The sequence below is a fragment of the Streptomyces sp. NPDC001315 genome (assembly GCF_042896175.1).
Classification (GTDB): domain Bacteria; phylum Actinomycetota; class Actinomycetes; order Streptomycetales; family Streptomycetaceae; genus Streptomyces.
The window spans coordinates 55,229-105,783 of sequence record NZ_JBIAWZ010000024.1; the positions used below are offsets into that span (position 1 = coordinate 55,229).

Below are 50,555 nucleotides of genomic sequence, written 5' to 3' on the forward strand. Positions count from 1 at the left end.
AACCGGTGGACCGCCCCCTGCCATCTGCGAAACTGGGACCTGATACACACAGCTACACGCAGCTCGGCTCGGGGGCTTCCGCACAGGCGCGCTCAGGGCTGCGAAGATCCTGCGGGCAGGTGTTTAACCGCACGTTTCGGCGAGCGGCCGTGGGGGAGGTCACTGACACGATGATCGGGTTGCGCGGCGGGGGCCACGCGTCCTAGAAAAGCAGTCGGGTGGAGATATGCATCGCGGTGGCGGACTGGGCGAGGGGACTGACGACCTGGGTCCTCGACGTGCCCGGCGGGGAAGGCACCGGCGCGACGCGGAGGAATCGACCGAAGCACGTCAGACACACGGTGGACCGATGGAGCCCGACCGGCGCGACCGCGAGGTCGACCGGCTCCGGGCGGGGAGCAGGAATGGTGGTCGGGTGGGGGTGACGTACAAATACTTCGGCGCGCCGGACGGCGCGACCGCGGCCCGCGTCCCGATCTCGATGCGCCCCGAGGAACTCGGCGGCGACGAGCTCGGCATGAACGGCATGTTCACCAAGATCAAGCCGGAGACGATGGCGGCCATGGTGCTGACCGGCATCGAAGGCGTCCCCCTCCACAAGGTGCCGCCCCTGGAACTGGTCGTCCTGCACCCCGACTACGCGGTCGTGAAACTCCCCATGACGGTCGTCGATCCCCTGCGCGACATCGGCGAGGAAGCGGTGGGCGCGGCGGCGTTCATCTGGTCGACGGTGCCGGACCGGGGCGGGCCGCGAGACGCCTTCAACGTGTACCAGTTGCTGCACGAATGGCAGGACTTCAGCCATCGGCTGCATGAGGCGGGGCATCAGCCGTACTGCCTGGTGTGGCCCTGACCTGGGGTTTCGTGGTGTTCGGGCGGGGCTTTCGGGCTCCGCCCTCGTCATGTCCCGGACGGGGCTGCGGCGGCTCCTCCACAGAAGAACCGTCGTCGGCGTGGACCTGGGCCACCGGCACGTGGGGGTCGCCGTCGCCGCGTTCGACCTGACGGTCCAGGCCGAGGACCGGGTCGCGGTGGACGTCGACGGCCACCCCGGGCGGGCACCAGCGGCATGCCCTGGCGCCGCTTCCTCGTCTTCAACGCCATCGGCGCCGCGCTGTGGGTCGGCCTGTGGGCGAGCCTCGCCTATGTGGCCGGCAGCCACATCACCGCCATCTACGACGAGATCAGCCGCTACCAGCTCTACGCACTCATCGCCCTGGTCGTCCTGGTCGCCGCACTCGTCCTCCGGCACGTATGGCGCCGCCAGCACCAGGACTGACCCGGGGACTGTTCACGTCTAGCGTTCGGGTACGGCCGACACCCGGCGACAGCGAGCGAGCACGACCACCGCGCCCAGCCCGATCAGGGCCGCGAGCGCCCCGTAGCCGTAGGTGAGCGTGGCGAGTGAGGCGACGACGGCGATGAGCAGCGGACCGCCCGCGTCGCCGAGTTCGCGGCCGAGTTCGGCGGTGCCCATGGTCTGGCCCAGGCGTTCGACGGGGGTCCCCGCAGCCAGGGCGGCGAAGCCGAGCGGGGTGATCAGGCCCGTGCCGACGCCGATCAGGGCGGCCCCGACGAGGATGCCGGTCAGTCCCGGCAGCATCGCGCAGGCCAGCCCCGCGGCGGTGACCGACAGCCCCGCGGCAAGGCCGGTCCGAGTGGTGAGGCGGCCGTCGTCCAGAGCGCGCCCTGCTCGCGGCTGGACGACGGCCGCGCATCCGGCGAGTACCGACACCGCTGCCCCGGTCGCAACGGTGCCCAGCCCTGCCGCCCGGCCGGAGACGGGCAGGAAGCCGACGCCTACCGACAGCGCCGCGGTGGCCGCGGCGAGCGCGGCCGTCGGGGCGAGGAAGACCGGGTCGGCCAGCCGGCGGCCCAGGTCCAGGAGTGTCTGCCGGGCCTTGGGCAGCGGCGGTACGTCGGGGACGGCGAGCGCGGCCCAGAGCGCGACCGTAGCGCCGAGCACCGCCAGTACGGTGAAGAGCAGGCGCAGTCCGCCAGCCCAGACCAGGACGCCGCCGAGCAGCGGCCCGAGGGTGTAGCCGATGGACTTGTAGAAGCCGTAACTCCCGAAGGCCCGGCCGTGCTTGACCGCCGGGTTGAGCCGGGCCACCAGGGCCGAGGCCGACGGGGAGAAGGCGGAGGCCGCGGCTCCCTGGCCGAGGCGCGCGGCCCAGAGCCAGCCGGGGCTGTCGGCGAGGGCGTACAGCGCGGAGGCGAGAGCGAAGGCGACCAGGCCGCCGAGAAGGACAGGACGCGCGCCGATCCGGTCGGCGAGGGTGCCGAACACCGGCTTCAGCACCACCTCGGCACCGTCGTACAGCGCGAGCAGACCGCCCAGCACCAGCAACGAGGTGACAGCGCCATTGCCGTGGCCGCCGAGGTTGGCGGCGATGCCGTGCGCGCCGAAGGCAGTGGTGAACCCCGACGCGTACAGCGGCCACATCTGCCGCGCGGGGGCCGCCTGTGCGGTCACTGCTCCTCCTCCGGTATCTGGTGGAGTGCGGCGAAGACCCGCTCGGCGTAGTCCTCGCAGGCGGCGGTGGACTGCCTGAGCCGTTCGCCGGCCTCGGCCGCCTCCGGAGCGCCGAACACGTCGCGCACGGTCAGGTCACGGTGCCAGCGCCGCAGCCGCTCCAGCGATTGCTCCTCTTCCTCCAGCTCGGCCAGCGTGAACTTGGCGGTCCGGATCTCCTTGGCCAGCTCAGCCTCGAACTTGCCGCAGTCCGCGAGGAACTCCGCCCAGTCCGCGGAGCGCGCGGCGGTGAACATCGCCTGGAAGCGGGTCGCGTCCTGGGGCCCGCGTCCGCACGCGGTCAAGGCCACCGCCTGTCCGCCCGCCTGCTCAGTGAGCGCAACCGCCCGGCCGACGCCGTCGGCGAAGACCGGCACGTCCGGAACGGCCCACACGCCCTGACCGAGCGAGAGCGCGCCGATCCTGCGCAGCTCCCGCCACACCGCCACCCGGTGCCGCGACGGCTCTGCGGGCAGCTTCACCACGAGAACGAGCCACTGTCCCGTCGCCGCCTGCTTCGGGGACTTGCCGGACTCGCTGGTCTTGCTGGACACACTGGGAAATGTAACGCCCGTTACCTGTCTCTGAGTAGCGGTGCCTCAACCAGCCCCCTCCGGGGCGGGCGTCAGCGCTTGATCGCGCCGGCGATGAGCGCCTGCAGCTGCCCGGCGGTGCGGTCGAGCGGCTCGGTGCTGCGTTTGGCCCGACACAGGGCGACCGTCCCCTCGACGGCCGCGACGACGAGCGTGGCGAGCTGCGCGGACTGCTCCGCCTCAGCGCCGTGTTCCCGCAGCGAGGTGGCCAGAAGGTTCTCCCACTGATCGAAGACCTCGGCTGCGGCAGCCAGGGCGGGCGGGATCTCATCGTCGGCCGGGGGCTCCTCGATGGCCACGGCCAGGACCGGGCAGCCGGCGCGGAAGTCACTCTCCACGACGATCGCGCGCCACAGGGCGGCGTCCGTACCCTCACCGGGCAGCTCGCGGGGCGACGACGCGCCAGGGGCGAGATCCCCGAAGTCGACGAATTCCCCACGGGAACACGGATATACAGCCCGGTCACCGGAGCCGGCAGCCCGCTCGCCCCGCCGATGCGGGTCACGCCCGCCGACGACGGCCTGATCGGCGAGTGCGCCCTCGGCATCCCTCACGAAGGTCCGCCCGGCTACGGCCACGGTGGCATGAGCGCGATGCTCCTGGACGAACTCATGGGCCGCGCCTGCGCGGCAGCCGGGATGCCCGGCCTGACCGTCTCCCTCCAGATGCGCTATCACCGCCCGGTCCCGCTGCAAACACCCCTGCGCATCCTCGCGCGAGTCACCGGCACAGACGACCGCAAGATCTTCGTGAGCGGATCGATCACCAGCCGGGCAGACCCTGACACGGAGCTCGTCACGGCTGAAGGGACCTTCGTCGCCCCCGACCCGCACCGCGCCCGCGCTCTGTTCCCCGGCATGCAGCCGTCCTGAGCAGCACCCACGGTTCGGGCCGGCCCGTCCACGATCGGCTGCCATGGACTGGCTGGATCGGATCGCGAAGCTGAGGCATCGAGAACTGCTCCGAGCCGCCACCGTCACTTCGCACGCGACCGGGCGCCGCGCAGAAACAGGGCGCTGGTGAGGACGCCGAGGAGCACGATCGCGGCGTTCACCGCGACCGCGACCTTCAGGCCGCCGAGGATGTCCGAGTCCCCGGATCCGGTCATGGCGGCGGTGGCGATGGCGCTCATGATCGGCGTGCCCATGGTGATGCCGATCTGCTGGGTCATGGTGGCCAGGCCCGTCGCCAGGCCCTGTTCATGGTCGGCGAGCCCGGAGGTGGCGGTGACCATGAAACCGACGATGACGAGCATGTTGCCGACACCGCCGGCGAAGGTGGCGACCAACAACAGCCACATCCACGAGCGGCCGTCACCGAGGCCGAGCAGGGCCGCCGTGAAGAGGGTCTGCAGGACCCCGCCGGTGATCAGCGTCGCCTTGCTGCCGACCCTCCCGATGGCCTTGGGCGCGATCGAGCCGCCGACGACCGTGCCGATGCCCAGCACGCCGAAGGACAGGCCCGCGCCCAGCGGGGAGAAGCCGAGCACTTCCTGGAGGTAGAGGGTCATCAGGAAGACCAGGGACGTCTCCGTGAGGAACGCGATCAGACCGGCGACGTTGCCCCAGGCCACCGACCGCTTGCCGAGCACGCTGAGGGGGACCAGCGGCGCGGACACCCTGCGTTCGACGGCGAAGAAGACGAGCAGCAGCACGACGCCCGCCGCCAGCGACAGCAGCACCGGCGACGAACCCCAGCCGTGCTCACCGGCCTGAGCGAAGCCGAACACGACGGCCAGCAGGCCGAGTGTGACGCTGACGGCACCGGGCACGTCCAGCTTCGGGCGCTCGTCGGGCCGGGACTCCTTGATGACCGTCGGCGCGACGAACAGGACGGCGAGGGCGACGGGCACGTTGACGAAGAACGCCCACCGCCACGACAGCAGGTCCGTCAGCACACCGCCGAGAATCGCTCCGGTGGTGAACCCGGCCGACATCAACGCCCCGTTGAGGCCGAGCGCCTTCTCCCGCAAAGGCCCTTCCGGGAACGAGGTCGTCAGCAGCGACAGCCCCGCCGGGGTCACCGCCGCGGTGGCCAGTCCCTGGAAGACACGGGCCGCGATCAGCGTCTCCGGGTTCTGCGCCAGGCCGCCCACCAGCGAGGCCGCGCCGAGTACGACGAGACCGCCGAGGAACAGCCGCCGCCGGCCGAACAGGTCCGCGACCCGGCCGAAGAGCAGCGTGAAGCCCGCGGCGCACAGGGCGAACGAGGTGGCGATCCACTGCAGGTGCGCCAGGGAGAAGCCGAGGCCCTCACCGATCACCGGCAGCGCCACGTTCAGGATGGAGAAGTCCACGGCCAGCATGAACTGGGCCGCGAGCAGCAGTACGAGCACCAGCCGCAGCCGGGGGGTGAGTTCGGCCGGAGCCGTGCCGACGGCGGCACCGGGTCCGACCCCGGGTGCGGTACCGGCCGCCTCCGAATCGATGACGGACATGATGTCGAGTCCCTTCCTCTCACGCAGAGTTGCGGAGAAAGAAGGCTCGCCCGCGGCCGTCATCCCAGCCAGAACCCTGCCTGGCACAGCCGGCGCGAGAGTAGTCATCGCAGGACCACCCTTACGGCCCCGAGCGGCGGCGCCTGCGGGCACCATGGAGAACGTCGGAGCCATGACACGGGAGGCGTTGATGGACACTCCGTCCGAACTGGGCGACTTTCTCAAGTCCCGCCGTGCCGCACTGCGCCCCGAGGACGTCGGCATCACGCCGCACCCGACCCGCCGTCGCGTCACCGGGCTGCGCCGCGAGGAACTGTCGATGCTGGCGGGCGTCAGCATCACCCACTACACCCGCCTCGAACAGGGCCGCGCCACCAGCGCCTCGGACGCCGTACTGGAGTCGATCGCGCGTACTCTGCGCCTCACCGACGACGAGACCGCCCACCTGAAAGCCCTCGCCCGCCCCACCCCCGCGTCCCGCCCCGCTCCGCCCCGGGTGGAGTACGCCAGTCCCTCGGCCCGGCAACTGCTCGCAGCCATGACCGACGTACCGGCCCTCGTCCTGGACCGGCGCACCGACGTCCTCGCCTGGAACCGGCTGGGCCACGCGCTGCTCGCCGGCCATCTGGCTCCCGAGTGCCCGGACACACCGGCCGCCCGCCCCAACCTGACTCGGATGCTCTTCCTGGACGAGCAGTACCGGGACCAGTACCCGAACTGGAACGAGGAGGCGCAGCTCGCCGTCGCCTCCCTCCGCCTGGTCGCCGGGCGCCACCCCGACGACCGCTCCCTGGCCGGGCTCGTCGGTCACCTCGCCATGAACTGCTCCGAGTTCGCCTCCCGCTGGGCCCGGCACCCGGTGCGCACCTGCACATCGGGAGTGAAGCAACTGCACCATCCGCTCGTCGGCGCGATGGAGCTCAGCTTCGAGAGCCTCGACATCCCCGGCACCTCCGGCCGGCGCCTGATCGCCTACACCGCCGAGCCCGACTCCCCGTCGGAGGCGGCGCTACGACTCCTCGGCAACGTCACCGCTTCGACATCCGCCGACAGCGCTGCCGCCGTACGACCCTGACGACAGCTCAGGCGCCGCGCTGCCCGGCGTACGGCGGCTCGGACGGGCCGAGGCGGGCGTGGGCGAGGGCTGTAGCCCCCCGGATCCCTGCGCAATTCATCGATTCCCGGCTGATCCTTTCGCGGCGCGAGGTGACCGAGCTGACTCGGCCGTCACTCAGTGGCTCACGACCGGCATGGAACCCGCGCAGATCACCGAAGCACTCACCGCCCGGCCGCCGGCCCCTCTGGCAGGGCAGCAGCCTTACTGCCTGGCCCGGTCCCGAGCCCGTGGCCGATCATGTGTGCATGGCCAAGTCCACCAGAAGAGGCGATCTGTTCCCCGGTGCCGACAGCGCCGCCCGCTTCGCCACCCCCGCCACCGCCGGCGAACGACGCCTGCTCACCGACGTCCTGGCCGCCCAGCGCGCCACGCTCGAATTGAAGTGCTCAGGGCTGGGGACGGAGTTGGTGCTGCGGGCGGTGGAGCCGTCCACGTTGTCGTTGCTCGGGATCGTCCGGCATCTCGCCGATGTCGAGCGGCGCTGGTTCCGGCGGGTGCTGGCCGGGCAGGACGCGCCCGCGCTGTTCTCGTCCGTGGCCGAGCCCGACGGGGACTTCGACGGCGCCGTGTCCGATCCGGCGGTGGTGGCGGCTTCGTGGGAGGCGTGGCGGGGCGAAGTGGCGTTCGCCGAAGCGTTCGTGAACGAGGCGGCCGATCTCGATGTCCAGGGGGTCGACTCATGGCGCGGGACCGTCTCGCTGCGCTGGGTGCTCATCCACATGGTCGAGGAGTACGCCCGCCACAACGGCCACGCCGATCTCCTGCGCGAGCGGATCGACGGCGAGATCGGGCTCTGAGCCACCTGAGTTGTCCCGGCCCCGGCCCCGGCCAGGCGGCGGGTGAGGGACGCGGTGGCGGAGATGGCCAGGGCCCTGCCCAGGACGTACGTGAAGACGGCGGCCGAGGCGCGGTCGGCCTCGGCGTCCGTGAAGCCGGCGTCCTCGTGGACGGCGAGGTCAGTGGGTCGCGGGGCATGCGCCCACGATAGGCACCGGAGGATCCCCCAGCCCCCTGCCCCTGCCCCTCCATCACGACCCGCCGTCAGGAGGAGGGGACGAGTGGGAGGGCGTCCGAGTACGCGTTCACCGGCTGGGCGACCTCCTTGACGGTACGGGCGTCGAGCGCGGCCGCGGCTGACTTCGTGCCCAGCGTGCCGCCGGGGTGCCAGGTGCCCGTGACCGTCACCCAGGTGTTGGCGGGCAGGGCCGGAGGGCCGTAGATCCGCACCTTCACGGACTGGGCGTCCGCCGCGCAGCACGTGAAGATGATCCGGGCCAGGTACCAGCCGCCGCCCTTCTTGTCGGGCGCGACGAAACCGGTCATCTGGATGCTGCGGCCCTTGATGGCCTGCTCGCGGTCCTGCTGCGCCCGGCGGGTGAAGTCGGTGAGGGTCAGCGGGACCGGCGAGGTCGCGGGCAGCGGGTCGAAGTGCCGCTGCTCCGTGACGGCCTTGGGAGCCTCGCGGGAGGCGGTGTACGCGCCCAGGGCGGGCGGCGCGAAGAAGAGCAGACTCAGCGCGGGGAGGAACAGCAGCCAGGCGACGCGGGGCACGGAAGAGTGGTCGTGCCCGTGGGCATGGCTGTGCCCCTCACCGCCGTGCCCCTCACCGCCATGCCCCTGGCCGTCGTGGCACTCGCCGTCGCGACCTTCACCACCGCGGCCCTCCCCATCGCGGCCCTCACCCGGCTCCCGCCGCGACGACCACGCCTCCGCCACCCCCAGTACGAGCAGCAGCACCCCCGACGCGATCAGCATCGGGCGCATCCCCGCCCTGACGTACCTGAGGCACAGGTCGGTGAAGAGCGAGGCGTGGAGCAGGCCGAGGCCGCTGAGGACGAGCAGGGTCACCTGGAAGGGACGTTTCACAGCAGGGCCCCTCCGATCAGCGCGCTGGACAGGACGGCGACAACGGTCGTGGCGGCGGAGAAACGAACGGCGAACGCCCGGCCGAACGTACCCGCCTGAAGGGCGATCAGCTTCAGGTCGACCATGGGCCCGACCACCATGAAGGCCAGCCGTGCCACGGGTGAGAAGCCGGTGAGGGAGGCCGCGACGAACGCGTCGGCCTCGGAGCACACCGCGAGCACGACGGCGAGCGCGGCCAGGAACAGCACCGACAGCCACGGCGAGCCGGAGAACGTGTCGAGCAGGGAGCGCGGGACGGTGACGTTGAAGGTGGCCGCCGCCATCGCCCCGAGGACCAGGAAGCCGCCCGCGTGCAGGAAGTCGTGCTGGAAGCCGAGCCGGAACTCCGTCCAGCGGCTGTGCCCGGGCCGGTGACCGGTGTGCCGTACGGTCGGCTTGAGCCACTTCTCGCGGCCCAGGAAGAGCCACAGCCAGCCCATCAGGGCGGCGGTGGCGAGCGAGGCGAGCAGCCGGGCCAGGACCATGGCGGGGCTGCCGGGGAAGGCGATGGCCGTCGCGGTCAGGACGACCGGGTTGACGGCGGGTGCCGACAGCAGGAACGCGAAGGCGGCGGCCGGCGGGACGCCCCGGCCGATGAGGCTGTTCGCGACCGGCACCGACGCGCACTCGCAGCCGGGAAGTACGACCCCGGCGACTCCCGCGACCGGGACGGCGAGCACGGGCCGCCGGGGCAGCACCCGGCTGAACACCCGCGCCGGCACGAACGCGTTGATCGCGCCGGACAGGGCCGTGCCCAGCAGCAGGAACGGCAGCGCCTGAACGGTGACGGCGAGACACACGGTCCGCCAGGCCTGCACCGCCGGTGCGTCCATCCAGCGGCCGACGACGAAGAGTGCGACACCGGGGAGGACGGCCGCCCCCAGCAGCACGAGCGGCCAGAAACGCGGCCGGCCGCGTGAGAGGGCGCCGTTGTCGTCAGTGGCCGTGAGGGCCGCCAGGGCCGCGACCGCCGACTCGGCCTCCTCGGCCGGTTCAACTGTCTTCTGCACGCCATCTCCGAACGTCGGATCTTCGGATATTGGGATCTTCGGACCGAAGATAGCGGCCCCGACGGCCGTCGATAGCGTCACGACATGCCACGAAAGCCCCATAAGACCCTCAAGCCCCGTCCAGGCCCTCCCCCTCCATCGCGCCCCCGCCCACCGTGAACCCGATGACCGTCCCGCCCCCCTCCCGCCGGAAGGCGAACGGCGCTCCCCCGTGTGCCAGGGCCACCTCCCGCACGATGGACAGGCCGAGGCCGGAGCCGGGCAGGGCGCGGGCGTCGGCGGCGCGGTAGAAGCGGTCGAAGATGCGGATCAGGTCGGCGTCGGCGATGCCCGGGCCGCGGTCGAGGACCTCCACGCGGACCGTCCCCGGCCGGGCCGGGCCCGCGACGTGGACCTCGATGGGCGAGGTGCCGTCGCGGTCGAACTTCGTGGCGTTCTCGACCAGGTTGGACACCGCCCGCTGGAGCAGGCCCGGGCGCCCGTGGGCCGTGGTGTCGCCGCTCGCGCGCAGCACGACCTCCCGCCCGGTGCGGCGGCGGGCGAGGCCGACGACGTCCTCGGCGATGTCGGCGAGGTCGACCTGCTGCGAGGGCTCGGTGTCGGACTGTCCGGCGGCGAGGTCGACGAGCTCGTTGACCAGGTCGGTCAGTTCACGCGCCTCCTGCGTGAGGTCGGCGACCAGTTCGTCGCGCGTGGCGGGCGGGAGTTCGTCGATCCTCCGCAGCAGCGAGATGTTCGTACGGAGCGAGGTGAGCGGCGTACGGAGTTCGTGGCCGGCGTCCTGGACCAGGCGGCGCTGGTCCTCCTCCGACTGGGCCAGGCGGCCCAGCATGCGGTCGAAGGCGCGGCCGAGGCGGCCCACCTCGTCGTAGCCGGTCACCGGCACCTGTACGCCCAGCCGGCGGGTGCGTGCCACGTCCTCGGCGGCCGAGGTGAGGACGACCAGGCGGCGGGTGATGCGGCGGGCCAGCCACCAGCCGAACAGGCCGGCCGCGGTGACGACGGCCGCCATCAGCGCCAGCGTCCGCTGCTGGAGCGCCCGCAGCAGGTCCTCGGTGTCGCTGAACTCCTGAGCCACCTGCACCGCGCCCCGGCCGCCGCCGAGGGCGACGGTCGCGATGCGGTAGACGTCGTTGCCGACGTCGACGTCCTTGTGCTGGGTGAGCTGCCCGGCGTCGGCGGCCGCGGCGGTCCTGCGGTCGGCGGCGGTGACCGGCAGGCCCGGGCTGCCGCTGTCGACGACCGTGCCGTCCGGGCCCAGCACCTGCACGTCCGTCCGGGCGGGCCGTACGACGTCGTGGCCGGGCGCGGAGGAGGAGAAGTCTTCGGGCGTCATCCGGTGCTGGCCGACCTCGTCGCGCAGGTCCTGCACGACCTCGGCGAACACGGTCTGCTGGTCGACGCGCACGAGGCGGGCGGCGGAGCTGTACGACAGAATGCCGACGAGGACGGTGACGGCCGCGGTGACCGCCGCGAACGACACCGCGAGGGTGGTACGCAGCGACACCAGCCCGGGCCGCCGCCTGGCCAGCAGCCGCCTGAGCCGGCCCACTCAGTCCTCCCGCAGCACGTAACCCACGCCGCGCACCGTGTGGATCAGCTGCGGCGCGCCGGGCTCGTCGAGCTTGCGGCGCAGGTAGCCGACGTACACGGCGAGGTTCTTGGAGCCGGGTCCGAAGTCGTAGCCCCAGATGCGGTCGTAGATGGTGGAGTGGTCGAGGACGATGCCCGAGTTGCGCACCAGCAGTTCCAGCAGTTCGAACTCGGTGCGGGTCAGCTCCAGCTCACGCTCCCCGCGCCAGGCCCGGCGCGCCTGCGGATCCATGCGCAGCCCGGCCGCCTGGATGTACCGCTCGGACAGGACCGCGCCCGGCGATGACCCCGGCGATGATCCCTGCGACGGCCCCGCCGACGATCCTGGCGGCGATCCCGGCGGCGCCTCCTTCGGGGCGTCGGGGGCGGTGGCGACGGACTCGTTCGGGCTGGTGCGGCGCAGCAGGGCGCGCAGCCGGGCGAAGACCTCCTCCACGTCGAAGGGCTTGACGACGTAGTCGTCGGCGCCGGCGTCCAGGCCCGCGATCCGGTCGGCGGTCTCCACCAGCGCGGTCAGCATGAGGATCGGGGTGCGGTCGCCCTCGGCGCGCAGCACCCGGCAGACCTGGAGTCCGTCGATGCCGGGCATCATCACGTCGAGGACGAGCACGTCCGGCGGGGTGCGGTGGGCCTGCGCCAGCGCCTCGACGCCGTCGGCGACCGCGGTGACCTGGTAGCCCTCCAGGGCCAGGGCACGCTCCAGGGCGTGGCGGATGGCGCGGTCGTCTTCGGCGAGCAGCACAGTCGGGGGCACGAGCCCAGTCTGCCAAGGTTCCGGTGTCGTACGACCTGATGATCCGGGCTCGGGTGTCCTTCTTACTGGCCTCTCACCCTCCCGGACGCAACCCGGTCCGTGCCCCTACCGCCCTCTCACCCCGCGGGCCGCAGCGCGGCGAGCTGCTCCGCGAACGGCACCACGTCGAGGTCGTGCCGGACCGGCCTGGTCGCCGACAGTCCCTGCATCAGGGTGGCCAGCTCCCCCGCCGCCCGCTCGATCCGCTCGGGCAGGCCCTCCGCGCCCCAGTCCTCCGAGGCGGCGTACACGCCGGTCGGGACGACCACGGCCCGCAGGTAGGCGAAGAGCGGGCGCAGGGCGTGGTCCAGGACGAGCGAGTGCCGGGCGGTGCCGCCGGTGGCGGCGATCAGCACCGGCTTGCCGGCCAGGGCGTCCTTGTCATGCGCGCCGAGCACGTCGAAGAAGGACTTGAACAGTCCGCTGTACGACGCCGAGAACACCGGCGTGACGACGATCAGCCCGTCGGCCTCCGTCACGGCGTCGAACGCGGCGGCCAGCGCCCGCCCGGGGAAGCCGCTGGTGAGGTTGTGCGCGATCTCGACGGCCAGCTCGCGCAGCTCCACGACCTGGACGTCGGCCGGGGCCCGCCGGTCCACGGCGGCGGCCAGCCGGTCGGCGAGCAGCCGCGTGGAGGACGGGACGCTCAGCCCCGCGGAGACGACGACGAGCTTCATGCGACGGCCTCCTTCGAGTCGGTGGAAACCTTGGCGAGCAGGGACTGGTGGGTCGGCGCCTCCGGCACGTCCGCCGGGCGCCCGGCGGCGAACTCCTTGCGCAGCACGGGTACGACCTCCTCGCCGAGCAGGTCGAGCTGTTCGAGGACGGTCTTCAGGGGCAGCCCGGCGTGGTCCATCAGGAAGAGCTGGCGCTGGTAGTCGCCGGCGTACTCGCGGAAGGACAGCGTCTTCTCGATGACCTGCTGCGGGGAGCCGACGGTCAGCGGGGTCTGGTCCGTGAAGTCCTCCAGGGACGGGCCGTGCCCGTAGACCGGCGCGTTGTCGAAGTAGGGACGGAACTCGCGCACCGCGTCCTGGGAGTTCTTCCGCATGAACACCTGACCGCCGAGGCCGACGATCGCCTGCTCGGCCGTGCCGTGGCCGTAGTGGGCGTACCGGCTCCGGTAGAACTCGACCATCCGCTTGGTGTGGTCGGCGGGCCAGAAGATGTTGTTGTGGAAGAAGCCGTCGCCGTAGAACGCGGCCTGCTCGGCGATCTCCGGGGAGCGGATGGAACCGTGCCAGACGAACGGCGGTACGTCGTCCATCGGCCGCGGCGTGGAGGTGAAGCCCTGGAGCGGCGAGCGGAACTTGCCTTCCCAGTTCACCACGTCCTCGCGCCACAGCCGGCGCAGCAGGGCGTAGTTCTCGATGGCGAGGTTGATGCCCTCGCGGATGTCCTGCCCGAACCAGGGGTAGACCGGTCCGGTGTTGCCGCGGCCCATCATGAGGTCCACCCGGCCGTCGGCCAGGTGCTGGAGCATCGCGTAGTCCTCGGCGATCTTCACCGGGTCGTTGGTGGTGATGAGCGTCGTGGAGGTGGAGAGGACCAGCCTCTCCGTCTTCGCGGCGATGTAGCCGAGCATGGTCGTCGGCGACGAGGGCACGAACGGCGGGTTGTGGTGCTCGCCGGTCGCGAACACGTCGAGCCCGACCTCCTCGGCCTTCAGCGCGATGGCGACCATGGCCTTGATGCGCTCACGTTCGGTCGGGGTACGGCCCGTGGTCGGGTCCGGGGTGACGTCGCCGACGCTGAAGATCCCGAACTGCATGGTCGCTCAACCTCCAAGTTGTTGACGGTTCAACTATACCCCTCCAACGGTGCCCCGCCCCCAGGTATTCCGCCGACTGAATCCGAGCATCGGCGTCGGCATCGATGTCAGTGCCTCGTCCTACGATCCCGACATGGCCGCCCCACGCCGTGACACCCGAGGAATCGTCGGCGCCGCGGAGTTCCTCGCGCGCGTGGACTTCCGCCGCCCCGAGCCCGCCGAGGCGCTCCGCAGCCACGTGGAGCACTACTGGCTGATCGACTGGGACCTCCGCGAGCCGTACGTGTCCCACGTCGTCCCGCACCCCTCGGTGCACATCGTCTTCCAGCAGTTCGAGGGCCAGGACCCCTTCGTCGAGGTCGCCGGCGTCCAGCTCGGCCTGTTCACCCAGAAGCTGGAGGGGCGGGGCCGGGTGTGCGGCATCAAGTTCCGGCCGGGCGGCTTCCGCCCCTTCGCGCCCGGACAGGGGGTGAGCGAGTGGACGGGCCGACGGGTCCACGCCCCCGAGGCCTTCCCGACGGCGGACCTCCAGGCCGTCCTCACGCCTGACGACGAGGGCGCCCGCATCGCCGCCCTGGACGCCTTCCTGCTCGGCCTCGCCCCGCAGCCCGATCCCCAGGCCGACCTCGCGACGAGCCTGGTCGACCGCATCCGCACCGACCGCACGATCCGCCGCGTCGCCGACTTCGCCCGCGCCGAGGGGATGTCCGTACGACTGCTGCAACGCCTGTTCGCCGGGTACGTCGGCGTCGGCCCCAAGTGGGTCATCCTGCGCTACCGCATCCACGAGGCCCTGGAGCGCGCCGAGACCGAGACGGCCGTCGACTGGGCGGCCCTCGCCGCCGACCTGGGATATGCGGACCAGGCCCACCTGGTCCGCGACTTCACGGCGACGGTGGGGGTGCCGCCCACCGCCTACGCGACCAACCCGGCGGCGGCCAACCCAGCCGCTTCACGAAGTGGAACGCCGTGATGTCCATCGCCGCCAGGAGACACGGCACCGCCGCGAGCGGATACGGCCACCGCCACCGGGCCTAGACCCGCCCCTCCCGCAGCCGGGCGACCTGCTCCCCGCTGAAGTCCACCGTCCGCTTCATGTGCCCGATGATCAGCGCGAGTTCGGTCTCGTCCAGCCCGTCGAAGAGGGCGGTCCAGCCACCGCCGAGCCGGTCCCACACCCGCCCGAACTCGGCGATCCTCTCCGGCACCGTCGCCACCAGCACCCGCCGCCGGTCGGCCACGTCCCGCTCCCGGACCACGTATCCCGCCTTCTCCAGCCGGTCCACCAGCCGGGTCGCCGACCCGGTCGTCAGTCCCGTCAGCTCCGCGATCCGGCCCGTGGTCACCGGACCACCCTCCAGCGTCAGCAGGTTCAGACACTGCAGGTCGGTGGGGTGCAGGCCGATGTGGTCGGCGACGGCCTGGTTGAACAGGGCGTAGGAGGCCATATAGCGGCGGGAGACGGTGGACAGCTCGTCCAGCAGCCGCGACCGCTCGTTCTCGGACCCGGACATGCCCCGCTCCTCTTCGTCTGCGTCGCGCAGAGATCATACGGCGCAGAGAGCGCGCCGCGGCCGGCCGCAGGCAGCGTCCGCCGCAGCCGCATGGATGTCGCTCTGCGTGTATCCCATTGGATGTATCCCACGCGGAGCCGCCGGCAGGCGCCCTCCATCAGGTGACACCGGAGCCGTTCGAAGGGCGTGCGAAGCTGCCCGCATGCTGATCCTCCGCTCCGCCGCCCTGTTCGTCGTCGCCGCGCTCTTCGAGATCGGCGGCGCCTGGCTGGTCTGGCAGGGCCTGCGCGAACACCGCGGCTGGCTCTGGATCAGCGGCGGCGTCCTCGCCCTCGGCGCGTACGGCTTCGTCGCCACCTTCCAGCCCGACGCCCACTTCGGCCGCATCCTCGCCGCGTACGGCGGGATCTTCGTCGCCGGTTCGATCCTGTGGGGCGTGGTCGCGGACGGCTTCCGCCCCGACCGCTGGGACATCACTGGCGCGCTGATCTGCCTCGCCGGAATGGCCGTGATCATGTGGGCGCCGAGGAACGGCGGCTGACCGCTCACCCCGCGGAACACCCGACCGCGCGATCGCCCCCGTCGCCTACCCTGGGCCCTGAGCAGAAACGACCGCCCGCACGCCTGGTTCACCCGCACGCCCGAGGAGCAGCCCCATGGCCACCGCCGCCCCGTCCGCCGCCTCCCGCATCGCCGTCGTCACCGGTGCGAGCAGCGGAATCGGCGCAGCCACGGCCCGGCAACTCGCCGCCGCCGGCTACCGCGTCGTCCTGACCGCCCGCCGCAAGGACCGCATCGAGGCGCTGGCGGAGGAGCTCAACGCGGCCGGCCACTCGGCGACGGCGTACCAGCTGGACGTCACCGACCGCACGGCCGTCGACGAGTTCGCGACCGCCTTCAAGACCGTCGGCGTCCTGGTCAACAACGCGGGCGGCGCACTCGGCGCCGACCCGGTCGCCACCGGCGACCCGGCGGACTGGCGCACGATGTACGAGACGAACGTCCTCGGCACGCTGCACCTCACCCAGGCCCTGCTTCCCAAGCTGGACGCGAGCGGCGACGGCACGATCGTGGTCGTCTCCTCCACGGCCGGCCACGGCACGTACGAGGGCGGCGCGGGCTACGTCGCCGCCAAGCACGGCGCCCACGTCCTCGCCGAGACCCTGCGCCTGGAGATCGTCGGCCGGCCCGTCCGTGTCATCGAGATCGCGCCCGGCATGGTCAAGACCGACGAGTTCGCGCTGACCCGCTTCAACGGCGACGCGGAGAAGGCGGCGAAGGTCTACGCGGGCGTCGCCGAGCCGCTCACGGCCGACGACGTGGCAGACACGATCACCTGGGCGGTGACCCGCCCCGCCCACGTCAACATCGACCTCCTGGTCGTCCGCCCGCGCGCCCAGGCCTCCAACACGAAGGTCCACCGGGAACTGTGATGCCGGACGCCGAGCCCGAGCCTCTGCCCGACGACCCCGCCCGCACCGCCGAAAAACGCCGCCTCGCCCAGGAGACCAAGAACGAACGCCAGGTCTGGATCTTCCTGGCGTACTTCCTCTTCGGCATCCACATCGTCGCGTTCGTGATGATCTACGCGGTACGACACGCGAAGTAGGACTCCACAACCTCCGCGACCGGCCCGCCTGACGCACGCGGGGCCCGGGCAGCACACACCCGGGCCCCGCGCCACGACTGCAAAGACAACTGCCTCAGCCCTTCACGCAGACGACCTGCTTCAGCTTCGCCACGACCTCCACGAGGTCGCGCTGCTGGTCGATGACCTGTTCGATCGGCTTGTAGGCGCCCGGAATCTCGTCCACGACGCCGGAGTCCTTGCGGCACTCCACGCCCCGCGTCTGCTCCTCCAGGTCCTTCGTCGAGAAGCGGCGCTTCGCCGCGTTGCGGCTCATGCGCCGACCGGCGCCGTGCGAGGCCGAGTTGAAGGCCTTCTCGTTCCCGAGGCCCTTCACGATGTACGACCCCGTGCCCATCGAACCCGGGATGATCCCGTACTCGCCGGAACCGGCCCGGATCGCGCCCTTGCGGGTCACGAGCAGGTCCATGCCTTCGTAGCGCTCCTCGGCCACGTAGTTGTGGTGCGCGCTGATCTCCGGCTCGAAGGTCGGCTTCGCCTTCCTGAACTCCTTGCGGATCACGTCCTTGAGGAGCGCCATCATGAGTGTGCGGTTGTACTTCGCGTACTCCTGCGCCCAGAAAAGGTCGCTGCGGTACGCCGCCATCTGCGGGGTGTCCGCGATGAAGACGGCGAGGTCACGGTCGACCAGTCCCTGGTTGTGCGGGAGCTTCTGGGCCACCCCGATGTGGAAATCGGCCAGTTCCTTGCCGATGTTCCGGGACCCGGAGTGGAGCATCAGCCAGACCGAACCGACCGTGTCCGTGCACACCTCGACGAAGTGGTTGCCGCTTCCGAGCGTTCCCATCTGTTTCGTGGCGCGCTCCTGACGGAACTTGACCTCTTCGGCGATCCCGTCGAACCGCCCCCAGAAGTCGTCCCACCCCGCGGTGGCCAGCCCGTGGAACCCTCCCGGATCCACGGGATCGTCATGCATCCCCCGCCCCACCGGAATCGCCTGCTCGATCTTCGACCGCAGCCGCGACAGATCCCCCGGAAGGTCGTTCACCGTCAGTGAGGTCTTCACCGCCGACATTCCGCAGCCGATGTCGACCCCGACCGCCGCAGGGCATACCGCGCCCTGCATGGCGATGACCGACCCGACCGTCGCGCCCTTCCCGTAGTGCACGTCCGGCATCACGGCCAGGCCCTTGATCCACGGCAGGGTCGCGACGTTCTGCAGCTGTTGCATCGCAACGTCCTCGACCGTCGCGGGGTCGGCCCACATACGGATGGGGACCTTCGCGCCCGGCATCTCCACGTACGACATATCGTCCTCATTCCCCCGGAATCAAAAGAAAAGCCTTAAAACGCAAAACCGGCGCCAAGGTCGATGAATGGGACAACGGACCGGCGTCCACGGCAGTGCGTGCGATACACATTGTCTCCAGGGAGCGCCCCCGTGCGGCAAGCGAATAACCAGCGGGGACACTGGCAGGCCCAGGATCGTTCCAGGGACAGACACACGCCAGACACCCACCAGGACACCACCGTCGAAGGGAGCCTCACCGTGCAGCGGAAGGCGTACGTATCCGGCGTCGCCGCGCTCCTCGCGGTGCTGCTGGCCGGCTGCACCGGTAGCTCCGGCGAGGGCGACACCACGGACAACTCCAACCCCGGCAGCGTCGGCAAGGCGACGCCCGCGGCCCAGCCCGGGAAGTACCGCACACTCCCGGAACCCTGCGGCGCGGTCGGCCACGGCACCCTCGACACCCTCCTCCCGGGCATCGCGCAGAGCACGGACCAGGAGCAGCGGGAAAAGGCCTACGAGGGCGAGGCGACGCTGACGTACGACACCGACCGCAAGGTCGGCTGTCGCTGGAAGGTCGAGTCGGCGGACGCCACCGACCACCTCCTCGTCGACTTCGAGCGGGTCGTGTCGTACGACAACACGGTGAGCGACGACAGCCAGGCCGAGCAGCTCTTCGCCACCAAGGTGGAGGCGGCGGACCTGCCGGAGCCGACCACCTCCAGCTCCGACACCGGGATCGGGGCCGGGACCGGGACCGGGATCGCTGCCGGGTCTTCCTCCACCGACCCGAGTGCGACACCGTCCTCGACGTCGCCCTCGGCGTCGTCCTCGTCTTCCTCGGCGTCGCCCTCGGGCACCCCTTCCTCTTCCTCCTCCGCCACTCCCGCCGATCTCCAGCCCCGCACCCTCGGCGATCTCGGCGACGAGGCGTTCATTGACGACGTGCTCAGCAGCGCCGGTTCGACGGCCAGACAGCGCACGGTGACTGTGGCGTTCCGCACGTCGAACGTCATCGTGACCATCGAGTACGAGGAGCAGCCGGCCACGGTCGGCGTCGTCCCGGACAGCAAGGAAATGCAGGACAGGGCCCGGAAACTGGCTGCCCAGCTGGCCGACTCACTGGCCGGCTAGCGCCACTTGCGGGCCCGTCCACGCCTGTCCTCGAAGCAAACGAAGCGCGACCGCACAGCTTCCTCACCGCGTACCGTGGCCCCTCGGACCCGATCCGACCGCAGGAACCACGAGCGTCATGAGTGAAGGAACCATGCAGCGACGAGCCCAGCGAGACGACCAGCGAGACCAGCGTGACCAGCGAGCAAAGCGCCTCCGCCGCACCCTTGCCGGCGTGGCGGCAGTCCCCGTGATGCTGGTCGCCGCCGGTTGTTCCTCGGGCTCCGACTCGGGCTCCGGCTCCGGTGACAGCGCGCAGAAGGACTCCGCCAGTGGTGCGAACTCGTCGGTGAGCGCGTCGCCGACGGTCCAGGCCGCGGCGTACCAGAAGCTGCCCAAGGCGTGTGCGGTGTTGTCGTCGAAGACTCTGACCGAACTCGTGCCGAAGGGTGCGAAGTCGGGCAAGGAGGGCACGTCGAACGACACGGCGTCGCGTGCCAGCTGCTCGTGGAGCAGCCTGGAGAACAAGGGCGTGAAGGGTTCACAGTTCCGCTGGCTCAACGTCTCTCTCCTGCGTTTCGACTCCGACACCACGCGCGGCACGGGCGAGAAGCAGGCGCAGGCGTACTACGAGAAGCAGGTTCAGGACGCCCAGGCGGTGTCGGGGGCGAAGAACACGAAGTCGGAGCCGTTGGCCGGGACGGGCGACGCGGCGACGACCGTGCGCTACGACCTGAAGAAGAAGGAAGGCGCCTTCAAGCAGCAGACGGTCGTGGCGCGCGTGGAGAACGTGGTCGTCACTCTCGACTACAACGGCGCGGGTCTGGCCGGTGAGAAGACCCCGAGCGCCGACGGCCTGGCGACGGCCGCGCAGAAGGCCGCCAAGGAGGCGGTGACGGTGGTGGCGTCGGCGAACGGCAGCACCACCGGCAGCGGCAGCAGTGGCGGCGCGGGCACGGCGAGCCCCTCGCCGTCGAAGTCGGCATCGTCGTCGGCGTCCAAGGCGCCGTCGAAGTCGGCATCGTCCTCGCCGTCCAAGTCGGCGACCGCCTCCCCGTCGAAGTCGGCGTCGAAGAACAGCTGACCGTCACGCCTGGGACCAACTCGTAGTCGATTCCGCCTTTTTGACGGAGTCCGACCTCTTCGGGGCCGGGCTCCTGGCGTACCGGCAACACGTGCGCCATACACATGTGCCACTCTGTTGCGCGCAACAACACGCAAGGGGAGGGGAGTACGGGTGGCCGCGCCAATCCAGCTGACTCGGATGCACCGCGTTCTCATAGGCGTGGTCGTGGCCGGTGCCGTGATCATCGCCGGCATCGGCTTCGCCGGTTCGTACGCGGCGGTCCGGGAGCTGGCGCTCAAGAAGGGCTTCGGGAACTTCGCCTACGTCTTCCCGATCGGTATCGACGCGGGCATCTGTGTCCTCCTCGCGCTGGATCTGCTTCTGACCTGGATCCGTATTCCGTTCCCGCTGCTGCGGCAGACGGCGTGGTTGCTGACGGCGGCGACGATCGCCTTCAACGGCGCTGCGGCGTGGCCGGACCCGCTGGGTACGGGCATGCACGCGGTGATCCCGGTGCTGTTCGTCGTGGCCGTCGAGGCGGCCCGCCATGCCATCGGCCGGATCGCGGACATCACGGCCGACAAGCACATGGAGGGTGTCCGCCTCACGCGCTGGATGCTCTCCCCCCTCCCGACGTTTCTCCTGTGGCGTCGTATGAAGCTGTGGGAGCTGCGCTCCTACGAGCAGGTCATCAAGCTGGAGCAGGAGCGTCTCGTCTATCAGGCCCGTCTGCGCTCCCGCTTCGGCCGGGCGTGGCGGCGCAAGGCCCCGGTGGAGTCGTTGATGCCGCTGCGCCTGGCCCGGTACGGGGTGCCGCTGGCGGAGACGGCTCCGGCGGGCCTGGCGGCGGCGGGCATCGAGCCGGCCCTGCTCCCGCCCGCACCGCAGCCGGCGCTGACCGCGGCTCCCGCGGTGGGCATCGCCCCCGCGGCCGGTACGGCTCCCGCGGCCGGCGTGGTCGATCCGGACGCCGGAGTCGCGGGCGGTCGTGCCGCCGGCCCGGCGCCCGTCCCCCAGCAAGCGGCACCTTCGGGCGAGCAGCGCCCGGAGCTGGTCGGCAACGCCGGCATGGGGCAGCCGGAGTACGAGGCCGAACCCGACCAGAGCCCCTGGTTCGAGACCCCTCGGCAGACGGAGTACCAGGGCGGCTACGACCCGGCCTACGACCCCGAGCAGCAGTACGCCGACTGGTACGCCGAGCAGCAGCAGGCGGAGCAGTATCAGGACCAGTACTACGAGGAGCCGCCCGCGCAGGAGCCCTCTCCGGAGGAGACCGGCACGTTCCCCATCCCGGCCGGCCCGAACCGCACCCGTCAGCTCGGCGAAGGCGGCGGCACCCCGGCCGTGGAGCCGGACGAGGAGTCCTACTACCAGGTCTTCAAGCAGTCGATCAACGGCAGCTATCCCACCCCGCGCGAGTTCAGCGACAACGTCGAGGCGACCTACGGCGTTCCCGTCCTGGACGCCGACGCCAAGCGGATGGTGCTGCGCTTCACGAACCGTCACACCGCGGAACTGCAGGACGACCACATCGCGTAGCGAGGTGGCGGTGAGGGCGACGGACGAGCCGATGAAAAAAGGGGCCCGGCGAGATCGCCGGGCCCCTTTCCGCGTATCGCGGGTACTACTCCCCGAGCAGCTCCCGCACCCGCTCCTGCCCCACCGCCAGCAGCAGCGTGGGCAGGCGCGGGCCGGTGTCGCGGCCGACGAGCAGGTGGTACAGCAGTGCGAAGAACGTCCGCTGGGCGGTCTTGATCTCCGGCGGGAGTTCCTTGGGCGTGGCGTCGGCGGAGAAGCCGGCCTGGACCTTGGGAACGCCGTAGACGAGGTGGGTCAGCCCGTCGAGCGACCAGTGGTCGGCCAGCCCGTCGGCCAGCAGCCGCAGCGACTGCTGGGAGGCCTCGTCGAGAGACTTCAGCAGCTCGGCGTCGGGCTCCTCACGCACGATGGTGCGCTGGTCGGCGGAGACGTGGGTGTTGATCCACGCCTCGGCCTTGTCGTACCGGGGCCGCGCCTCGTCCAGCGAGCCGATCGGGTTGTCCGGGTCCAGCTCGGACAGGATCCGCAGCGCCTGGTCCTGGTGACCGGCGGTGATGTCGGCGACGGACGCCAGCGTCCGGTACGGCAACGGCCGGGCCGTACGCGGCAGCTCGGCAGCGGCCGTCCGCACAGCACGCGCGTGGGCGGCGACATCCGCCGGAAGCGCGGACCCGTCGGCGACCTTGGAGTCGAGCTTGTCCCACTCGTCGTAGAGGCGCTGGATCTCCTGGTCGAAGGCGATCTTGAACGACTGGTTGGGCCTGCGGCGGGCGTACAGCCAGCGCAGGAGCTGCGGCTCCATGATCTTCAGCGCGTCACCGGGGGTGGGCACCCCGCCCTTCGACGACGACATCTTCGCCATGCCACTGATACCCACGAACGCGTACATGGGCCCGATGGGCTGCTTGCCGCCGAAGATCCCGACGATCTGGCCGCCGACCTGGAAGCTCGACCCGGGAGAGGAGTGGTCCACACCGCTCGGCTCGAAGACGACGCCCTCGTACGCCCAGCGCATCGGCCAGTCGACCTTCCAGACCAGCTTGCCCCGGTTGAACTCGTTCAGCCGGACGGTCTCGGAGAAGCCGCAGGCGTTGCAGCTGTACGTCAGCTCGGTGGTGTCGTCCTCGTACGAGGTGACGGTGGTGAGGTCCTTCTCGCAGTTGCCGCAGTACGGCTTGTACGGGAAGTACCCGGCGGAGCCGGAGCTGCCGTCGTCCTCGGCGGCCGCGCCCGAGCCCTCCGCCGCCTCCAGCTCGGCCTCGTCGACGGGCTTCTGCGACTGCTGCTTCTTCGCCGGAGCCTTCTTGGTGCGGTACTGGTCGAGGATCGCGTCGATGTCACCCCGGTGCTTCATGGCGTGCAGGATCTGCTCGCGGTAGACACCGGCGGTGTACTGCGCGGTCTGGCTGATCCCGTCGAACTCGACGCCCAGCTCGGCGAGCGCCTCGACCATCGCGGCCTTGAAGTGCTCGGCCCAGTTCGGGTACGACGAGCCCTTCGGGGCCGGGACGGAGGTCAGCGGCTTGCCGATGTGCTCCTTGTACGTGTCCTCGTCCACGCCGGCGATGCCCTGGGGCACCTTCCGGTAGCGGTCGTAGTCGTCCCAGGAGATCAGGTGCCGGACCTGGTGGCCCCGCCGGCGGATCTCGTCGGCGACGAGGTGCGGGGTCATGACCTCACGGAGGTTCCCCAGGTGGATGGGGCCCGAGGGGGAGAGGCCGGACGCGACGACGACCGGTTTGCCCGGGGCCCGACGCTCCGACTCCTCGATGACCTCATCCGCGAAACGGGAGACCCAGTCGGTGGTCTCGGTGCTCTGAGCCACGATCGGCACGTCCTCTTTTTCTGAAGGCTTTGTCTGGGGGTCGCTGTCTGGGGGTACTGACCGCCCCCATTCTCCCAGACCACCCCGCGCCTGGGAAAACCGCTTTACCCCCCATGGGATACTGGGCGGGTCTATCCATCCCACGAGGAGAACGGCACCCACTCCTATGGCCTCGGTCACGTCCCTCAGCGACTCCGTCCAGCAGCACCTCGCGACGGCACTCTCGGCAGCCCTGCCGGATGCCGGTTCCGCGGACCCGCTGCTGCGACGAAGCGACCGGGCGGACTTCCAGGCGAACGGCATCCTGGCGCTCGCCAAGAAGGCCAAGGCCAACCCGCGGGAGCTGGCGACGCAGGTCGTCTCCCACATCGTCACCGGTGACGTGATCAAGGACATCGAGGTCTCCGGCCCCGGCTTCCTGAACATCACGATCAGCGACAAGGCGATCACGGAGAACCTGGCCGTGCGGTACGCGGACACCGACCGCCTCGGCGTGCCGTTCGCCGCGCACCCGGGCACGACGGTGATCGACTACGCGCAGCCGAACGTGGCGAAGGAGATGCACGTCGGCCACCTGCGCTCGGCTGTGATCGGCGACGCGGTGGTCAAGCTCCTGGAGTTCACGGGCGAGACCGTCGTCCGGCGGCACCACATCGGCGACTGGGGCACCCAGTTCGGCATGCTCATCCAGTACCTGGACGAGCACCCGCACGAGCTGGACCACAAGGCCGGTGAGGTGAGCGGCGAGGAGGCGATGTCGAACCTCGACCGCCTCTACAAGGCGGCCAGGAAGCTCTTCGACTCCGACGAGGAGTTCAAGACGCGGGCCCGTCGCAGGGTCGTGGACCTCCAGGCCGGGGACCCGCACACCCTCGCCACCTGGCAGAAGTTCGTGGACGAGTCGAAGATCTACTTCTTCTCCGTCTTCGAGAAGCTGGACATGGAGATCCGGGACGCGGACATCGTCGGCGAGTCCGGCTACAACGACATGCTCGCGGAGACCTGCCGCCTGCTGGAGGAATCCGGTGTCGCGGTCCGCTCCGAGGGCGCGCTGTGCGTGTTCTTCGAGGACATCAAGGGCCCGGACGGCAACCCGGTCCCGCTGATCGTGCAGAAGTCGGACGGCGGCTACGGCTACGCGGCGACCGACCTCTCCGCGATCCGCGACCGCGTCTTCAACCTGAAGGCGAACTCCCTCCTATACGTCGTGGACGCCCGGCAGGCGCTGCACTTCCGGATGGTCTTCGAGACCGCCCGCCGGGCCGGCTGGCTGAACGACGGCGTCAAGGCCTTCCAGCTCGCCTTCGGCACGGTCCTCGGCAAGGACGGCAAGCCGTTCAAGACCCGTGAGGGCGAGACGGTCAAGCTGGTCGACCTCCTCGACGAGGCGGTCGAGCGGGCGACGGCCGTCGTCCGGGAGAAGGCCGAGAAGGTGGGCCTGTCCGAGCAGGAGATCGTCGAGAACGGCCAGTACGTCGGTATCGGCGCCGTGAAGTACGCGGACCTGTCGACGTCGGCGGTGCGGGACTACAAGTTCGACCTGGACCAGATGGTGTCGCTGAACGGCGACACGTCCGTCTACCTCCAGTACGCGTACGCCCGTATCAAGTCGATCCTGCGCAAGGCGGGCGAGGCCCGGCCGGCCGCCCACCCCGAGCTGGAACTGGCCCCGGCGGAGCGGGCGTTGGGCCTGCACGTGGACGCGTTCGCGGAGACGGTGGCGGACGCGGCGACGGAGCACGCCCCGCACAAGCTGACGGCGTACCTGTACCAGCTGGCGTCGCTGCTCACGACGTTCTACGACCAGTGCCCGGTCCTGAAGGCCGAGACGCCGGAGCAGGTGGAGAACCGTCTGTTCCTAGTCGACCTGACGGCCCGCACGCTCCACAAGGGCATGGCCCTGCTGGGCATCAGGACGCCTGAGCGCCTCTGACCCAGCAGGCGCGGATCCCCGGATCCGCGCCGACGCCCGCTCGAAGAGCACCGGTACGGCATGCCGTACCGGTGCTCTTCCGCGTCCGGCTGCGGCAAACCAGCGGACACACAGGTCACGTACCGGTTCGTAGGCACGCGAACTCGCACCACACCACCTTGCCGAGGTCCCGCTCCCCCACACCCCACTTGTCGGACAAGGCCGCGACCAGCAACAACCCCCGCCCGCCCTCGTCCCGTTCGTCCACGACGCGCGGCACGCCCGGCCCACTGTCGTGCACCTCCACCCGCAGCACGTGCCCGTCGCACCGCAGGAACACCAGGAAGTGACGCCCGGGCGGTACACCGTGCACCAGCGCGTTCGTGGCCAGCTCACTCACGCACAGCAGCACGTCGTCCCCGACCGCGGTACCCGCGAGCCCCCAGCCGACCAGCGCCTCGTACGCGAACTGCCTGGCGGCGGGCACGGACCGACGCTCACGCCGGAAGAACTTCTCGCGCAGGGGCGGGAGTTGGATCGTCTCGTTCACGGGACGAGAGTTGCGGAGAGTCACTACGGTGTATCACCGAGTGAACCCGTACGGAATTTTTGTACGGGTTCATACGGGGTCACGTACGGGCAGGCGTGGGGAGTTGGACCAGCATGAACTCCAGGAAACTTCTGCGGAAGAAGAATTTCTCGGCCACGAAGATGCTGGGCGTCCAGCTCGGCACGGCCCGGCGGACGGCGGGTATGACGCAACGGGAACTCGGGGAGCGACTGATGCTCGACGAGGAGACGATCGCGTCGATCGAGCAGGGAAGGCGCCCACTGAAGCCGGATCTGGCGGAGCTCCTGGACGAAATCCTGGGGACGAAAGGGCTGTTGGCGGCGGGGGTGGCGAACCTGCCGGAGATCGATCAGTTTCCGATGTGGGCGGAGCAATATGTGGAGCACGAGCGGGAGGCCATCGCCCTGTCCTGGTACGACAACGCGGTACTCCCCGGCCTCCTCCAGGCAGAGTCGTACGCCCGTGCAGTACTGCGCGAACGCGTTCCCGCTTATGACGAGGACGAGATCGAGACCAAGACCTCTGCCCGCGTAGGTCGCCAGGAGATCCTGCACCGCAAGGTCCCGCCCACACTCAGCTTCGTCGTGTGGGAGCCGGTGCTGCGGCTGGAGATCGGCACCCAGGAGGTGCGAAGGGAGCAGCTCCGGCACCTGCGCTCTATCGCCGAACTACCCGGGCTGGCACTGCAGTTCCTCCCCCTGAACAGCCCTCATCACGCTGGACTGAACGGCCCCTTCACCCTCCTCGAAACCCCGGACCACCAGCACCTCGCCTACACCGAGTCGCAGCGCGGCAGCCAGTGGGTTTCCGACCCGGATGAGGTGTCCATCCTGGCTCGTAAGTATGCGATGCTGCGGACACAGGCCCTGACCACCCAGGATTCGATGGGTCTCCTTGACCGCCTGCTAGGAGAGCAATGAGCACCGAAGCACTTCAGTGGTTCAAGTCGACCTACAGCGGTAGCGAGGGCGGCGCATGCCTCGAAGTCGCCTACACCTGGCGCAAGTCCAGCTACAGCGGCGACGAGGGCGGCCAGTGCGTCGAGGTCGCCACCTGCCCCCACACCATCCACATCCGCGACTCCAAGAACCCCGAGGACAGCGGCCCCACCCTCACGGTCGCCCCCACCACCTGGACCGCCTTCACCGCCTCCCTCGCCCGCTAGGTAAGCGACTTGGCAGCCCGCGCCGACCGTTGTCAGTGCCTGCCCCTACAGTCGGCGGCATGGCGACACTTCCCAACCCGCTGCCCGCGCTGGCGGCCGACCCGAGCGGTCGTTCGCTCGGGCTCCAACTCCCGCTCGGGAGACTGATCGACGCGACAGACGAGGGTCCTTGGCACGAGCCGTTGCTGTGGCACGCCGAGCAGCCCGCGTCCACCGGCAACTGGACGGCGCTGGGCACGCGCGCCGGGCGCGCGGGACTCCTCCCCGTTCTGATCGACCTCGGCGGCAGCCAAGGCGGGCCGCAGGAGTGGGACTTGATGCCCGGGGAGGCGTCGTATCCGGGGAATCACGACGCCGAGGAGGTACTCGAGGAGTTCTGGGAGGAGTACGCGGCGGCGGAGGACGAGTGGCCCGGCCTTACCGCCCCCCTCACCCGCACCGCCGATCCGGACACGCGTGCCGCCGAGGTCGCCGACTCCCTGGCCGACGACCGCGCCTGGTTCAAGGAGCCGCACCTGGCCCTGGTGCCGGCCCGCCGCAGCGCCGACATCCCGGCGGCCATCGGCTGGACCGGCCCCCTGAACTACGAGGAGGACGTCGCCGTCTACTGCGCGGTCCTGCGCTCCTGGGAGGACCGCTTCGGCATACGGGTCGTCGCCCTCGGTTTCGACCGCATGGTCGTGTCCGTCGCCGCCCCGCCCACGACCCCGGCCGAAGCCGAGGCAGTGGCGGCGGAGCACTTCGCGTTCTGTCCGGACAACATCACGCACGACGGCCCGGACGCTCTGCGCGACTACGCGAAGGACCTGGTCGGCGAACAGACGTGGTCCTTCTGCTGGGACTGAGGACCGGTCCGGGTCGTCGATGCCGCGGTCGACAACCTGGCTCCCGGCGGTGATTGATGGCGCCCGCGTCCCGTTCTCCGTCCCGGGACCGCATCGTTTCCGCAGGTCGCGGGCGTGGTCCGGGTCCCGGCGTCCCGAAAACCGCCGTAGGCATGGCGCCCCGGTGGAGGTACGGCCCAGGCTTGGGTCCACGGCCGGTTCAGGTCCACAGCCGGTTCAGGCAGCAGACCTCCCCCACCCGGAAGGCCCCCATGTCCGCACGCGCCCGTCTCCTCGCCGCCTCGCTGACCGTCCTCGCCGCGCTCGCCCTCTCGGCGTGCCGGAGCGGAGAGGGCCTGCGCGACGAGGGACCGTCGGACGCGGGCCTGCCGTCGGCGTCCTCCGCCTACGAAGTCGTCCCGGCCTTGACCCACCCCGAGCCGCCGAGCGGGAACTCGTAGGCGGGCCGCCCGTTGTTGCCGCTCGTGCGGAACGGCCTGCCGTGGTCGTCGATCCGGAGCGTGCCGTGCCGGGAGCCGCTGGACCAGGCCAGCTCCAGGTACCAGCTCACGTCGTACGCGGAGGCGTCGGCGGTGATGTAGTAGACCTCCGGGTCGGACTCGCTCACCTTGAACGGGAAGTCCCGCTGCCCCGCCTCGGGCACGACGGCCGGACGCGCGGCATCGAGGGCCACGGTGAAGGACCGGGTCGACACACCGCCACCACAGCCGACCCCCGGGTAGCCCATGGCGTAGTCGTTCCAGGCGAGGGGCGAGCTCTTGCTCGTACGGACCGTCAGGCTGTCCACGACCACGGTCTCCTTCCCGGTGCCCTGCACGGTCAGCGTGACGAACTGCTCCCCCGACGACACGGCCTTGTGCGCGGCCACCCAGGCGGTCGCATCCGACTCCAGCGGCGGCGGCGCCACCTCCCCCGGCGGCCGGTCGATCAAGTAGTGCTGGGAGCAGGGGCTTTCCCAGGTGTACGGGCTCGTGGTGACCGTCAGCGGCACGGCGTCGGAGGCGGCGTCACCGCCCTCGGCCCCACCTCCCTCCGTGGCAGCGGAAGCCGAGGTCGAGGCGGGCGCGGAGGTTGAGGGGGAAACGGAACCGGAGGGAGAGGCGGAGGCGGAGGCGGAAGCAGACGTCGAGGCGCCGTCGTCCGGCGTCCGCGCGGCACTCCCGCCGCCCGCGCCCTGCCCCGACCCGGCCCCGACGGGGCGCCCGTCACCGTCGTCCGAGCCGCCGGAGGGAAGGCCCACAGCCAGCGTGACGGCACTGAGCACGGCGGCGACGACGAGCCCGGCGATGACGGCGGTACGGGTCTGACGGCGGGTTTCCGGGACGACCTCCTCCACAGCCGCCGGCCCGGACGCGTACGTCGGCTCGGGCGTGAGTGTCGGCTCGGGCGCCGGCTCTGGCCTCGGCTCCCGCGCTGGCTCTCGCACCGGCTGCCGCCCCGGCTCTTGCACCGGCTCCGACCTCGGCTGCGGCTCAGGCGTTGGTTCCTTCCGCCCCCGCGCCGCGTCCGCCAGCACCCACCGCCGGTGCAGCTCGACCAGCTCGTCCGGCGACGCCTTGCAGAGGCGGGCGAGCCGCTCCACAGGGGCGTAGTCCGTCGGTACGGCATCCCCGTTGCAGTAGCGGTGCAAGGTCGACGTACTCATGTGGAGCCGTTTGCCGAGCACCCCGTAACTCAGCCCGGAACGCTCCTTCAACTCACGCAGCAGCTCCGCGAACTCCGCGCCCGCAGTTCCCTCCGACACCGTTCTTCCCTCCCCCGTGTCCCATCCCCGCGTTCCAGGGAGGGGTCGTTTCCCCAGGTCAAAGCCGGTATGGGCGTTCCAGCGTCCCTGATCGTCCGCCGGTCGTGGCGGGCGGGACGGATCGCCCCACAAGCTGTGGCCATCCAAGCACGCCACCGCTTCTCGGAAGAGGACCCACCATGCGTACTCGACGTACCCGCCTGCTCGCCGCCACCGGCCTCGCCCTCGCCGCCCTCGCCCTCACGGCATGCGAGGACGGGACGGGAGCAAGGGACGAGGGCGCGTCGAAGCCGGCCACGACGACCACGACGCCGACACCGACCCAGACCCAGACCCAGACGCCTTCGGCGGAGAAGCCGGCAGGTGGCTCCACCGCGGAGCCGGGCACGACGGCGGGCTCCACCTCGGGTTCCTCGGGTTCCACGGGCGGCTCGGGTTCCACGGGCGGCTCGAAGTCGGACTCCTCGTCCGACGCCGCCCCCGTCCTCTGCAACGGCTCCAACACGAAGGTCACCGCCCAGCCGGTCGCCCGCCCCCTCAACCACATGCTGATCACGGTCGAGAACACGGGCAGCAAGACCTGCGACCTGACCTACTTCCCCGTGCTCCGCTTCGACGAGATGCAGTGGGTCCCGCAGGGGGCCGAGGCGACCCAGCCGCAGGCGGTGGTCACCCTCGCGCCCGGCGAGTCCGGCTACGCGGGCGTACTGCTCGCCGCCGCCGACGGCAGCGGCGACGGCGGCACGACCGGCCACAAGCTGACGATCGCCTTCCAGGGCATGACGCCCAACAGCAGCGGCGGCGCGTCCGCCACCCCGTCCCTGCCGGCCAAGGGCGTGTACTACGACAGCTCGCTGACCGTCACGTACTGGCAGCAGAACATGGACGACGCGATCAACTACTGAGCGTCCCAGCAGCCTTGACGAAGTCCACTGCGGTATCGCGCCCCGTAAGGGGCGCGGAGCGCTCAGCGGAGCTTGCGGGCCACCTCGGTGGCCCAGTACGTGAGGATGTTCTGCGCACCCGCCCGCTTGATGCCGGTCAGCGCCTCCAGGATCGCCCGGTCCCGGTCGATCCAGCCCTTCTCGGCGGCGGCCTCGATCATCGAGTACTCGCCGGAGATCTGGTAGGCGGCGACCGGCACGTCCACGGCGTCGGCGACCCGGGCCAGGATGTCGAGGTAGGGACCGGCCGGCTTGACCATCACCATGTCGGCGCCCTCCTCCAGGTCGAGGGCCAGCTCGCGCAGCGACTCACGGGCGTTCGCCGGGTCCTGCTGATACGTCTTCCGGTCCCCCTGCAGGGACGAGCCGACGGCCTCCCGGAAGGGCCCGTAGAAGGCGGAGGCGTACTTGGCGGTGTAGGCGAGGATGGCCACGTCCTCGCGCCCGATCTGGTCGAGCGCGTCGCGGACGACGCCGATCTGGCCGTCCATCATCCCGCTGGGCCCGACCACATGGGCACCCGCGTCGGCCTGGACCTGGGCCATCTCGGCGTACCGCTCAAGCGTGGCGTCGTTGTCGACGCGGCCCTGCTCGTCGAGGACACCGCAGTGCCCGTGGTCGGTGGTCTCGTCCAGGCACAGGTCGGACATCACCAGCAGGTCGTCACCGACCTCGGCACGAACATCGCGCAGAGCGACCTGGAGGATCCCGTCCGGGTCGGTACCCGGCGTCCCGAACGCGTCCTTCTTCGACTCCTCCGGCACTCCGAAGAGCATGATCCCGGAGATCCCGGCCTCCACCGCCTCCAGCGCGGCCTTCTTCAGGCTGTCGCGGGTGTGCTGCACGACCCCGGGCATCGCCGCGATCGGCACCGGCTCGCTCACGCCCTCACGCACGAACGCGGGGAGGATGAAGTCGGCGGGGTGCAGCCGGGTCTCGGCGACCATGCGTCGCATGGCGGGGGTGGTGCGCAGCCGCCGGGGACGCGTACCGGGAAAAGATCCGTACTTCGTCATGGCCTCTACGCTACGCCCGCCCCTCACATGCCTTTGCCGACGCCAAGTCGGCCACCGCTTCCCGAAACGCTCAGGGCTTTCGCCCGAGCGCCGCGTGGACGGCGACGTAGGCATTCGTGAGGTCGTTGATGTCGTGGTACTTGATCCGGTCGATGAGGTCCAGCGACTCGTAGTACCCGGAGTCCGGAGTCGGGGGCACGGGCGCCGCACCGTCGGGCCGCCACTGGGGGACGGGGACCACACCCGGCTCGGCGAGCGTCAGACCGTTCTCGGTGAAGAACCGCTCCACCTCCGCCCGCGAACGCAGATAGAAGGTCAGCCCGCTCTTCTTGAACGACTCGGTCACCTTGGCGGTGTCCTCCGGATACAGGTCCGAGGCCATGTGGCTGAAGATCAGCCAGCTCCCCGAGGGCAGCGCGTCCAGCAGTTCGCGGACGATGCGGTACGCCTCGTCGTCGTCGATGAAGTGCAGCACGGCCACCAGTCCCAGGGCGATGGGCTGGTCGAAGTCCAGTGTCCCGGCCGCCTCGCGCAGGATGCTCGTGTAGTCGCGCAGGTCGGCGTCGATGTACTCGGTACGGCCCGCGGGCCCGCTGGTCAGCAGGGCGCGCGCGTGCGCGAGCACGATCGGGTCGTTGTCGGCGTACACCACCCGCGACTCGGGGGCGATGGCCTGGGCGATCTGGTGCACGTTCTGCGCGGCCGGCAGCCCGGCACCGATGTCGAGGAACTGCCGGATGCCTTCCTTCTCCACGAGCGCGGTGACCGCACGGCGCAGGAAGTCCCGGTTGTGCCGGGCGGTGAGGAATCCCTTGGGATGGTTGGCTATGGCCGCGGCGGCGGCCTCGCGGTCGACCGGGTAGTGGTCCTTGCCGCCGAGCATGACGTCGTAGACCCGGGCCGGGTGCGGTTTCGTGGTGTCGATCCTGCTGCGGATGTCCGCAGTGGTGTGACCGGGGTCGAGTGCATCGGCCATGGGAACTTCTCTCGGACGGGGCGGACAAGGCTTGAGCGATATCGATTCAATCAGCAACTAAGCCTGCGGGAGGGCTGTTTCGTCACGCTGCTGTCGTTCATCGAGACGATCACCGCCGCCGGCGGCCTGTCCGGCCGCGGGCCGGTCACGTCCCCACCGGGCAGCACGCAAAGCTGTAGGGCCGCCCACCACCGGTGGACGGCCCTACGCCTTCATCCGCGAGTCTCGGGAGACGGCTGCTGAGCAGGCTCGGACCCGGCCCGCCACCCCACTACGTCGTACGCCGCCGCCGAGCCCCCGGCCTGCGCTCACTCGGCCGAGTCACCGGATCCCCCGCCTCCTGGGCGGCGGCCCTGCGCCGCAGCCCGAAGTCGGCAAGCGCCTCCGCCAGCTTGTGCACGGACGGCTCCGGAGCCATGACGTCGACCCGCAGCCCATGCTCCTCCGCGGTCTTCGCCGTGGCCGGACCGATGCACGCGATCACCGTCACGTTGTGCGGCTTCCCGGCGATACCCACCAGGTTGCGCACGGTGGAGGACGACGTGAAGAGAACGGCGTCGAAGCCACCCCCCTTGATCGCCTCCCGCGTGTCCGCCGGCGGCGGCGACGCCCGCACGGTCCGGTAGGCCGTGACGTCGTCGACCTCCCAGCCCAGCTCGATGAGCCCGGCGACGAGCGTCTCGGTGGCGATGTCGGCCCGCGGCAGGAACACCCGGTCGATCGGGTCGAAGACGGGGTCGTACGGCGGCCAGTCCTCCAGCAGGCCCGCGGCGGACTGCTCCCCGCTGGGCACGAGGTCCGGCTTCACGCCGAAGGCGATCAGCGCGTTGGCGGTCGACTCACCCACCGCGGCGACCTTGATCCCGGCGAAGGCCCGCGCGTCGAGCCCGTACTCCTCGAACTTCTCCCGCACGGCCTTGACGGCGTTCACCGAGGTGAAGGCGATCCACTCGTACCGTCCGGTCACGAGCCCCTTGACCGCCCGCTCCATCTGCTGGGGCGTCCGCGGCGGCTCGACGGCGATCGTCGGTACCTCGTGCGGCACCGCGCCGTAGGACCGCAGTTGGTCGGAGAGCGACGCCGCCTGCTCCTTCGTGCGCGGCACGAGCACCTTCCAGCCGAACAGCGGCTTGGACTCGAACCACGCCAGCTGGTCGCGCTGGGCGGGGGCGGAACGCTCACCGACCACGGCTATCACCGGGCGGCCGCCGTCCGGGGACGGCAGGACCTTCGCCTGCTTCAGCGTCTGCGCGATCGTGCCGAGCGTGGCGCTCCACGTCCGCTGCCGCGTGGTCGTACCGGCGACGGTCACCGTCATCGGTGTGTCGGGCTTGCGGCCCGCGGACACCAGCTCGACGGCCGCCGCGGCCACCGAGTCCAGCGTCGCCGACACGACGACGGTCCCGTCCGACGCCCCGACCTCGGTCCAGCACCGTTCGGACGCGGACCGCGCGTCGACGAACCGTACGTCCGCGCCCTGCGCGTCCCGCAGCGGTACACCGGCGTACGCCGGCACGCCGACGGCGGCCGCGACACCGGGGACGACCTCGAAGGTAACGCCCGCGGCGGCGCAGGCGAGCATTTCGGCGGCGGCGTACGTATCAAGTCCCGGGTCCCCGGACACCGCACGCACGACCCGCCTGCCGCCCCGCGCGGCCTCCATGACAAGATGTGCGGCATCCCGCACGGCGGGGGCACCAGCGGTTGTTGACGCGCCGTCAACAACCGTCAGCTGAGGCGCGCCTGTGCCCGGAACCGGATCCGAAGAGGGATCCGTCTCCGTGTTCACGACGGCGACGCCAGGTCTGGCGTGCGTGCGCACGACGTCGAGCACCTCGTGCTCGGCGACGAGGACGTCCGCGTTCGCCAACGCCTCGACGGCGCGCAGAGTCAGCAGTCCCGGATCCCCGGGTCCGGCACCCAGGAAGGTGACGTGCCCGTGCTCAGGACCGGCGGCAGGAAGGGTGGTGGGGCTCACTGTGCTTGCTCCCCCATCAGACCGGCCGCGCCCTGGGCGAGCATCTCGGCAGCGAGTTCGCGACCGAGCGCCATTGCCTGGTCGTGCGACTCGGGCACGGGACCGGTGGTGGACAGCTGCACCATGCGAGTGCCGTCGGTCGTGCCGACGACGCCCCGCAGGCGCATTTCTTTGACAATCTGCCCGTCGGCCAGAAGGTCGGCCAGCGCACCCACAGGGGCGCTGCAACCGGCCTCCAGGGCGGCGAGCAGTGACCGTTCGGCGGTCACGGCGACCCGCGTGAACGGGTCGTCGAGCTCACCGAGCGCCGCGATGAGGTCCGCGTTGCCCGCGGTGCACTCGATCGCCAGGGCCCCTTGGCCGGGGGCGGGCAAAACCGTGTCGACCGACAGGAAGTCGGTCACTTCGTCGCTGCGGCCGATGCGGTTCAGGCCGGCCGCGGCCAGTACGACGGCATCGAGCTCACCGTCCCGCACGAACCCGATCCGCGTGTCGACGTTCCCGCGGATCGCGACCGTCTCGATGTCCAGCCCGTGGCTGCGCGCGTACGCGTTCAGCTGCGCCGTGCGGCGCGGCGAGCCGGTGCCGATACGGGCCCCGCGGGGGAGGTCGGTGAACTTCAGGGCGTCGCGGGCGACGATGACGTCGCGCGGGTCCTCGCGCACCGGGACGGCGGCCAGCGCCAGCTCCTCGGGGTGTGCGGTCGGCAGGTCCTTCAGCGAATGGACCGCGAAGTCGACCTCGCCGCGCAGCAGGGCGTCGCGCAGGGCGGTCACGAAGACCCCCGTGCCGCCTATCTGCGCGAGATTTTCGCGGGAGGTGTCGCCGTACGTGGTGATCTCGACGAGCTCGACAGGCCGTCCGGTCACCTGGCTCACGGCGTCCGCCACCTGCCCGGACTGGGCCATGGCGAGCTTGCTTCGCCTGGTCCCCAGCCTCAGTGCCTTCTGACTCATGCTGGCCCTCGGTTCTTGGCGTTCTTCTCGGTGCTGTCCTCGGCCCGGGAGACGGAGGCCACCGTCTCGGGGTCGAGGTCGAACAGGGTCCGCAGCGCGTCCGCGTACCCGGCGCCGCCGGGCTCGGCCGCGAGCTGCTTGACCCGTACGGTCGGTGCGTGCAGCAGCTTGTCGACGACGCGCCGCACGGTCTGGGTGATCTCGCCGCGCTGCTTCTCGTCGAGGCCGGGCAGCCGGCCGTCGAGCCGCGCGATCTCGCTCGCGACGACATCGGCGGCCATGGTGCGCAGGGCGACCACGGTGGGCGTGATGTGCGCGGCCCGCTGGGCTGCCCCGAAGGCCGCGACCTCGTCGGAGACGATACGCCGGACCTGGTCCACGTCGGCCGCCATCGGCGCGTCGGCGGAGGCCTCGGCGAGCGACTCGATGTCCACCAGGCGCACCCCGGCCAGCCGGTGCACGGCGGCGTCGATGTCGCGGGGCATCGCGAGGTCGAGAAGGAACAGGACCGGCTCGGGGCGCGGCACCTCGGCGACCGGCTCGGGCTTGCGGCGCTCGGGGATGCGGCCGACGGTGGCCACGGTCGCGGCGAGCGCGCTGATCAGCTCGGCGTCGGCCTCGGGCGCGCTGCGCAGGGCCTCGCGCCGGTCGACGGTGACGGTGCCGTTGTCGACCCAGGCCGCGTGCTGCTCCAGCGTCGCCGCGTCCATGCCGGCGACAGCGGCCTCCCCCATCACGGAGAAGCCGGACTGCACGGCGGCCAGGTCCAGCGGGCAGTTCTCGTCGGCGCCGACGGAGGTGGGCGGCAACGGTCGTACGTCCGTACGAGTGTCGCCGGTGCCGGCGATCTCCGCGACGGGCTGTCCGGTACGGCCCTCCACCGCGGCGCTGATGGTCTCCGCCGTGAGGACGAGTCCCGTCGCGCCGGTACAGGAGACGGCCACGTCGGCACGTGTCAGCTCGATCGGCACCGCGTCCATCGGTACCGCGCGGGCCAGCACGTCCGTGTCGTCACCCTCGGTGAGGATCTGTGCGAGGCGCTCGGCGCGGTCGGCGGTGCGGTTGGCGATCACGATCTCGCCGACTCCGGCGCGCGCGAGCGTGGCTGCGGCCAGCGAGGACATCGATCCGGCCCCGATCACCAGGGCCTTCTTGCCCCGGGCCCACGTCCGGACGTCCGAGCCCCCCGACAGCTGCTCCAGGCCGAAGGTGACCAGGGACTGTCCGGCGCGGTCGATGCCGGTCTCGGAGTGGGCGCGCTTGCCGACCCGCAGGGCCTGCTGGAACAGGTCGTTCTGCAGCCGTCCGGCGCTGTGCAGCTCCTGCGCCTTGGCCAGGGAGTCCTTGATCTGCCCGAGGATCTGACCCTCGCCGACGACCATGGAGTCCAGCCCGCAGGCCACCGAGAACAGATGGTGGACGGCCCGGTCCTCGTAGTGGACGTAGAGATAGGGAGTGAGCTCCTCGAGCCCGACCCCGCTGTGCTGGGCGAGCAGCGTGGACAGCTCGGCGACACCGGCGTGGAACTTGTCCACGTCGGCGTACAGCTCGATGCGGTTGCAGGTCGCGAGGAGGGCGGCCTCCGCGGCCGGTTCGGCGGCGACCGTGTCCTGGAGCAGCTTGATCTGGGCGTCCGTGTTCAGCGAGGCCCGCTCCAGCACACTGACCGGGGCGCTGCGGTGGCTCAGTCCCACGACGAGGAGACTCATGCCGGCATCACGGCGGGTACGTCCCCGTCGGGTCCCTGCTCGGCGGACTCCTTGCGGGCGGCGGCGGCCGGGACGACGCCGGCCGCGGCTTCCTCGCCGGCCTTGCGCTGCTCGTGGAAGGCGAGGATCTGCAGCTCGATGGAGAGATCGACCTTGCGCACGTCGACACCGTCCGGGACGGACAGGACGGTCGGCGCGAAGTTGAGGATGGAGGTGACTCCGGCGGCGACCAGACGGTCGCAGACCTGCTGGGCGACGCCCGGCGGGGTGGTGATGACGCCGATGGAGACGCCGTTCTCGTCGATGATCTTCTCCAGGCCGTCGCTGTGCTGCACGGCGATCCCGGCGACCTGCTTTCCGGCCATCTCCGGATCGGCGTCGATGAGCGCCGCGACCCGGAAACCACGCGAGGCGAACCCGCCGTAATTGGCGAGAGCGGCACCGAGGTTACCGATGCCGACGATCACAACCGGCCAGTCCTGGGTCAGGCCCAGCTCACGGGAGATCTGGTAGACGAGATACTCGACGTCGTAGCCCACACCGCGCGTCCCGTACGACCCGAGGTAGGAGAAGTCCTTGCGCAGCTTGGCGGAGTTGACCCCCGCCGCGGCCGCGAGCTCCTCGGAGGAGACCGTGGGTACCGAGCGCTCCGACAGTCCGGTCAGGGCGCGGAGGTAGAGCGGAAGCCTGGCGACGGTGGCCTCGGGAATCCCTCGGCTACGGGTCGCCGGTCGGTGAGTTCGGCCAGTTGCCACGGTGCTCCTGCGGGTAGAGCGGGGCTGCAGGCGGTCACACGTACCAAGACCGCCCCGTCGAAAGCAGGCTATGTCTTTGTGAACGCGTGCACAAAGATGGTGTCCGATTTGCCCGGCCAACGTGACCGGGGTCACGCGCCCCTGGCGCACAGGCGGGGAACCGGCGCACTGGCGCCACCGTTCCTTCTTTACCGGGGGCAAAACCGCACACTCTCCTCACGAATCCCGCCCCCGAGACCAAGTCGCCATCGATCCTAAGCGACTTTCCTGTCCACTTGGACTAGTCAGTCAGTGCTTTGCGCAACCGCTGCTCGTCCACGCGCCAGAAGGTGTGCTGCCTGCCGTCCACCAGGACGACGGGAATTTGCTCCCAGTACTGGTCGTGAAGCCGGGGATCCTGGGTGATGTCCTTGCTTTCCCAGGGCACGCCGAGATCACCGCAGACTTTCTCGATCATCAGCTGTGCGTCATCACACAGATGACACCCCGGCTTGCGAATGAGAGTGACCACACGACTCTCAGGGGACTTGCGCCGAAAGAGGGGACTCATGCCGCCCATTCTCGCCCTCCTTCACTCGGTTCTTTAACGGCTCGGTCGCGGAGAGTTCACACCCTTCAAACGTCTCGGCTCCGGAACAGCCGAACAGACTGGCTATGCTCACGCCATGGCCGCTCTCGGATGGCTCACTCCCCGTAGGCGCTCCGCCACGGCGCGGAGCGTGTTGGCAGGCGAGGCCTCGGCGGAGGCGGCGCGCAAGTCGTCGCAGCCCGAGGTCTCCGACCAGGAGCCCGAATTCCCGGTGCTCGGCGACGAAAAGGCCGCCGCGTTCTTCGACCTCGACAACACCGTGATGCAGGGCGCCGCCCTGTTCCACTTCGGACGAGGCCTGTACAAACGGAAGTTCTTCGAGACCCGTGACCTCGCGAAGTTCGCCTGGCAGCAGGCGTGGTTCCGGCTGGCCGGCGTCGAGGACCCGGAACACATGCAGGACGCCCGTGACTCGGCCCTCTCGATCGTCAAGGGCCACCGTGTCTCCGAGCTGATGTCGATCGGCGAGGAGATCTACGACGAGTACATGGCCGAACGCATCTGGCCCGGCACCCGCGCCCTCGCCCAGGCCCACCTGGACGCGGGCCAGAAGGTGTGGCTGGTCACGGCCGCCCCCGTCGAGATCGCCCAGGTGATCGCCCGCCGTCTGGGCCTGACCGGCGCGCTGGGCACGGTCGCGGAGTCGGTCGACGGCGTCTACACGGGCAAGCTGGTGGGCGAGCCGCTGCACGGCCCGGCGAAGGCGGAGGCGGTCCGCGCCCTGGCGGCCGCGGAGGGCCTCGACCTCTCCCGCTGCGCCGCCTACAGCGACTCTCACAACGACATCCCGATGCTCTCCCTGGTCGGCCACCCCTACGCCATCAACCCCGACGCCAAGCTCCGCAGACACGCCCGAAACCTCGACTGGCGTCTGCGCGACTACCGCACCGGCCGAAAGGCGGCCAAGGTCGGCATCCCCGCGGCAGCGGGCGTGGGCGCGGTGGCGGGCGGCACGGCGGCGGCGATCGCACTGCACCGCAGGCGCCGATAGGGAAGCCGCTACGGCGACACGGACGGGGGTGCCTGACGGCAGGCGCCCCCGTCCGTCTTTGTCGACGGCACCCTCGGGTGACATATCCAGTCACGCCCGCTCGCAAACCGGCCAATCCAAGGGACGTACCCACCCCACGCCCCGCCCAGTCCTCACAGCCCGACCCGGCCACAACACGCCCGGACCCACCCCGACCCGAAGCTTTCCGATAAACAATCGCTCACTCTGTGGCACCTGATCGGGCGTCAATCAGTTACAGAAGCGACGTAATCGATGATTTGAGCAACTCGGTGTAGCAGTGCCTGCACGAAGCGTTATTCTCCTCAAACGCATACCGGTACCCCTCCGTCGCTACGACGGGTGAACGGTCCCGCACTGCACGTGATGGAAGCTCTGCCTCTGGGAGTCCCGTGTACCCACACGTCGGGGTTGACGCCTCGGGCCTGGCTACGCTGCGCGCAACGGTCGCTACGGTCAAGAATCTGTTGCGCGACTTCGTCCCCACGTACGCCGTCCCCACCGCGTACGCCGTCCCCGCCTTCGCCACCACTACCCCCGTAGGCCCGTGCTACGCACTGGCCGAGGGCAGCGCCGCGGTCGGCAGACGAGGACGTTCGGCGAACGCCGGTGCCGGCACCGGCGCCACCACCGCCCGCCGGCCGGCCGCCGACAGCGACAGCGCCCGCATGATGGACCTCGTGGAGCGCGCCCAGGCCGGCGAGGCCGAGGCGTTCGGCCGTCTCTACGACCAGTACAGCGACACCGTGTACCGCTACATCTACTACCGGGTCGGCGGCAAGGCGACCGCCGAGGACCTCACCAGTGAGACGTTCCTGCGCGCCCTGCGCCGTATCGGAACCTTCACCTGGCAGGGCCGCGATTTCGGTGCCTGGCTGGTCACCATCGCCCGCAACCTCGTCGCCGACCACTTCAAGTCCAGCCGCTTCCGGCTGGAAGTGACCACCGGCGAGATGCTCGACGCCAACGAGGTCGAGCGCTCCCCGGAGGACTCCGTCCTGGAGTCCCTCTCCAACGCCGCGCTCCTCGACGCCGTACGTCGGCTCAACCCCCAGCAGCAGGAGTGCGTGACACTCCGCTTCCTCCAGGGCCTCTCCGTCGCCGAGACCGCCCGCGTCATGGGCAAGAACGAGGGCGCCATCAAGACCCTCCAGTACCGCGCCGTCCGCACCCTCGCCCGGCTCCTCCCGGACGACGCCCGCTGAACGACGCGTACGGTCAGCAACCATCAACTCACGTTCCGTGAAAGTCCGTTGACTTCCCGAGCCGATCATCCGTCGTCCGTAACCCAAGTGCCGTGCCGCTCGTTGTGCGGGATACAGGCTCCCTGTGGTCACTCCCTGGCCGACTTCGATCACTCGATCGTGTGGATGTGGTCAGTGCGTGCAACCCTCAGGACCCCCTGGGGAGTCGACCCGTCATGACGAGAGGAGGTGCCGCCAGTGATCGCGAACGTATCGGCGCACCGGCGGGCGAACGCCTTCGCCCAGGCCCTGGAGGAGCTGTCCGACCTGGGCACGGCGGCCGAGCAGTCCGAAGAACCGGCACCGTCCCCGGCTGCCGCGGAACAGACCGGGCAGGGTCAGCTGCTGACCCTCGTCACCGGTCTCGGCGCGCTGCCCAAACCGGAGCTCGACCCCGAGGTCAAGGTCGTCCAGCGGGCCCAGCTGGTGGCCGCGATGGAGGCCATGCTCCAGGAGGGCACGCTGGGCAGCGGGGCGACGGACACTTCGGTGCCCGAGCAGCGCTCCCGGTCACGGGGCGCCCACCGGGCGACCGCACTGGGGAAGCTCCGGCCGCGCTCCCGCCTGGCCAAGGGCCTCACCGCGGGCGGACTGAGCGTCGGCGTCGCCGCGGGAGCCCTCGGCGGCGTCGCAGCCGCCAGCTCCGACGCGCTGCCCGGTGACTCGCTCTACGGCCTCAAGCGCGGCATCGAGGACTTCAAGCTCAACCACCTGTCCGACGGGGACGACGAGCGCGGCCGTTCCTACCTCGACCAGGCCTCGACCCGGCTGAGCGAAGCCCGTCGGCTGATGGAACGCGGCCGCAGCGGCCAGCTCGACCACGAGTCCCTCAGCGAGGTCCGGCGCACCCTGTCCGGCATGCAGCACGACGCGTCCGAGGGCCACCGGCTGCTGCACGCGGCATACGAGCGCGACCCCGGGTCCCTGGGCCCCATCCAGGCCCTCTCCGCCTTCTCCAGCTCCCACCGCGAGGCCTGGGGCGCACTGCGCGAGAAGCTCCCGGTCCAGCTCGGGGACGTCAGTGACCAGGTGTCATCGGTGTTCGACGCCATAGACGAAGAGGTCGCCCCGCTGCAGTCCCTGCTCCCCCAGCCCCCGGCCCAGACCGGCGGCGGCCGACGGCAGGGATCCGGCTCGGCGTCCACCGGGTCGTCCGGTGCCGACCGGTCGACCGCGCCCAGTAACGGCGAGGGCACCTCCGACACCGGCCACTCCGGCACCAGCAGCCCGAGCAAGTCGGCCGGCAGCGCCGGTGACCTGCTCGGCGGCAGCGCCGGCGGCCTGCTCGACCCGCCCAAGGACACCGGCAGCGCGTCACCGTCCACAAGCCCGTCGACCGGCCAACCGGACGTCACCCTCCCGCCGCTGCTCCCGGGCCTGCTGCCCGGCCTGGGCATCGACAGCGAGGACGCGAACTAGACGGCACGACACAGCGATGGGGGCGTCCTTCTGAGAAGGACGCCCCCATCGCCGTACCCCCGGCGGGCGTCTGTCAGGTTTCTCGGACAACGCCCATGAAAAATCCGCGGCGCCGTCTCAGAAGAACACCGACCGGCGCTGCACCAGCAGCTTGTAGAGGGTGTGCTGGATCTGCTCCCGGACCTGGTCGGTCAGGTTGAACATCAGCATCGGGTCCTCGGCCGCCTCCGGCGGGTAGCCGTCCGTGGGGATCGGCTCGCCGAACTGGATCGTCCACTTCGTCGGCAGCGGCACCGCTCCCAGCGGGCCCAACCACGGGAAGGTCGGCGTGAGCGGGAAGTACGGGAAGCCCAGCAGCCGGGCCAGGGTCTTGGCGTTGCCGATCATCGGGTAGATCTCCTCGGCCCCGACGATCGAACACGGGATGATCGGCGTGCCCTGACGCAGCGCCGTGGAGACGAACCCGCCGCGGCCGAAACGCTGGAGCTTGTAGCGCTCACCGAAGGGCTTGCCGATGCCCTTGAAGCCCTCCGGCATCACCCCGACCACCTCGCCTGCGCCAAGAAGCCGTTCGGCGTCCTCGGCGCAGGCCAGGGTGTGGCCGAGCTTGCGCGCCAGCTCGTTGACCACAGGCAGCACGAAGACCAGGTCGGCGGCCAGCAGCCGCAGATGCCGACCCGCCGGATGGTGGTCGTGCACGGCGACCTGCATCATCAGGCCGTCCAGCGGAAGCGTGCCGGAGTGGTTGGCGACGATCAGGGCGCCGCCCTCGGCCGGGATGTTCTCGATGCCCTTCACCTCGACCCGGAAGTACTTCTCGTACACCGGTCGCAGCAGGGACATCAGGACCTGGTCGGTGAGCTCCTCGTCGTAGCCGAAGTCGTCGATCTCGTAGTCGCCGGTGAGGCGGCGGCGCAGGAAGGCCAGCCCCCTCGCCACACGGCGCTCCAGGCCGCCATCGGCGTCGTCGTGCGGCTTCCGGAGGGGCTGTTCCTCATGCGTCACGGGAACATCATCCTGCGCGGCCACAGCGGTGGGCAGGGGCTGGACCTCACGGACCGGGGCGGGCTCACCGCTCTTGCGCCGGCTTCCCGCGCTCCGGCGCCGCGGCGGCCGCTGCACGGCGCTCCCGCGGGACCGGTCGTCGTCGAACGGAATGACCTTGGCGTCCGCCATCGTTGATGCGCTCCTCAGTTGGCGCTCGGCGTCGGGGGGTGGCCGCCGCCCGCGAAGGGCAGCGCGGCGATCCGGTCGACGGCCCCCGCGAGGGCCTCCGGCGGCAGCAGCCCGGGTCCGTGGCTGCGCGCGAAGTCCGCGAAGGTCTCCGCGGTCGTGTACTTCGGCGTGAATCCCAGCGTCTCGCGCATCTGGTCCGTCGCCACGACCCGTCCGTGGGTGAGCAGCCGGATCTGCTCGGGCGAGAAGTCCGTCATACCCAGCGTACGCACCAGGGAGCCCGCCCAGGTGACCGCGGGCAGCAGCAGCGGCACCGTGGGACGGCCGAGCCGCCGGGAACACTGGGAGAGCAGCAGAACGCCGTCTCCGGCGATGTTGAAGGTGCCGCTGTTGAGCGTGCCGCGCGCCGGCTCGTGCGAGGCGATCCGCAGCACCTCCACCACGTCGTCCTCGTGCACGAACTGCAGCCGCGGGTCGTAGCCGAACACGGTCGGCAGGACGGGCAGCGCGAAGTACGAGGCGAGCGGCGTCTCCGCGGTCGGGCCGAGGATGTTGGCGAACCGCAGTACACAGACGGCCACATCGGGCCGGCGCCGCGCGAAGCCCCGTACGTACCCCTCGACCTCCACCGTGTCCTTCGCGAAGCCGCCGCTGGGCAGCGACTTCGGCGGGGTCGTCTCCGTGAAGACCGCCGGGTCGCGGGACGCGGACCCGTAGACGTTCGTGCTGGACTTCACGACCAGCCGCTTGACGGCCGGGGACTTCTGGCAGGCACCGAGCAGCTGCATGGTGCCGATGACGTTGGTCTCCTTGACCACGGTCCGGCTGCCGCTGCCGAGCGCGGTGGCCGTGACGTCCAGGTGGACGACCGTGTCGGCGTTCGTCTCGGCGAGCACGCGCCCTATGGCGGGCTGCCGGATGTCGGCCTGGATGAAGTCGGCGCCGCCCAGGTGGTGCTCGGGCGGGACCGCGTCCACGGCGATGACCCGGTCCACCTGCGGGTCACGCTGGATACGCCGTACGAACCGGCCTCCCAGTTGTCGGGCCACTCCGGTCACGAGCACGACCTTGCCCAAGATCAGCGCCTTCCTTCCAGACCTCGTACCACGCCAGACCTCGCACCCTGCCCGCGTTCCCCGTGTGCGGCCAAACCTAGCGGGTTGATGTTGCGCTGTGATGACCACTCGATGCACGAAGTGACGGGACGTGTCGGAAAACAGCGGTTCCCGATCGGGTCCCCCGAAATGACTGTGGCCCCCCACCAGTGCGGTGGGGGGCCACAGGGACACGCTCTCGCGACGTCGCTTACTTCTTGTTGCGACGCTGAACGCGCGTGCGCTTGAGCAGCTTGCGGTGCTTCTTCTTGGCCATCCGCTTGCGCCGCTTCTTGATAACAGAGCCCACGACTACCCTCGCTCACTTCTCATCACTCGGTGCTGGGCGCCATGGGCCCATACGACCTACGAGGGGCTAGCCTACCCGCCCGAGCGCTGAGGTCGTAATCGAGGTGCTCCGGGCATCCCGGAATCGCCGTCAGGCCGTCTCCACCCCCACATAGCTCTCGCGGAGGTACTCGTGAACCGCTTGCTCCGGGACTCGGAATGACCTCCCTACCCGGATCGCGGGCAGATGACCGCTGTGCACCAACCGGTACACGGTCATCTTCGACACTCGCATCACCGAGGCGACCTCCGCCACGGTAAGGAACTGAACCTCGTTCAGAGGCCTCTCGCCAGCTGCAGCCATGACACACCTGAACCTTCCGCACTCGACGGCCACCGGCTTCCCCTTCCGGTGACTCTTCGTCGTTGCGTGCTCACTCCCCAATGTAGGGGCGGGTGATGCGAGTGGGGAAGAGGTGCACCCATCGGCGGCCTACTGTGACAGACACGCTCGATTGAGTACGTAGCGGGTAAGCGGACGGTAGTAATCGGATCGCACGGCGTCATCAAGTGGAACTACGACCGACACGGACCCCTCGGCTTCCCCCACGAACAGCGCGGGGTCGTCGGTGTCAGCGAGCCCGATGACCTCGAACCCCAACTGACCTGCCCCGCAGACCCACCCGTGGTCCCCGATGACCAACTCCGGAAGGGGTCCCCCGGCCTCGGCCGCCCCGGCCAGCACGGTACGAACCGGGAGCGGCGAGTGCGTGTGTGCGCCGGGCTCACAACCGGGGCGTTCGGGGCCGGGTTCCCGTACGAGCGCGACTCCCCGTACGTAGTCAAGATTGTACGTACGTAGACCGAACCGGGTCGTTATGTCGACACAGTCACCCTTCGCTGGGGTGATGACGGTACATCCAGCCGCCGACAGCCCGTCCGCAAGCGCGGCGTAGAAACCGAGCAGTCGATGCGGGTGCCCGGTGCCGAGGAGTACTGGGGCACCACGCCGGGCGACCGCCGCGAGCCGATCGGCGAAGGCATCCAGAGCGGCCAGGGTCAGCTCCGGGTCGATCACATCATGACCGGAGACACATTCAGGGTCGGCCGAGACCCCGCATTTGTCCGCCATCAGCTCGATCAGATCCCGCTGAGACCAAGACCATTCGGGATCGAGACCGATCAGTACACGGGGGTCGCGAGCGGCGAACAACCGATAGCTCCGCAGACTCTCCTCACGTGAGGTCGCCACGGGCCCGGCCAGGTGCGCCGCCAGCAGATGGGCGCGCAGAGCGCCGATGCTCAACACGGGAGTGATGGTGACGGACGCGTGCGACGACCGCCCCGAAAACGGGCGAACACCGCACAGTCGGCGTAATCCACAGTGCCCCGAAGGGGCGCGGGACCGCATCGCCATGCGGCCGCGCCGCGGGAGCGCGACCAGCCACCACGGACCCGCGGGCAACGCACCGGACCTCGAGCGGAGCGGCTACGCCAGCAGTCCTCGCAGCGGAAAGACGGCCCTGCGCGTGGCCAGCACCGCCTGGTCGAGACGGTCCGCGGGGTCGTACCCCGCCTCCCAGTCCGCGTACGCCACCGGCCACCGCCCGTCGGTCATCCGCATCGGCGCCAACTGCCGCGTCCGCGCGAACACTTCCTGCCGCCAGCTCTCCGGAATCACCGTCTCCGGAGCGATCTCCCGCCCCGCCGCGATGCCCACCAGATGCGTCCACGACCGCGGTACGACCTCCACCACGGCGTACCCGCCCCCACCCAGCGCGACCCAGCGCCCGTCGGCGTACGCGTGCGCCAGGTCGTGGCAGGCCATCTGCACGGCCCGCTGTGCGTCCAGCGACACGGCCAGATGCGCGAGCGGATCCTCGAAGTGCGTGTCGGCCCCGTGCTGCGTCACCAGCACCTGCGGCCGGAACTCCGCGATCAGCTCCGGTACGACCGCGTGGAACGCCCGCAGCCACCCCGCGTCCCCGGTCCCGGCCGGCAGCGCCACGTTCACCGCCGTTCCCTCGGCGCCGTCGGCCCCCGTCTCCTGCGGCCACCCCGTCTGCGGGAACAGCGTCCGGGGATGCTCGTGCAGCGAGATCGTCAGAACCCGCGGATCCTCCCAGAAGGCCGCCTGCACCCCGTCGCCGTGATGCACGTCGACATCCACATACGCGACCCGCTCGGCGCCCAGCTCCAGCAGCCGCGCGATCGCCAGCGAGGCGTCGTTGTAGATGCAGAAACCCGAGGCAGCCCCGGGCATCGCGTGGTGCAGCCCGCCCGCGAAGTTCACCGCGTGCAGCGCGTCCCCGCGCCACACGGCCTCCGCGGCGCCCACCGACTGCCCCGCGATCAGCGCCGACACCTCATGCATCCCGGCGAAGGCCGGATCGTCCAGCGTTCCCAGCCCGTACGACGCGTCGGCCGCCGCGGGATCCACCGACGCGGCCTTCACCGCCTCGACGTAGTCCTCCCGGTGGACGAGCCGCAGCGTCGACTCCCCGGCCGGCTTCGCCGCGACCACGTCGACGTCCTTGTCGAGCCCGAAGGCGTCGACGAGTCTCCGGGTCAGCGCGAGCCGGACCGGGTCCATCGGATGGTCCGGACCGAAGTCATAGCCCGTTACTGCCTCGTCCCACATCAGCTGTGCGCGGCCGCTCATGCCCGCCACCGTATCGGTCCGGTTGAGCAGCGAACGACCTGGCGTACACCAACGTCACCAGCACCAACACCATCGGCACGAGCATGGCCCCGCGGTAGTTCCACGCGTCGCCCAGCGCCCCCACCAACGGCGAACCGACCAGGAAACCGACGTAGTTGAAGATGTTGAGTCGCGCGATGGCCGCGTCCGACGCCCCCGGGAACAACCGCCCGGCCGCCGCGAATGTCTGCGGCACCAGCACGCACAACCCCAGCCCCAGCAGAGTGAACCCGAGCATCCCGACCCACGCCCCGGGCGCCCCGGCCACCACGGCGAACCCGACCGCCGCCACCAGCGCCCCCAGCCGTACGACCGCCGCGGCCCCGAACCGCCGCACCCCGAAGTCCCCGATCGCCCGCCCCAGCAGCGTCGTCACCATGTACACGTTGTACGGAACGGTCGCCAGCTGCTCCGAGCTCCCCAGCACGTCCTGGAGGTACTTCGCACTCCAGTTGGAGACGGTCGAGTCCCCGATGTACGCGAAGGTCATCACCAGACACAGCGGAAGCAGCGACTTGAAGACCAGGCCACCCCCGCCGCCCTCGCCGCTCCCCTCCGCCTCGGGCGTGGAGTCCCCGTCGACGTACCACCGGCTCCCGACCAGCGCGGTCGGCAACAGCACCGCCACGACCGGCAGATACGACACCCACAACGCCAGATGCCAGTGCGCCCCCACCCAGGCCAGCGAGGCACCCACGATCCCGCCCAGGCTGTACACGGCATGGAAGCTGAGCATGATGCTGCGCCCGTACTTCCGCTGCAGGCTCACCCCGAGCATGTTCATCGACGCGTCGAGCGCACCCACGGCAAGCCCGAAGGCGGCCAGCGAGATCCCCAGCTCGACCATCCGGTCCCCCGCCCCGACCCCGAGCAGTGCCAGGAGCACCACGGGCTGGGACCAGCGCAGCAGCCGGCTCGGCGGCATCCGCTTCACCAGCTGCTCGGTCGTCACGCTGCCGACGCCGGCGAGGATCGGCACGGCGGCGAGGAAGGCGGGCAGCAGCGCGTCGGAGACGCCGTACCGGTCCTGGATGGCCGGGATGCGCGTCACGAGCAGGGCGAAGGCGGCGCCCTGGGCGAAGAAGCTGAACGCCAACGAGGCCCTACCGCGCCGCAGCACATCTGTCATGGCGGCGAGCGTAGGGCCCCGGGCTACCCGTGGGTAGATCAAGCCAAAGATGAATTGTCCTCAGCTTCGGCCGGCGACGACGGCGACAGCGGAGGCGGGGGCAGGCGTGGCGGCGGGGGTGGCGGGGACGGTCGCCACTGCGCCCTCGGCCTTCGCCTCGGCGATGACCATGTGCGCCATGGGCCCGGCGGCCAGCGCGCCACTGACGAAGAACCCCAAGGCCATCGAGACAATCATGATCACGGAACCCAGCCAGACCATCGTGTCCACGGGCACCGTGTACGCGCCCACGACCCGCACGACGCATTCCGCGAGCAGCACCACGCCCCACACGAGCGAGAAGACCCGCTCGGCCCGCCGGAAGGCCGGGGACCCTGTCTGCAGTCGCGCCCAGGCGGCCTCCCTCCCCGCGTCCCCCTTCACCAGCCAGGGCTTCATACCCGCGGTCATCATCGGCTTTCCCAGCGCCACGGAGACCAGGATGCCGATCCCGATGACGCTGCTGACACCGCTGTCCTTGGCGAGCATCAGCCGCGGGTCACCTGCGACGAAACTGAGCAGCAGCGCGACGACGTTGACGCAGAGGATCAGCGCGGCCAGACCGTTGACCTTCCGCTCCTTGGCCACGCCCCACGCCGTGCGCACGGCCGGCGCCACGCTGCTGAGACCGAGCGCCATCAGCGTGCTCATCCCGAACCCGCTCTTGAACAGGTAGTACGACCCGATGGGCACCGCCACGTCGACAAGGAGCGGCGCGAAGTCGGCGGCCTTGCTCTGGCTCCGGCCCTGGCTCTTGCTCTTGCTCTCGGTGTTCGTCGTCATGCCCTCAGCTTCCCGCCCGCACCCCGGTCGCCAGTAGAAACGATCGTCCGGAGCTCCGCATGACAAATGTCAGTGCGGGCACGCAGCCTGGGGTCATACCAGCAGGTCAGCCAACTCCCTCGGGGCAGCGAAGAGTTGAGTGGCTCCCGCCAGCCGCTCGGCGGGCGTCATGGCGGTGAATCCGTACACGTCCATCCCGGCCGCGACGGCCGCCTGGACACCGAGGGGACTGTCCTCGACGACGACGCACTTCTCCGGCGCGACCGCCATCCGCTCGGCCGCGTACAGGAACAGATCCGGCGCCGGCTTCCCCCGCCCCACGTCCTGCGAACTGAAGACCCGCTCCTCGTCGAACCACCGGTCGAGCCCGGTCGTCCGATGTCCCACCCGAATCCGCTCATGGCTCCCCGACGACGCAACGCAGTAGGGCACCCCGTCCGCGGCCAGCTTCTCCAGTACGTCGACGACACCGGGCACGGGCTTCAACTCCCGTTCGAAGGCGGCGAACACCCGCGTGTGAAAGACGTCGTCGAAGTCCGAGGGCAGCCGCCGGCCCGTCCGCTCATGGATCAGGTCATGGATCCGGTGCATCGCGGACCCCATGTAGTCACGGATGGAGTCCTCGTACGAGGTCGGGTGCCCGAGTTCCGTCAGATAGGCGGCCAGAAGCCGGTTGGAGATCGGCTCGCTGTCGACGAGGACGCCGTCGTTGTCGAAGATAACCAGGTCATAGCGCATGTTGCCGAGCCTAAACGCAGAAAACCCCCGTATCTTTCGATACGGGGGTTTTCCCACAATTTGTTCGGCGGCGTCCTACTCTCCCACAGGGTCCCCCCTGCAGTACCA

52 protein-coding genes are annotated in these 50,555 nt (G+C 70.4%); 21 read left to right on the forward strand and 31 right to left on the reverse strand.

All coding sequences use genetic code 11. The features are described from left to right. Positions 1-226: 226 nt before the first annotated feature. Positions 227-853, forward strand: coding sequence for a hypothetical protein (locus tag ACFY16_RS37115; protein WP_390651623.1), 627 nt, complete (start codon positions 227-229; stop codon positions 851-853). A gap of 216 nt (positions 854-1,069) precedes the next feature. Continuing rightward, positions 1,070-1,279: a DedA family protein gene (locus ACFY16_RS37120; protein WP_390651624.1), complete on the forward strand. Its 210-nt coding sequence runs from the start codon at positions 1,070-1,072 to the stop codon at positions 1,277-1,279. Positions 1,280-1,297: 18 nt separating this feature from the next. Here the strand turns inward: ACFY16_RS37120 and ACFY16_RS37125 are convergent, their stop codons facing one another. The 3 genes from ACFY16_RS37125 to ACFY16_RS37135 form a co-directional block, all read right to left on the reverse strand. Beyond that, the gene (locus ACFY16_RS37125; RefSeq protein WP_390651674.1) at positions 1,298-2,446 is read right to left on the reverse strand and encodes an MFS transporter; all 1,149 of its coding nucleotides are present in this window, start codon (positions 2,444-2,446) and stop codon (positions 1,298-1,300) included. A 26-nt stretch (positions 2,447-2,472) separates the two neighbouring features. Next, positions 2,473-3,069 (reverse strand): Chromate resistance protein ChrB, encoded by a 597-nt coding sequence (locus ACFY16_RS37130; RefSeq protein WP_390651625.1) that lies wholly within the window; start codon positions 3,067-3,069, stop codon positions 2,473-2,475. Between the two features lie 71 nt (positions 3,070-3,140). Continuing rightward, complete coding sequence (locus ACFY16_RS37135) at positions 3,141-3,686, reverse strand: TetR family transcriptional regulator C-terminal domain-containing protein (protein ID WP_390651626.1); 546 nt, start codon at positions 3,684-3,686, stop codon at positions 3,141-3,143. Positions 3,687-3,692: 6 nt separating this feature from the next. On the opposite strand from ACFY16_RS37135, the gene ACFY16_RS37140 reads away from it, so the two are divergent. Then, positions 3,693-3,980, forward strand: a complete 288-nt coding sequence (locus ACFY16_RS37140) for a PaaI family thioesterase (protein WP_390651627.1) — start codon at positions 3,693-3,695, stop codon at positions 3,978-3,980. 104 nt (positions 3,981-4,084) lie between these two features. On the opposite strand, the gene ACFY16_RS37145 is transcribed toward ACFY16_RS37140, so the two are convergent. After that, the gene (locus tag ACFY16_RS37145) at positions 4,085-5,545 is read right to left on the reverse strand and encodes an MFS transporter (RefSeq protein WP_390651628.1); all 1,461 of its coding nucleotides are present in this window, start codon (positions 5,543-5,545) and stop codon (positions 4,085-4,087) included. A 190-nt stretch (positions 5,546-5,735) separates the two neighbouring features. Between ACFY16_RS37145 and ACFY16_RS37150 the strand changes: the two genes are divergently transcribed. Then, a complete protein-coding gene (locus ACFY16_RS37150) occupies positions 5,736-6,620 on the forward strand; it encodes a helix-turn-helix transcriptional regulator (protein WP_390651629.1) in 885 nt (294 codons plus the stop codon). Between the two features lie 287 nt (positions 6,621-6,907). Continuing rightward, the gene (locus ACFY16_RS37155) at positions 6,908-7,459 is read left to right on the forward strand and encodes a DinB family protein (RefSeq protein WP_390651630.1); all 552 of its coding nucleotides are present in this window, start codon (positions 6,908-6,910) and stop codon (positions 7,457-7,459) included. Positions 7,460-7,703: 244 nt separating this feature from the next. Here the strand turns inward: ACFY16_RS37155 and ACFY16_RS37160 are convergent, their stop codons facing one another. The 6 genes from ACFY16_RS37160 to ACFY16_RS37185 form a co-directional block, all read right to left on the reverse strand. Then, positions 7,704-8,528 (reverse strand): TIGR03943 family putative permease subunit, encoded by an 825-nt coding sequence (locus ACFY16_RS37160; RefSeq protein ID WP_390651631.1) that lies wholly within the window; start codon positions 8,526-8,528, stop codon positions 7,704-7,706. Next, the gene (locus ACFY16_RS37165; protein ID WP_390651632.1) at positions 8,525-9,577 is read right to left on the reverse strand and encodes a permease; all 1,053 of its coding nucleotides are present in this window, start codon (positions 9,575-9,577) and stop codon (positions 8,525-8,527) included. The genes ACFY16_RS37160 and ACFY16_RS37165 overlap by 4 nt, the downstream gene beginning before the upstream one ends. Before the next feature lie 109 nt (positions 9,578-9,686). Continuing rightward, the gene (locus ACFY16_RS37170; protein ID WP_390651633.1) at positions 9,687-11,129 is read right to left on the reverse strand and encodes an ATP-binding protein; all 1,443 of its coding nucleotides are present in this window, start codon (positions 11,127-11,129) and stop codon (positions 9,687-9,689) included. Next, positions 11,130-11,924 carry a response regulator transcription factor gene (locus ACFY16_RS37175; protein ID WP_390651634.1) on the reverse strand — a complete coding sequence of 265 codons (795 nt, stop codon included), beginning with the start codon at positions 11,922-11,924 and terminating at the stop codon, positions 11,130-11,132. Positions 11,925-12,040: 116 nt separating this feature from the next. Continuing rightward, positions 12,041-12,640 (reverse strand): FMN reductase, encoded by a 600-nt coding sequence (locus ACFY16_RS37180; RefSeq protein WP_390651635.1) that lies wholly within the window; start codon positions 12,638-12,640, stop codon positions 12,041-12,043. Further along, the gene (locus ACFY16_RS37185) at positions 12,637-13,734 is read right to left on the reverse strand and encodes an LLM class flavin-dependent oxidoreductase (RefSeq protein WP_390651636.1); all 1,098 of its coding nucleotides are present in this window, start codon (positions 13,732-13,734) and stop codon (positions 12,637-12,639) included. Before ACFY16_RS37185 ends, ACFY16_RS37180 begins: the two co-directional genes overlap by 4 nt. Positions 13,735-13,867: 133 nt before the next feature. Between ACFY16_RS37185 and ACFY16_RS37190 the strand changes: the two genes are divergently transcribed. Continuing rightward, the gene (locus ACFY16_RS37190; RefSeq protein WP_390651637.1) at positions 13,868-14,707 is read left to right on the forward strand and encodes a DUF6597 domain-containing transcriptional factor; all 840 of its coding nucleotides are present in this window, start codon (positions 13,868-13,870) and stop codon (positions 14,705-14,707) included. Positions 14,708-14,768: 61 nt separating this feature from the next. Here ACFY16_RS37190 and ACFY16_RS37195 read toward each other — a convergent pair whose 3' ends face one another. Beyond that, complete coding sequence (locus ACFY16_RS37195) at positions 14,769-15,248, reverse strand: MarR family winged helix-turn-helix transcriptional regulator (RefSeq protein ID WP_390651638.1); 480 nt, start codon at positions 15,246-15,248, stop codon at positions 14,769-14,771. Between the two features lie 202 nt (positions 15,249-15,450). On the opposite strand from ACFY16_RS37195, the gene ACFY16_RS37200 reads away from it, so the two are divergent. The 3 genes from ACFY16_RS37200 to ACFY16_RS37210 all read left to right on the forward strand — a co-directional run bounded on the left by ACFY16_RS37200 (position 15,451) and on the right by ACFY16_RS37210 (position 16,857). Further along, positions 15,451-15,789, forward strand: a complete 339-nt coding sequence (locus ACFY16_RS37200; RefSeq protein ID WP_390651639.1) for a YnfA family protein — start codon at positions 15,451-15,453, stop codon at positions 15,787-15,789. A gap of 115 nt (positions 15,790-15,904) precedes the next feature. Next, complete coding sequence (locus ACFY16_RS37205) at positions 15,905-16,681, forward strand: SDR family NAD(P)-dependent oxidoreductase (protein ID WP_390651640.1); 777 nt, start codon at positions 15,905-15,907, stop codon at positions 16,679-16,681. Further along, positions 16,681-16,857, forward strand: a complete 177-nt coding sequence (locus ACFY16_RS37210; protein ID WP_390651641.1) for a hypothetical protein — start codon at positions 16,681-16,683, stop codon at positions 16,855-16,857. The genes ACFY16_RS37205 and ACFY16_RS37210 overlap by 1 nt, the downstream gene beginning before the upstream one ends. Positions 16,858-16,951: 94 nt before the next feature. Here the strand turns inward: ACFY16_RS37210 and ACFY16_RS37215 are convergent, their stop codons facing one another. Then, positions 16,952-18,145, reverse strand: a complete 1,194-nt coding sequence (locus ACFY16_RS37215; RefSeq protein ID WP_390651642.1) for an RtcB family protein — start codon at positions 18,143-18,145, stop codon at positions 16,952-16,954. Between the two features lie 240 nt (positions 18,146-18,385). Between ACFY16_RS37215 and ACFY16_RS37220 the strand changes: the two genes are divergently transcribed. The 3 genes from ACFY16_RS37220 (at position 18,386) to ACFY16_RS37230 (ending at position 21,842) form a co-directional block, all read left to right on the forward strand. Then, positions 18,386-19,258 carry a DUF3558 domain-containing protein gene (locus ACFY16_RS37220; RefSeq protein ID WP_390651643.1) on the forward strand — a complete coding sequence of 291 codons (873 nt, stop codon included), beginning with the start codon at positions 18,386-18,388 and terminating at the stop codon, positions 19,256-19,258. A gap of 118 nt (positions 19,259-19,376) precedes the next feature. Then, positions 19,377-20,321 carry a DUF3558 family protein gene (locus ACFY16_RS37225; protein WP_390651644.1) on the forward strand — a complete coding sequence of 315 codons (945 nt, stop codon included), beginning with the start codon at positions 19,377-19,379 and terminating at the stop codon, positions 20,319-20,321. Positions 20,322-20,474: 153 nt separating this feature from the next. Continuing rightward, entirely contained in the window at positions 20,475-21,842 is a 1,368-nt protein-coding gene (locus tag ACFY16_RS37230; protein ID WP_390651645.1) for a DUF2637 domain-containing protein, read from the forward strand. A gap of 85 nt (positions 21,843-21,927) precedes the next feature. On the opposite strand, the gene lysS is transcribed toward ACFY16_RS37230, so the two are convergent. Then, positions 21,928-23,676 carry a lysine--tRNA ligase gene (gene lysS / locus ACFY16_RS37235; protein ID WP_390651646.1) on the reverse strand — a complete coding sequence of 583 codons (1,749 nt, stop codon included), beginning with the start codon at positions 23,674-23,676 and terminating at the stop codon, positions 21,928-21,930. Between the two features lie 157 nt (positions 23,677-23,833). Between lysS and argS the strand changes: the two genes are divergently transcribed. After that, the gene (argS, locus tag ACFY16_RS37240; RefSeq protein ID WP_390651647.1) at positions 23,834-25,600 is read left to right on the forward strand and encodes an arginine--tRNA ligase; all 1,767 of its coding nucleotides are present in this window, start codon (positions 23,834-23,836) and stop codon (positions 25,598-25,600) included. A 115-nt stretch (positions 25,601-25,715) separates the two neighbouring features. Here the strand turns inward: argS and ACFY16_RS37245 are convergent, their stop codons facing one another. Continuing rightward, positions 25,716-26,129: an ATP-binding protein gene (locus tag ACFY16_RS37245; protein ID WP_390651648.1), complete on the reverse strand. Its 414-nt coding sequence runs from the start codon at positions 26,127-26,129 to the stop codon at positions 25,716-25,718. Between the two features lie 113 nt (positions 26,130-26,242). Here ACFY16_RS37245 and ACFY16_RS37250 point away from each other — a divergent pair, with 113 nt between their 5' ends. The 4 genes from ACFY16_RS37250 to ACFY16_RS37265 all read left to right on the forward strand — a co-directional run bounded on the left by ACFY16_RS37250 (position 26,243) and on the right by ACFY16_RS37265 (position 28,600). Continuing rightward, positions 26,243-27,070, forward strand: a complete 828-nt coding sequence (locus tag ACFY16_RS37250; protein WP_390651649.1) for a Scr1 family TA system antitoxin-like transcriptional regulator — start codon at positions 26,243-26,245, stop codon at positions 27,068-27,070. Continuing rightward, a complete protein-coding gene (locus ACFY16_RS37255) occupies positions 27,067-27,315 on the forward strand; it encodes a DUF397 domain-containing protein (protein ID WP_390651650.1) in 249 nt (82 codons plus the stop codon). Before ACFY16_RS37250 ends, ACFY16_RS37255 begins: the two co-directional genes overlap by 4 nt. A 59-nt stretch (positions 27,316-27,374) precedes the next feature. Next, positions 27,375-28,160: a DUF4253 domain-containing protein gene (locus ACFY16_RS37260; RefSeq protein WP_390651651.1), complete on the forward strand. Its 786-nt coding sequence runs from the start codon at positions 27,375-27,377 to the stop codon at positions 28,158-28,160. 251 nt (positions 28,161-28,411) lie between these two features. After that, complete coding sequence (locus ACFY16_RS37265; protein WP_390651652.1) at positions 28,412-28,600, forward strand: hypothetical protein; 189 nt, start codon at positions 28,412-28,414, stop codon at positions 28,598-28,600. Here the strand turns inward: ACFY16_RS37265 and ACFY16_RS37270 are convergent. Further along, on the reverse strand, positions 28,546-29,904 hold the full coding sequence (locus ACFY16_RS37270) for a helix-turn-helix domain-containing protein (RefSeq protein ID WP_390651653.1): 1,359 nt from the start codon (positions 29,902-29,904) through the stop codon (positions 28,546-28,548). The genes ACFY16_RS37265 and ACFY16_RS37270 overlap by 55 nt on opposite strands. A 179-nt stretch (positions 29,905-30,083) precedes the next feature. Between ACFY16_RS37270 and ACFY16_RS37275 the strand changes: the two genes are divergently transcribed. After that, entirely contained in the window at positions 30,084-30,809 is a 726-nt protein-coding gene (locus tag ACFY16_RS37275; protein ID WP_390651654.1) for a DUF4232 domain-containing protein, read from the forward strand. Positions 30,810-30,871: 62 nt separating this feature from the next. Here ACFY16_RS37275 and hemB read toward each other — a convergent pair whose 3' ends face one another. From hemB to ACFY16_RS37310, 7 genes are all read right to left on the reverse strand, one after another. After that, positions 30,872-31,864 carry a porphobilinogen synthase gene (hemB, locus tag ACFY16_RS37280; protein WP_390651655.1) on the reverse strand — a complete coding sequence of 331 codons (993 nt, stop codon included), beginning with the start codon at positions 31,862-31,864 and terminating at the stop codon, positions 30,872-30,874. A 70-nt stretch (positions 31,865-31,934) separates the two neighbouring features. Next, on the reverse strand, positions 31,935-32,840 hold the full coding sequence (locus ACFY16_RS37285; protein WP_390651656.1) for an SAM-dependent methyltransferase: 906 nt from the start codon (positions 32,838-32,840) through the stop codon (positions 31,935-31,937). A gap of 271 nt (positions 32,841-33,111) precedes the next feature. Beyond that, complete coding sequence (locus ACFY16_RS37290; protein ID WP_390651657.1) at positions 33,112-34,818, reverse strand: uroporphyrinogen-III synthase; 1,707 nt, start codon at positions 34,816-34,818, stop codon at positions 33,112-33,114. After that, positions 34,815-35,774, reverse strand: coding sequence for a hydroxymethylbilane synthase (gene hemC / locus ACFY16_RS37295; RefSeq protein ID WP_390651658.1), 960 nt, complete (start codon positions 35,772-35,774; stop codon positions 34,815-34,817). The genes ACFY16_RS37290 and hemC overlap by 4 nt, the downstream gene beginning before the upstream one ends. Beyond that, positions 35,771-37,483: a glutamyl-tRNA reductase gene (locus ACFY16_RS37300; RefSeq protein WP_390651659.1), complete on the reverse strand. Its 1,713-nt coding sequence runs from the start codon at positions 37,481-37,483 to the stop codon at positions 35,771-35,773. The genes hemC and ACFY16_RS37300 overlap by 4 nt, the downstream gene beginning before the upstream one ends. Next, positions 37,480-38,238 carry a redox-sensing transcriptional repressor Rex gene (locus ACFY16_RS37305; RefSeq protein ID WP_390651660.1) on the reverse strand — a complete coding sequence of 253 codons (759 nt, stop codon included), beginning with the start codon at positions 38,236-38,238 and terminating at the stop codon, positions 37,480-37,482. The genes ACFY16_RS37300 and ACFY16_RS37305 overlap by 4 nt, the downstream gene beginning before the upstream one ends. 280 nt (positions 38,239-38,518) lie before the next feature. Further along, a complete protein-coding gene (locus ACFY16_RS37310) occupies positions 38,519-38,797 on the reverse strand; it encodes a glutaredoxin family protein (RefSeq protein WP_390651661.1) in 279 nt (92 codons plus the stop codon). A 106-nt stretch (positions 38,798-38,903) separates the two neighbouring features. Between ACFY16_RS37310 and ACFY16_RS37315 the strand changes: the two genes are divergently transcribed. From ACFY16_RS37315 to ACFY16_RS37325, 3 genes are all read left to right on the forward strand, one after another. Then, positions 38,904-39,818 carry an HAD family hydrolase gene (locus ACFY16_RS37315; RefSeq protein ID WP_390651662.1) on the forward strand — a complete coding sequence of 305 codons (915 nt, stop codon included), beginning with the start codon at positions 38,904-38,906 and terminating at the stop codon, positions 39,816-39,818. Positions 39,819-40,228: 410 nt separating this feature from the next. Further along, the gene (locus tag ACFY16_RS37320) at positions 40,229-41,041 is read left to right on the forward strand and encodes an ECF subfamily RNA polymerase sigma factor, BldN family (protein ID WP_390651663.1); all 813 of its coding nucleotides are present in this window, start codon (positions 40,229-40,231) and stop codon (positions 41,039-41,041) included. A gap of 237 nt (positions 41,042-41,278) precedes the next feature. Further along, positions 41,279-42,499, forward strand: coding sequence for a DUF5667 domain-containing protein (locus tag ACFY16_RS37325; RefSeq protein WP_390651664.1), 1,221 nt, complete (start codon positions 41,279-41,281; stop codon positions 42,497-42,499). Between the two features lie 117 nt (positions 42,500-42,616). Here ACFY16_RS37325 and ACFY16_RS37330 read toward each other — a convergent pair whose 3' ends face one another. The 9 genes from ACFY16_RS37330 to ACFY16_RS37370 all read right to left on the reverse strand — a co-directional run bounded on the left by ACFY16_RS37330 (position 42,617) and on the right by ACFY16_RS37370 (position 50,447). Next, positions 42,617-43,675, reverse strand: a complete 1,059-nt coding sequence (locus ACFY16_RS37330) for a lysophospholipid acyltransferase family protein (protein ID WP_390651665.1) — start codon at positions 43,673-43,675, stop codon at positions 42,617-42,619. Positions 43,676-43,689: 14 nt separating this feature from the next. Continuing rightward, on the reverse strand, positions 43,690-44,751 hold the full coding sequence (locus ACFY16_RS37335; RefSeq protein ID WP_390651666.1) for an NAD-dependent epimerase/dehydratase family protein: 1,062 nt from the start codon (positions 44,749-44,751) through the stop codon (positions 43,690-43,692). A 229-nt stretch (positions 44,752-44,980) separates the two neighbouring features. Next, positions 44,981-45,079, reverse strand: a complete 99-nt coding sequence (locus ACFY16_RS37340; RefSeq protein ID WP_003948845.1) for a 30S ribosomal protein bS22 — start codon at positions 45,077-45,079, stop codon at positions 44,981-44,983. Positions 45,080-45,208: 129 nt separating this feature from the next. Next, on the reverse strand, positions 45,209-45,421 hold the full coding sequence (locus ACFY16_RS37345; protein ID WP_004984898.1) for a helix-turn-helix domain-containing protein: 213 nt from the start codon (positions 45,419-45,421) through the stop codon (positions 45,209-45,211). 129 nt (positions 45,422-45,550) lie between these two features. Beyond that, entirely contained in the window at positions 45,551-46,366 is an 816-nt protein-coding gene (locus tag ACFY16_RS37350) for a phosphatase (RefSeq protein ID WP_390651667.1), read from the reverse strand. 180 nt (positions 46,367-46,546) lie between these two features. Beyond that, positions 46,547-47,719, reverse strand: a complete 1,173-nt coding sequence (locus ACFY16_RS37355) for an acetoin utilization protein AcuC (protein ID WP_390651668.1) — start codon at positions 47,717-47,719, stop codon at positions 46,547-46,549. Continuing rightward, positions 47,670-48,887 (reverse strand): MFS transporter, encoded by a 1,218-nt coding sequence (locus ACFY16_RS37360; RefSeq protein WP_390651669.1) that lies wholly within the window; start codon positions 48,885-48,887, stop codon positions 47,670-47,672. The genes ACFY16_RS37355 and ACFY16_RS37360 overlap by 50 nt, the downstream gene beginning before the upstream one ends. 60 nt (positions 48,888-48,947) lie before the next feature. Then, a complete protein-coding gene (locus ACFY16_RS37365) occupies positions 48,948-49,709 on the reverse strand; it encodes a VC0807 family protein (protein WP_390651670.1) in 762 nt (253 codons plus the stop codon). A 93-nt stretch (positions 49,710-49,802) separates the two neighbouring features. Next, a complete protein-coding gene (locus ACFY16_RS37370; protein WP_390651671.1) occupies positions 49,803-50,447 on the reverse strand; it encodes an HAD family hydrolase in 645 nt (214 codons plus the stop codon). Positions 50,448-50,555 lie beyond the last annotated feature (108 nt).

What these genes read in the sequence shown, in the direction of transcription:
- ACFY16_RS37115 (WP_390651623.1), top strand. Translation starts at nt 227, where the DNA reads ATGCATCGCGGTGGCGGACTGGGCGAGGGGACTGACGACCTGGGTCCT.
- ACFY16_RS37120 (WP_390651624.1), top strand. Translation starts at nt 1,070, where the DNA reads ATGCCCTGGCGCCGCTTCCTCGTCTTCAACGCCATCGGCGCCGCGCTG.
- ACFY16_RS37125 (WP_390651674.1), bottom strand. Translation starts at nt 2,446, where the DNA reads ATGTGGCCGCTGTACGCGTCGGGGTTCACCACTGCCTTCGGCGCGCAC.
- ACFY16_RS37140 (WP_390651627.1), top strand. Translation starts at nt 3,693, where the DNA reads ATGAGCGCGATGCTCCTGGACGAACTCATGGGCCGCGCCTGCGCGGCA.
- ACFY16_RS37145 (WP_390651628.1), bottom strand. Translation starts at nt 5,545, where the DNA reads ATGTCCGTCATCGATTCGGAGGCGGCCGGTACCGCACCCGGGGTCGGA.
- ACFY16_RS37150 (WP_390651629.1), top strand. Translation starts at nt 5,736, where the DNA reads ATGGACACTCCGTCCGAACTGGGCGACTTTCTCAAGTCCCGCCGTGCC.
- ACFY16_RS37155 (WP_390651630.1), top strand. Translation starts at nt 6,908, where the DNA reads ATGGCCAAGTCCACCAGAAGAGGCGATCTGTTCCCCGGTGCCGACAGC.
- ACFY16_RS37180 (WP_390651635.1), bottom strand. Translation starts at nt 12,640, where the DNA reads ATGAAGCTCGTCGTCGTCTCCGCGGGGCTGAGCGTCCCGTCCTCCACG.
- ACFY16_RS37185 (WP_390651636.1), bottom strand. Translation starts at nt 13,734, where the DNA reads ATGCAGTTCGGGATCTTCAGCGTCGGCGACGTCACCCCGGACCCGACC.
- ACFY16_RS37190 (WP_390651637.1), top strand. Translation starts at nt 13,868, where the DNA reads ATGGCCGCCCCACGCCGTGACACCCGAGGAATCGTCGGCGCCGCGGAG.
- ACFY16_RS37195 (WP_390651638.1), bottom strand. Translation starts at nt 15,248, where the DNA reads ATGTCCGGGTCCGAGAACGAGCGGTCGCGGCTGCTGGACGAGCTGTCC.
- ACFY16_RS37200 (WP_390651639.1), top strand. Translation starts at nt 15,451, where the DNA reads ATGCTGATCCTCCGCTCCGCCGCCCTGTTCGTCGTCGCCGCGCTCTTC.
- ACFY16_RS37205 (WP_390651640.1), top strand. Translation starts at nt 15,905, where the DNA reads ATGGCCACCGCCGCCCCGTCCGCCGCCTCCCGCATCGCCGTCGTCACC.
- ACFY16_RS37210 (WP_390651641.1), top strand. Translation starts at nt 16,681, where the DNA reads ATGCCGGACGCCGAGCCCGAGCCTCTGCCCGACGACCCCGCCCGCACC.
- ACFY16_RS37215 (WP_390651642.1), bottom strand. Translation starts at nt 18,145, where the DNA reads ATGTCGTACGTGGAGATGCCGGGCGCGAAGGTCCCCATCCGTATGTGG.
- ACFY16_RS37225 (WP_390651644.1), top strand. Translation starts at nt 19,377, where the DNA reads ATGAGTGAAGGAACCATGCAGCGACGAGCCCAGCGAGACGACCAGCGA.
- argS (WP_390651647.1), top strand. Translation starts at nt 23,834, where the DNA reads ATGGCCTCGGTCACGTCCCTCAGCGACTCCGTCCAGCAGCACCTCGCG.
- ACFY16_RS37250 (WP_390651649.1), top strand. Translation starts at nt 26,243, where the DNA reads ATGAACTCCAGGAAACTTCTGCGGAAGAAGAATTTCTCGGCCACGAAG.
- ACFY16_RS37255 (WP_390651650.1), top strand. Translation starts at nt 27,067, where the DNA reads ATGAGCACCGAAGCACTTCAGTGGTTCAAGTCGACCTACAGCGGTAGC.
- ACFY16_RS37260 (WP_390651651.1), top strand. Translation starts at nt 27,375, where the DNA reads ATGGCGACACTTCCCAACCCGCTGCCCGCGCTGGCGGCCGACCCGAGC.
- ACFY16_RS37265 (WP_390651652.1), top strand. Translation starts at nt 28,412, where the DNA reads ATGTCCGCACGCGCCCGTCTCCTCGCCGCCTCGCTGACCGTCCTCGCC.
- ACFY16_RS37275 (WP_390651654.1), top strand. Translation starts at nt 30,084, where the DNA reads ATGCGTACTCGACGTACCCGCCTGCTCGCCGCCACCGGCCTCGCCCTC.
- hemB (WP_390651655.1), bottom strand. Translation starts at nt 31,864, where the DNA reads ATGACGAAGTACGGATCTTTTCCCGGTACGCGTCCCCGGCGGCTGCGC.
- ACFY16_RS37285 (WP_390651656.1), bottom strand. Translation starts at nt 32,840, where the DNA reads ATGGCCGATGCACTCGACCCCGGTCACACCACTGCGGACATCCGCAGC.
- hemC (WP_390651658.1), bottom strand. Translation starts at nt 35,774, where the DNA reads ATGAGTCAGAAGGCACTGAGGCTGGGGACCAGGCGAAGCAAGCTCGCC.
- ACFY16_RS37300 (WP_390651659.1), bottom strand. Translation starts at nt 37,483, where the DNA reads ATGAGTCTCCTCGTCGTGGGACTGAGCCACCGCAGCGCCCCGGTCAGT.
- ACFY16_RS37310 (WP_390651661.1), bottom strand. Translation starts at nt 38,797, where the DNA reads ATGGGCGGCATGAGTCCCCTCTTTCGGCGCAAGTCCCCTGAGAGTCGT.
- ACFY16_RS37315 (WP_390651662.1), top strand. Translation starts at nt 38,904, where the DNA reads ATGGCCGCTCTCGGATGGCTCACTCCCCGTAGGCGCTCCGCCACGGCG.
- ACFY16_RS37330 (WP_390651665.1), bottom strand. Translation starts at nt 43,675, where the DNA reads ATGGCGGACGCCAAGGTCATTCCGTTCGACGACGACCGGTCCCGCGGG.
- ACFY16_RS37345 (WP_004984898.1), bottom strand. Translation starts at nt 45,421, where the DNA reads ATGGCTGCAGCTGGCGAGAGGCCTCTGAACGAGGTTCAGTTCCTTACC.
- ACFY16_RS37355 (WP_390651668.1), bottom strand. Translation starts at nt 47,719, where the DNA reads ATGAGCGGCCGCGCACAGCTGATGTGGGACGAGGCAGTAACGGGCTAT.
- ACFY16_RS37360 (WP_390651669.1), bottom strand. Translation starts at nt 48,887, where the DNA reads ATGACAGATGTGCTGCGGCGCGGTAGGGCCTCGTTGGCGTTCAGCTTC.
- ACFY16_RS37365 (WP_390651670.1), bottom strand. Translation starts at nt 49,709, where the DNA reads ATGACGACGAACACCGAGAGCAAGAGCAAGAGCCAGGGCCGGAGCCAG.
- ACFY16_RS37370 (WP_390651671.1), bottom strand. Translation starts at nt 50,447, where the DNA reads ATGCGCTATGACCTGGTTATCTTCGACAACGACGGCGTCCTCGTCGAC.